Raw genomic sequence first — 57,671 nt, 5'->3', positions numbered from 1 at the left:
AAAGGCCATTACCAATCAGGCTATTAAGAATGTTGGTTTTACCTCTGTTGAGGATGCTTTGGAAGGAAGCATATCTGGATTGAATGTGGTTTCAAGTGGAAGACCTGGTGAAGATGCAGATATTCAAATTCGTGGGGTAAACTCATTTACTGGTAATACTAATCCTTTATGGATTGTTGATGGTATGCCTATGATGGGATCGGTACCTGAGGTAAGTGATGGGAATGCTTTAAGAGCTCAAGCTTTAACTTCAGGTATCGGTAATGTAGCTCCAGAAGATATAGAATCAATTACGGTATTGAAAGATGCAGCGGCTTCTGCTATTTATGGAGCGCAGGCAGCCAATGGTGTGATTGTTATTACAACAAAATCTGGTCATTCTGGTAAAACATTTTTTAATGTTACCTCAAATATGACAATTACCGAAAGGCCAAATCCTGAGTTGTTTATGATGAACTCAGCTGAGAAGGTTGAATTTGAGAAAGGCTATTATGAGGATTGGAGCGAGAGACCGTTTCTTGGTAGAGCTGCTGATATTTATAGAGCCATTGAAAATGAAACCATGACCTTAGATGATGCAAATACGGCTTTAGATCAATTGCGTAATACCAATACAAATTGGTTTAAGGAGATATTTAAAACTGCTATAAGTCAGCAACACTCTTTAAGTATGAGTGGCGGAAATGAAAAAACTCAATACTACGTATCGGGGAACTATTTGTCGGAGAAAGGTATCGAGCCTAATAATAAGTTTGATAAGCTTGGGTTAAACATGAAGATTACACACAATCCATCTGAAAAAACCAGAATTACATTTGGATTAACAAGTAATTTAAGAAATACTACAAAAACGGCGAGCGTTATTAATCCATTAACATATGCTATTTATGCTAATCCATATGAAAAACCATATAATGAAGATGGAACATATGCATATGATTTAACCTATCCTTCATCTATTAATACGGTTAATGGGGATGATTATTTTCGTCAGTTCAATGTACTTGAAGATCTGAAAAAGAATACAGATGATTCGCGTTATATTAGTTCAAATATGAATCTGAAATTTGAGTATGAGTTTCTGCCAGGATTAACGTATACTTTACAAGGGGCTTATAATATCAATTCGAACCATAATTCAAAAAAGATTACGCCTGGTACATATTCCGATTATAATACCAACTGGCATCCAGAAATTAGATCTTCATTTTCCTACGACATGCTCCAGGGATCACTAAGAGAAAGTACTAGTAGAGGAAGTGAGTATACACTGCGTAATACCTTGCAGTTTATGAAAGAATTTGAAGGTGGTCATTATGTAACTTTGTTTGGAGGTCAGGAAATTAGACAGACCCAATCGAATACTTTTTTCAACTTTTCTCCTACTTACGATGCAGTGCATGGAATCGGAGGATATCCTGATTTAGATGGATTTGAGGCTGATCGTCTTAATTTGTATGCTCTTGGTGGAACTTCTGAATATGAAGATAAATTATCATCATTCTTTACTAATATGCTGTATTCATATAAGGATAGATATATATTAAGTGGAAGTTTACGTTATGATGGATCTACTTTTGTTGGGAATGCTAACCAATTTACACCTCTTTGGAATGTATCAGGTCGATGGAATATTCATAATGAAGATTTTTTAGAAGGCAGTATAATTTCACTATTGGCGTTAAAAGGAGGGTATGGTTATACAGGAAGTATTGATCGTAATGCTTCACCATATACATTATTACATTTTACAAATGCTAATTACAAGTATGATGGTCAGGTTTTACCAAACAGAATAGACTATCCTAGTAAGAACTTAAAATGGCAAACAAAGAAAGATCGTAATGTTGGAGTGGAAGTAGGGCTTTGGAAGAATAAATTGCAAATTGGAGTGAACTATTTTGATAATATTACTGAAGATGTACTGAACCAAAAGAAACTTGCTGTTTCATCAGGAAGGTCAGGTATCAAAGCAAATGTTGCTTCTATTTCAAATAAAGGCTGGGAGTTTGATATAACTACTACTGTATACGATCGTAATGATTTTACATGGATTTGGCAGGCTAATTTGAACTTATTGGATGATAAAATTTTGCAGTCATTTTACCCTAATTTGGATGATGTTGCGGCCAAAGGACAGGAATATGTTACAGGTTACCCTGTAAAAGGCTGGTATGGATATAAATTTCATAGTATTAATCCATCTGATGGTCATGTATATGTTATAGGTGATGACGGGAAACCTTTTGATATGAAATTGACTCAAAATGTGACTAGAAATATTCAATTGCCAAAAGCTTCATATCTTGGAGATCATACCCCAAGCTACTATGGAGGTATATCTACAACTTTAAAATACAAGCAATTGTCGTTGCGTATTTCAGGAGATTATAAAGGAGGTCATAAAATTATGTCTTTTGGTGCTAACGATAAATTAACTACTTCTAGAAATAAGCAAGCTCACATTTTGGATTCTTGGTCTCAGCCAGGTGATGTGACGAACTATCCTCGTGTTGATTATAATTTTTCAGCTTTTGATAGATATATGATTAATACTGAATTGGAGAATGGTGATTATTTTAGAATTAACATGATTAGTTTGGGCTATATGTTTAAATCTGAATTTGTTAATAGAATTGGATTGAAAAGTGCACGCCTCAACTTTAATGTACGTAATGTGGCAATTTTCTCAAAATACAAAGGTATTGATCCAACACTATTGGGAGTACTTGATTACCCTAATACACGTAAGTATGTGATGTCATTGAATATAGGATTCTAAAAGAATTAAAATAAGTAAAATGAAACGTCTATGATTAAATAATATTAAACTAACATGTGAGATTGATTATTTAATTAATAGTGAGTTCCATCTGATCTAAAATAAAATTATAAACAGATGAAAAAAATAACATATATATTATTGGTTCTTGTTTTGGGTTTTAGCTCTTGTGAGAGCTATCTGGAAGTGGAGCCTAAAAATGTAACTGTAGTTAAAACCTATGATGATGTAAAAACTTTGATGGGCGCATGCCTATCTGAATATACACAGGGTAGTTCAGTTAGTAATGTATCTCCTTTTTATTCTAACGATGATTTCTTTAAAACTTTTATTTATTATTCTGGACAATTAGACGATGCAGTTTACTTGGATAATTGGTGGGGAAGAAATAATAGGGGTATTTTTTATGAATCATTGCAATGGTATAATAAAAACTTCCATTCTAATTTGTGGAATAATCTGTATTCTTCAATTGGCTATTACAACACAGTTCTAGGAGAACTTGATGCCCTTAGTGGCATCACTGAAGATGAAACAAATATTATTCAAGCTGAGGCGAAATTCTTACGTGCCTGGAATCTATTTAAGCTGATGCAGTATTTTTCTCCTTATAATAGAGATGATCTTGGTATACCTGTTAATTTGAATGCCGATGATGTGTTATCTTATAATTCAGAAAGGAAAACACAAACAGAAGTATATGCTATAATTATTAAGGAATTGGAAGATATCCTGTCATATACTACAGAGCCTACTGAGTTTAGCTTATTTTACGATAAGCAATTAGTAAATGCACTATTAGCTAAAGTATATCATTTTAAAGGAGCATCAGGGGCCGGTGTCGAAGGTGATTATGACATGGCTATTGAGTATGCAACTAAGGCTATGGAAGGGAGAAAACTTGCTAATATAGATGAGTTTGATGATTTGTTTGATATTCAGGAATCTGGTGTTGAAAAGGAAAATCATAATGCATTACTCGTTTGTACACCTTTTGGATATTCGAATGAGTATCGAGATGCTGTTCATGGTAATCCTTCCTGGGGACAGCCTAATTATGCAAGTGAAAGACTAAGCCAGCTTATGTCTGATAATGATGTAAGAAATGCATGGGTTAATAATGTAGATAGAAGTATTAATAAATTTAAGAATTTATCTGGCTTGGGAATTAATCCTTATTTCTTTTTTAGAATTGCAGATTTACATTTGATTGTTGCTGAGTCATATGCTAGAAAAGGAGATATGGCAAAAGCTAAAACTTATCTTGAAGAGTTTCAATCAAACAGAATTACTGGCTATACTGAGTTTACAGGAAGCGATGTTCTACAAGAAATTTTGGATGAGCGAAAAAGAGAATTTTGTTTTGAGTTTGATATGCTATGGATGGATATGGTAAGAACAGGTAAAGGTTTTACTCGTCCTGCTATCGATGATGAAGATGTTGAGTCGTATACACTAGAAGATGGTGATTATCGTTTAACACAACCAATTCCTTTTAACTCTGAATTGGAGAATAATAATATTGATCAAAACCCAGGTTGGAACCTTCATTAAATTTTGGAAAGATGAAAAGAATATATTTATATATCACATTAATACTAGCTTTACTTGCTTGTGAAAAGGAGCCTTATGATCGTTTTGAAAATGAATATAATGGTATTGCTAAACTAGAATTGTCGGCTAGTTCAACACATTTATTTACAAATGGAGTCGCGGAAGTCGAATTTGTCTTAAGTGCTTATTATGGAATAGATATTACTGAAAAGTTTTATGGGGATGGCGTGATTAAAGATACCATCTATAGAGATACAGTAAAGTATCGTATGAGAAATTTACCTGAAGGACTAGATATTTATACAGAAAGCGGAGATAAGGTTGAGAATTTTAAGTATTCTACAGAATCGAGTGATTCCGAAGTTACATTTTATGCTAAAAGTGGAGATGTAGAGAGTGAACGTGTTAGTGTGATACTTGAAGCCGCGCCCAAAGAAGAATTAACGGAATATGTTATTCCTGTTGTTTTTCATATGGTTGAAACTGACAGTCAAGAAAAGGCGATTGGTAATTTTAAAGAAGAAAAAGTAAAAGCTGTTATTGAAAGTTTGAATAAAGCTTTTGCTAATACGGCCAAAGCTAATGCACCTCATTCAATTGATCAGAAAGTACGTTTTGAATTGGTTTCAGTAGATCCAACAGGGAATAAGTTAAGCGAGCTAGGTATTAATCGTGTGCAGTTAGGTGATGTAGATGAAGCTGAGGCTTTGTCTTACTTAAATGAGAACTTAATGTGGGATCACAATTTATATTTGAATATTTGGGTGTGTAAAACGAGCCCATGGGCTCAATATTATGACCCTGAAGTTGAAGCTCCAACTCATATTATGGCGGATCCATCAATTATTCCTGGTCTGGATTTGATTCAAGTAGAGGAAGGTGATGCTATAGAAATTACTGATCCAACAGATATCGGTCTTATTTTTGCACCTAGTCATTTTCAGGAAAATAGTACCATTATAGCTAGTATTGGGAAGTATTTTGGGCTTTTACCAACTATTTTTTATACTGGGTGGGGGGCACCTACCGTGGTAGATGGAGATGTTGATTATTGTGCTGATACATATAGTTGGAACCGTGGTTCTATGGGTATTTGGAAAACGACCAAAGATGATAATAAAGTGATGAAGTCTGTTAATATAATGGATGATAATAGTATTGGTTCTGTTGTATCCTATCATCAAGGACAGCGTGTAAGAAATGTGCTTGAGCATTGTCCATTAAGACAATATAGTAATTAAATTTCTTTTAATTGGGTAATATCAAATGATGGTATTACTCAGTTTTTTATGTGCTTATTAAACAATTTTTAATATGATGGAATATTTAGTAGTTATCTTAATTGTTCTGACTGCTGTGCTTTGGATATGGGCTTTGTATGATATCATCTCATCAAGACAAAAAAATAAAACAGGGCTGATTTGGCTATTAGCTATTTTTCTTCTCCCGATGATTGGACCAGTTATTTATTTTCAATTCAAGAAAAGATATTGAATCAATTGTAAGTTGGATAAAAATGCAATTTACTGTGATCTGATTAAATATTCTATTCTTAGAACAAAATCATATAGAATGTATAGAACAATTAAACTATTTGCCTTTATGGCATTGGTAACGCTATTCTCATGTAGCGAAAAAAGTGACAAGTGTATTCTGAAAGGCCAGTTTTCAGAAGGAAACGGAGATGTGATTGTTTATCCATATCAAGAGGTTCATTCGAAAAAAGAAGCTGATAGCTTGAGTTATACAGCAAAGATTGTAGATGGTAAGTTTGAAATAGAATTGGATACAGTATTGGTTTGTAGAACAGTTATTATAAAGATAGATAATCAACGAAAAATCTATTCACTGTTTTCAGAACCTGGTGTAATTACAATTACTGAAAAAGGTGGTAAAGTTTTAGGAGAGGGATCAAGTTTGAATGATGAATACCATCGGATATTGGAACTTGTAAACTACGAGGAGTACAACAATTTAAGGTATAAGAAAGAGCTTAGTGCTAGCGAACAAGCCCTTAAGGATGCTTATGCTACAAACTTGTGGAAGTTAGCCAAAGTTTATCCCAACAGTATTGCATTAAGTAATCTGTTCTATCAAGAATATTTTGGAGCTGATGAAAAAATACTGACTAAAGTAATCAATACTTTTTCAAAGGAAGTTCAAAAAGCATATTATATTCCAAAATTGATTGTACGTCGTGATAATCTATTAAAAGTTGCCATAGGTCAGCAAGCACCTGAGTTTTCATTAAAAAATTGCAATGGAGAAGAAATCTCTCTTGCCAACTACAAAGGAAAATATGTGTTGCTTGATTTTTGGGCCTCATGGTGCGGACCATGTAGAGCCGAGATTCCCAATTTAAAAAACATTTATAAAGATGCTCAACCCAAAGGATTGGAGATGATCAGCATAAGTGTTGATGAAAATGAAAAGGCATGGTTAAAAGCCGTTGAGCAAGAACAAATGCCTTGGGTGCAGGTTCGAGATACAAAATCTGTAAGGGATAAATATGTTCTTCCTTATATTCCTATGATCTTTATAATAGACCCTAGTGGAAAAATCATTGACAAAAAATTACATGGTGAACACTTAAGAAAAAGAGTAGAAGAGATTTTGAAATAAAAGAATCTATAAAAAAGAGGAAAGACCAGTGTAAAAGCTGGTCTTTTTTTTCTTGTGAACTTTGTGAATTAATCGCCCTAGGTTAATTAAGGTTAATATTACACCCTTTATTCATACAGTTAAAATTATCAGATGTTCTCAAAGTAGAAACAAGTTTAATTTTAATAGATAAATCAAATGAAAAAGATTTTAGTATTACTGGTAGCCACTTTCATATGCAGTGGCTTATTCGCACAAGGTATTGAATTCGAGCATGGAACTTTTAATGATGCTTTGGCGAAAGCAAAGAAAGAGAACAAGTTGGTTTTTATGGATTGTTATACCAGCTGGTGTGGTCCGTGTAAGTATTTGGCAAAAACCATTTTTCCACAAAAGGAGGTTGGTGATTACTACAACAAGAACTTTGTGAATGTAAAAATGGACATGGAAAAAGGAGAGGGGGTTGCTTTGTGTAAGAAGTATGGCGTTAGTTCTTTTCCAACTCTACTCTTTATTGATGCCAATGGGAAGGTAGTTCATAAGTTGGTAGGAGGTATGCCAGCTGAAGATTTAATTAAAGGTGGAAAGGCAGCATTGAATCCGGAAATGCGCATTGGAGTATTAAGAGCCAAATATAAATGTGGGAACAGAGATCTGAAATTCTTAATGACTTATTTAAATGCTGTAAAAGCCATATATGACAGGGAGACGATGGCTATTGTTGCCAAAGAAATCATTAGTAAAACCTCATTGGAGAAATACATGAACAAAGAGCAGTTTTATGTGATTTCGGCAGCAAAATTTCCTTACGGATCGAAAGAATTCAAATACCTGTTGAAGAACAAGGACAAGATAAAAGAAATAACAGATAATTATGAATATGCAATTCTGTATGGATCTGCCTATGATAAACACATGCAAAAATTTGCTAAAAAGTGTAAGAGCTTAGAAGAACTGAATAAGGAAGTAGAGAGATGCAATAAAGAATTTCCAATTTATAATATAGGGAATACAAAGAAAAACCTAAAATATACCTATTACATTGCAAACAATCTGTTGCAAACCTGGTATGATGCTAAAGTTAAAGATGCTGAAGTATATAAAGGAGAGAATAGCTATGTATACATCTATCATGGTATGTGCGATGAAATTTTAAGAACTCCAAAATTGGCTGCATCACAGAAAATTGTGGATGATTTTATAAAGATTGCTCAAAATTTTGCTGCAGATAGAGAAAATGGCATTATCATGGGGAATATCATGTTGGCAAAGCTCTACCTACACAAGAAGGATAAGAAGAATGCTGCAAAAGCTTTCGACATTTTCTATACCGAAAATGGCAAAGCTGGTGGTAACAATACTCATCCATCTGTTACGAAATTGAAAGAAGCTATTGACAAATTGTAATCAATAAGGCTTTATCTATTTTGTAAATGAATGAAACAAGAAATTATTCTGAGAGGATAGATGAAATAGAGATGTTGATTAGTATGCGAAGCAGCCACAATTGGGAGTGGCTGTTTTTTTGCATAAAAAATATCCAACAAAATTACTGTCTTCATTTTGTTGGATATTGTAGTATAAGGAAATATTTTAGTTCCAGTTATTGATTACAGTTTATTGAAATATAAAACTGGTAACTCTTTAATTTTTAGGTTCTCTTTAGATAGCCAAACTAAAATCAAGCGCTCGGCAATAAAGCCATAAATGCGTTGGTGATAAGAGCTGTATCCCGTTAGGTCAACTCTTTGTTCTAACTCAAACAAGATTTCGAACAACCATTCCATATAACGATCGAACTCTGGTTTCTTCATTAAGAACATATTACAAGCATAGATTTCATTCTTGCTCATCATGCTATTAAATGCCTGGCTATATTCAGGAAACTTCTCATTGATGATATCACCAACAATATTCAAATCATTATTGGGTCTTCTAATTGCATATTGCTCGCTTACGCTTCGTTTTAACAATCTTAGCTCAGGTAAGATAATGTCATGATCTTCCAGTATCTCTTTGGCGGTAGCAAGATCAAGAATTTGATCTCTTCTTTTTTGAGAATCCTTGGCGTATATTACCCCTTTTCTCTTTTTGCCCAAGCCAATTAGGAACATCATTTTTTGCATTAATTTCTCACACCATGATTTATCGGTTTTCGAGAAATATCTGCGGTAATGTGATAATCCAATGTAGTCATCTTTGGCATTTTTCCACATCCAATACATTCCTGTAGCTTCGCAAAATGAGCCATTTTTATCAGAAATATTATCACCTGTATCGTCGCCAATCATTCCAAGGTCAACTTTCGACATTCCTTTTCCTACATGCAAAGGTTCATATAGGCTATCCTTGCTAAGTTGTTTGGTTGCTTTGTGGTAAGCTACATATATCTTCATTTAACTATTCTTTATTTTGACGTCTAAATTTGTATAGATTCTTAAGAAATTATAAAATTTCTTCTGCCTTTTTTAATGCCGATGCAATTACCTTATCCATGTCGTAATATTTATACTCTCCAAGGCGGCCTCCGAAAATTACTTTCTCATCTGCCTCACCTAAGCTCTTGTACTTTTCGTATAGGGCATTGTTGCGATCATCATTAATTGGATAATATGGTTCCATTCCTTTTTCCCAATCCATTGGATACTCACGAGTAATTACAGTTTGAGGCTGAGTACCAAACTCAAAATGTTTGTGTTCAATGATACGGGTAAATGGCACTTCTCTTTCGGTATAGTTCACTACTGCATTTCCCTGATAGTTATCACAATCCTCTTTCAGTTCATGTTCAAACTTTAAACTTCTATACTCAAGCTGACCATACTGGTAGTCGAAATACTGATCAATCTCCCCAGTATAGATGATTTTATCAGCAATTGATTTGTAATGTTCTTTGTTCTCCAGAAAATCTACTCCCAGTTTTACTTCTGCTCCTTTTAGTAAATTTTCCACCAATACATTGTAACCTCCTTTAGGGATTCCCTGATATGGATCGTTGAAATAATTATTGTTGTAGGTAAATCGGAAGGGTAGTCGTTTGATGATGAATGAAGGAATCTCTGTTGCTGGTCTTCCCCATTGTTTTTCAGTGTATCCTTTGATCAGTTTCTCATAGATATCTTCACCACCAAGAAACAATGCCTGTTCTTCCAAATTGCTCGGTTCTGTATCTTTATATTTTTCTCGTTGTTTATCGATTTCAGCCTTTGCTTCATCAGGTGTGATGGTTCCCCACATCTGGTAGAAAGTATTCATGTTAAAAGGAAGATTATAGATCTTTCCTTTATAATTGGCTAATGGAGAATTCACGTAGTTATTGAAACTCGCAAATTGGTTTACATACTCCCATACCTCTTCGTTGCTGGTGTGAAATATGTGAGCGCCAAATTTGTGTACATTAATTCCAGCACGTTTTTCACAATAAGCATTACCTGCAATATGATCACGTTTTTCAATGACCAATACTTTTTTTCCTTTTTTTATAGCTTGTTGAGCAAATACAGCACCATAAAGACCTGCTCCAACAATTAGATAGTCATACATCCGCATTCAATTTAGAAACCGCACAGTTTGCACCTTTTGATTTAAGCAAATGACGCATTTTACGGTCTGAGTCGATTAATTTCGTCGCAAGATAATCATAAAAAGATTACCTACCAGTAGGTATTCAAAAAGATCACCTGCTTACACTTTATTTATATTGGGAGATTTTTAAAAGAATCATAAAATTCAATAAAACAATGTACTCTGGTTATATTGATTTTTCCATAAATCACATTTTTCCTTCACTTTATGGGATACATGCGTTTAATGTTTTTGCATAGAGGATAATTAATAGGTGTTAGTAATCTATTTGAACTGCAGACAAAAAAAGGAAAGATTTCCTAACGGAGATCTTTCCTTTTTGATTCAAACACAATTTGATTTATTGTCAATTATATTGCCTATTTCTTTTGCGACTTTTGTGTTTTTACTGAATCTAATTTATGAATTTTAGGCATTTTTTTCAAACTATCAAGCGAAATGTAATTGATTCCTGTTGAATCAACAATGATACGAATACCTGTTGTTTTTGAATTTACAATGGTATCGCTACTTGCCCCCAGAATTATTTTACTACCATCCGAAAGAATCAGTGTAGCTTGTCTTTTTCCAGGTTTAATTTTTTCATCCTTATTTGCCAGCACATTATTGCTTATTGGCATACAAAAGGCTAATAGAATAAATACAACAACAAGTTTTTTAATACTTGTTTTGCAGTCTTTACTAGCTTTCTCAATCTTGCCTCTAAAGCCCATAGCACTTTTTTGTGCGACACTCTCTCTCTTCTTCATTTTTCCCCCTTAGCGATTAAGCTGATTACTTGTTTTGAATAATTACAATATAATAACAGTCGATTGTTAGAAATGGGTGAACGAAAAGAAGAAAATATTTGTTAAAAAACCTTTAATTTAAATATTTGAAAGTAAAAAGTGTGATTTAAGTAACAAATTGATAGTTGTGTGATCTGGTTTATGTATACATAAATTTATTCTTGAGAAGAGTATTTGTACTCATTTCCATTTGTATTTACCAAGGGAAGTTTTTTCGCTTTCCAGGCAGATAAACCCCCTTGTAGTTCGTATACATTATTAAATCCTAATTTTACCAAAGCTTTAACAGCAGCAGGACTTCGAAGCTCTTTTCCACAGTATACCATGATTTGATGATCGCGGTGAAGATCCTGAAGTGCCTCTTTAAAATAGCTGAAATCATAAATTAATTTACCTCCCTTAATTCTGGGGTCTGAAATGTATACTTCTCTTGGGCGGATGTCGTAAATTTTAGCACTATCGCAAGTTTGTATCAGTCGATAAAATTCTTCTGCATCTACTAGACCTGTAATGTCTCGATACTGTGCGAAAACTTCGGGAGATTCTGCTGTATTTTGTTTATTGGTTGGTGTATTGTTGTTTTTGTTTGAATCGGTATTATTACAAGCAATAAGAAGAAATGAAAGTGTGAAAGAGTAAAAAAGTTTCATTTGGTGTATGGTTAAATATTAGGATTACAATTATACTAATCTTGGCAAATGAATAGTGAATTGAGAGTAACTTATTCATAAACGATAATCCTTATTTTTTTTGTGTATAAATAAGCATAGTCTACTTTTAGGTTTTAGCAGAATAAATTGGTGTACAGTGTATTTTTTCAGGGGAAATGATCCTGAACGTAAGCTTAAATTGGTATTACCAATATTTTTTTTGGAGAGAATTATTTTTTACATTCGCATTCATCTCATGGCTGTTTAACCCTATTAAAATTAATAAACATGCCACCACTAAAGAGATACAGAGCCCTGAATAGATGATTGCAGAAGAGAGACTATTAAGTAAAAAAATTGCAGAACGAGATAAAAACGCATTTCGATTGTTGTTTGAAACTTATCATGCTCAATTGTTTCGTTTTGCTGAAACTTATGTGTGCTCTCCCGATCTTGCAGAAGATATTGTTCAAGAGGTTTTCATTAAGCTTTGGGAGAATTCACATATTAAAATCTCACGATCGCTTCGTTCCTATCTTTTTTTAATGGTTAAGAATGCCTGTATCGACCATTTGCGATCGGTTAAACTCGAGGATAAAAAGAAGTTAAAATTGGCGGAAGCTCAAATCATATCAGAATCGGTAGGAGTAAATCTTGATTCAGAAGTAAGTTTGAAGATAAAACGAGCAATTGATGAATTACCAGATCAATGTAAAGAGGTATACCGCATGTCTGTGTACAGTGGTTTGAAGCATGCCGAAATTGCTGATGAATTAGATATCTCAGTGAATGCGGTTAAAGTTCAGGTGTATAGAGCGAAAAAACTTCTGAAAAAAAAGCTGTACAGCTTAAAAGAGTTATTGGTATTGTTCTCCCATCTTTTTAAAAGGGTATAGTTTATAGTATTCCTATAAGAAGTAGTTTGCATTAAATCAGAGGGTTAAGGTTTTTTTGAAAAATATTAAAAAAACTTGTTAACCCTTTTTTGATATTCTCGTCTTAAGAGCGAAATAACCCTAAAAACCATTTGTAGACTAGAAATTGGTAAAATTTTAAAATGAAGAATTTAGATTTAGACATTCTCAGAAAAAAGCTTGATGATAGGCTAACTTCTACCGAAGAGGAAAAAATTAACCTTTGGTTGGAATCATCAGCAGATAACAGGGAATATTTCAAAAGAATGAAAAGCTATCATGAAAAACCGCTTGAGGATTTAAGTCTCGAGTCGGTTCCGAATACAACGGATTTATTCATGAAAAGATTAAATAGAAAGTCGCGTATTTCAATATATCACAAAGTACTTCAATATGCAGCAGTAATTGTACTTCCCTTAATGATTGGGGCTGGTCTTTGGTGGTATACCAATGCACAAATGGAACAGCAATTGGCTGAACAAACCCGAATAATAGAGCAGGAGGAAAACAATAGTACTGTTTTAATAACATCAACAGGAAAAACCTATGAGCTGGAATCTGGTATTGAGCAGGCTGTAGTTGAGGACGAGGGTGTGAAGATTAGGAAATATTTGAGAGCAGGGTTGAAATATGAAAAGCCAGAGGTGAAAAATCAAAAGATCGCTTACAATACACTTCGCACTTCAAATAGGAACGATTATCAGGTAGAATTGTCTGATGGAACAGTGGTATATCTGAATTGTAATTCGGAGTTAAGATATCCGATAAGTTTTGGAGAGGGTGATAGAAGAGTTGAATTAAGGGGGGAAGCATTTTTTGATGTTACTAAAACAGGCAAAAGATTTACTGTTGAAGTAAATGATATGGAAGTTGAGGTATTGGGAACTCGATTTAATGTAATGGCCTATGACGATGAGAATTCCATACAAACAACTCTGGTAAGTGGAAAAGTAAAAGTTGCGGTTAATGAGAATGGAATTCGAAAAAGCCTAACTCTTAAGCCTGGAGATCAGGCCAGTTGGTGCCATGAAAATGGAACATTAGAAAGTAAAATCGTGAACACAGATTTATACACAAGTTGGATAGATGGATATTTTAGATTTGAAAACCAACGCTTGGAAGATGTAATGCGAAATATCGCCAGGTGGTATGATGTCAGAGTATTTTATCAAAATCCGGAATTAAAAGACAAGAGACTTACAGGAAAGTTACATAAGGTTGATGATTTTAAAGTGATTTCTAGTATGATAGAAAAGATATCAGGAATTGAAATTGATAAAAACAAAAAAGCAGTAGTAATAAGTATGAGGAAATAAAAGCAAAAAAAATCGGAGACTGCGCCAACAATTTCCGATTTCTATACAGATAATGAATACCGTGGAGGGTATTCCATGTTTAATTACCTATTTACAAATGTATGAAAAAAATCTTTTTTCAGAACGCATTCACTTTTTTTATAAGGTGGATGAGAATGTTACGTACCATGAGAAATGTGATGGTTTTAATTATTGCGTTTGCATTTCAGGCAAATGCAGGAATTTTTTCTCAAAGTCGGATTAACGTAAAACTTCAAAATTCCGACATTGAAGATCTAATAAAAGTTATTGAAGAGCAAACTGATTTGGGCTTTTTATACGATGCCTCTCAGTTGAAGGGTGTAGATCCTATTTCGGTAGATGCTCAAAATGAACTAGTCGAGAATATTCTTGATGAGGCACTTGAAAACACAGGCTTAGGCTATGAGGTGGAACATAAAACCATCCTGATTAAAGTGTTGGATACAGACCTCAATAGTAATTCTCAGGAAAAGCGAAAAATTAGAGGAAATGTAGTTGATGATGGAAAGGTTCCATTGCCAGGTGTTTCGGTTATTATTAAAGGAACCACAATTGGAGTAACAACCGATTTTGATGGTAACTATGAGATTGATGTTCCTGCCGATAAAAATACTTTGGTATTTTCTTTTGTAGGGATGACCCCAAAAGAATATGCGCTTAAAGAAGGTGAAACAAAGGTCAATATTACTCTTGAAAGTCAGTCGGAGCAAATTGGTGAAGTGGTTGTAACTACAGGGTATCAAAAGATCGATCGTAAACTTTTTGCTGGATCGGCAACCAAATTGAATGCTGAGGATACTAAGATTGAAGGGATTGTTGATGTTAGTAGAATGATTGAAGGTCGTTCGGCAGGTGTTCAGGTACAGAATGTATCAGGAACATTTGGAGCAGCTCCTAAGATTCGTGTTCGTGGTGCTTCATCTATCTATGGTGATCAAAAACCACTATGGGTAATTGATGGTGTTGTATTGGAGGATGTTGTAGATGTATCAGCGGACGATCTTTCGTCTGGAGATGCAGAAACTTTGATTAGTTCTTCAGTTGCAGGTATTAACTCTGATGATATTGAAAGTTTTCAGATATTGAAAGATGCTGCAGCAACAGCTTTGTACGGTGCACGCGCTATGAATGGTGTAATTGTGATTACCACCAAAAAAGGTAAAGCTGGTAAAACAAGAATCAACTATACTTCTAACTGGACAGTGAAGTTGAAGCCAACTTACGATGATTACAACATCATGAATTCCAAGGATCAGATGGAAGTATATTTGCAGATGCAAGACAAAGGTTGGTTGAATCATGCTGATATGGCCAGAAGATCGAGTGGTGGAGTTTTCTTAAAAATGTATGATCTAATTAATTCTTACGATCCGGAAACTGGATTTGGTTTGCAAAATACTCCTGAGGCTCGTGCTAATTTCTTGCGTAAATATGAAATGGCTAATACCGATTGGTTTGATATTTTATTCAATAACTCAATTGCTCAAGAACATTCGGTAAGTCTGTCTAGTGGAAATGAAAAGTCACAAACTTACGTTTCTACAAGTTTTTACAATGACGAAGGTTGGGCAAAATCTTCAAAAGTAAAACGTTATACTGCTAACTTTAAAAATACCATACAGCTAAACGACAAGCTTAAAATCGGTTTCAGTACTGTTGGATCTATTCGTGAGCAAGATGCACCGGGAACAGTTCAACGTGTTGACAATGTATTTGAAGGAGCATATTCTCGCTCGTTTGATATCAACCCATTTTCTTATGCTATAAATGCATCGCGTACCATGCGTGCTTTCGATGATAATGGTAACCTGGAATTCTACAAACGCGATTTTGCACCATTCAATATTCTGCATGAGTTAGAGCACAACAAAATTGAGCTAAACATGCTGGATCTGAAATTGCAAGCTGATTTGGAATACAAATTCAATAAGAATTTGGTTTACAATTTTATTGGGTCTTTGCGCTACGTAAAATCTACAAGAGAGCACCGTATTACCGAAGAAAGTAATTTTGCAATGGCTCATCGTATGGCTCAGGATGCAACTATTCGAAAAAGAAACCAATTATTGTATACAGATCCGGACAATCCGAATGCAGAGCCAGTAGTGGTTTTACCTGAAGGTGGATTTTACGATCGTCATGAAAACTACCTGAAGAGTACCTACATCAGAAATACCTTGAATTTCAATAAGACTTTTAATGAAACACATTTGGTAAATATGATGTTTGGTCAGGAGATTAAATCATCCGACAGACAAAGCTATTACAATAATGGTCCCGGTTACCAATACAATTCAGGTGGAGTTCCATTTATCGATTACAGATACTACAAGCAAGCATTGGAGTACAATAAGGAAATCTATAATATGGGATGGACTTACGATAGATACATTGCATTCTTTACGAATCTTGCGTACTCGTATAAAGGAAAATATACCATTAATGGTACAGCTCGTGTCGATGGATCTAACCAGTTGGGTAAAAAGAAAAGTTCTCGTTGGTTGCCAACCTGGAATATTTCTGGTTCGTGGAACATTAGCGAGGAAGATTGGATGCAGGATCAGGATGTGATTTCTATGTTGAAATTACGCGCAACTTACGGTTTGACCGCTTCTATGGGGATGGCTAAAAATTCAACGGCAATTCTAATGAACCAGGTTACCAATCGTCCATACTTATCGGAAAAAGAAACTGGTATTGAAATTCAAACTTTAGAGAATGAAGATCTTACATGGGAAAAACAATATGAAACCAATGTGGGTATTGATTTAGGTTTGTTTAATAATCGCATAAGTGTTATAACTGATGCATACTACCGTAAAGGTTTCGATTTAATTGGCTTGGTTAAAACTTCAGGTGTAGGTGGTGAAGGTTACAAATTTGGTAATTATGCCGATATGACTTCGAAAGGGATAGAGTTTACCTTAAATACCAGAAATGTAAAAACCGATGATTTTAGCTGGACATCTAACTTAACTTTCTCATACAATAAGAATGAAATTACTGAATTAAAAAGTGAACCACGCGTTTATGATTTGGTGAAGGCAGAAGGTGGTGCTTTAGAAGGAGGAGAAGTACGTGCTTTGTATTCAATTCCATTCGCAGGATTAGATGAGTATGGTATTCCACAATTCTATGGTGAAGATGGAGAAATTACCCAAGAAATTAATCTTCAGTCTAATAATGTAGATTATCTTAAAAAAGAAGGCCCCATTGATCCTAAGGTTACAGGTGGTTTAGATAATACTTTTAAATACAAAAACTGGTCATTAAATGTATTTGTATCCTATGCTGCTGGTAACAAGATTCGATTGAATCCAATTTTTAAAGCTCAGTACAACGATATGGATGCCATGTCAAATGAATTCAAGAATCGTTGGACCATGTTTGGAGATGAAGAATACACCAATATTCCTACAATTTTGAGTCAAAGACAAGAGGCTGGATTGTACGATTATCCAATGAGTTATTACAACTACAGTACAGCACGTGTTGCCGATGGTGATTTTATAAGATTAAAATCAGTAGCCTTGAAGTATATGTTACCAAAGAGTTTAGTGAGCAGAATTGGTTTTGCGGATGCTTCTTTAAAATTACAAGCGACCAACTTGTGGTTGATTTATTCGGATGACAAGTTGTATGGACAGGATCCTGAATTTTATAGTTCAGGCGGGGTAGCAATGCCACAGCCAAAACAATTTACAATGACATTGAAAGTTGGATTTTAAACCAAATGAAGATGAAGATATTATATAAAAGTTTAGCAATAATACTAACAGGAATTAGTTTGGTTTCCTGTAACGATTACCTGGATAAACTTCCTGATAACAGAACAGAGTTAGAAGATAAAGAACAAATTGGAAAGCTTTTGGTGAATGCTTACCCAAAAACCAGTTATGCTTCTTTATGCGAGGTAATGTCAGATAATGCTGGTGATAAGGGTATGGATTCATACAATACCCAAACCAACGAAGAAACCTACAAGTATGTAGAAAACTTTAGTGAAGAAGGACAGAATACACCAATTTTCTATTGGAACTATGCTTATACAGCAATTGCACATGCTAATCAGGCATTAGAGAAAATTGAGGAATTGGAAGAAGCCGGAGCAACCGATTTGGATTCTTACAAAGGAGAAGCTTTGGTTTGTAGAGCCTATACACATTTTATGTTGGTTAATTTATTTGCGCCACATTATAGCGAAACTACCGCAGCTTCCGATTTAGGAGTACCTTATGTAGAAGAAGTTGAAAAAGTGTTGGTGAAAGAGTACAAGAGGCATACTGTAGCACAAGTTTATGAGAAAGTAGAGAGAGACTTGTTGGAAGGTATGGCTATGTTGAATGATACTCGTTACGATGTGCCAAAGTACCATTTTACAACAAATGCTGCCAAAGCTTTTGCTTCTCGTTTTTACTTGTGGAGAGAAAGAGATGCTAATGATTTGGCGATGTCTATGGATTATGCCAATGAAGTTTTAGGAGCCAATCCTGCTGCACTCCTTCGCGATATCAACGGGTTTTACAGTGAGGCTAGTTATTACGATAAAGAAGCACAGTATACCAAGGCAGAGGAAACTCCAAACTTGTTGTTGAGCGAGTGTATCGATAACTGGGGATACCTTTATCCATTTTGGAGATTCTCATTAACCGGACCTCTTAATCAGAAGATCTTTATGAGTACAGGAAACTTAAAATGGGGTTTAACCTATGCTCATCTGATACATGGTGGTAACGATTATGCACATTTCCCTAAATGGAGAAATCATGAAATTAAGGACAATCCAAACTCAGATTCTTTTGTGCCATCATTTATGATGCCATTGTTTACTACAGATGAGTTGATTTATAACCGTTTGGAGGCACATATTAAATTGGGAGAATTGGATGCTGCCATCGATGATTTCAATATTATTCTTAGTCAGAAAGTAGATGATATGTTTGGAGCAGTAGAAGTTACCAAATACGACATCAACCATTACTATACAACAGGAGAACAGGTTTTCTTTCCTCCTTTTAATCCTCCTACATACGAAACCGATGAAGAAATTGCCGAATTGACAGGTTCTATGACTCAATATTATCTTGACTTGAAGAGAAAAGACTTTATTCATGAGGGCATGCGTTGGTTTGATATCAGAAGATTTGACCTGGAAGTTATTCATGAAACAGCAGATGGAGAGACTTATAAATTAGAGGCTAAGGATTCTAAAAAGACTTTACAAATTCCGGCTATTGCAGTAGCTAATGGTTTGCAACCTAATAAAAGAGATTGATTATGAAATTTATTAAATATTTTTTCCTGATGATCCTTGCTGCAGCTTTTGTAGCATGCGATGACGATGAAAATCTGGGAGAGTCGAATATTGTGGTAGAAACCCAAATGAATGAAATTGACCAGTGGATTTTCAATAACCTGACAGAACCATATAATATCGAGGTGAAATACCGTTGGGATGATACTGAATTGGAAAATAAAAAGGTATTAACTGCCGCTGCTTTGGATAAGGTATTGCCATTTCTGAAAACCTTGAAGAAATCGTGGATTGAACCTTATGAAGAACTGGGTGGTGAAACATTTGTTAAGAGCTACATTCCTAAATTGATCATACTTGTAGGAAGTAGAAACTTGAATAATGATGGTACCATGGTACAAGGAACAGCTGAAGGTGGACGAAAAGTAGTCCTGTACCAAATCAACGAATTTGATCCGGAGTATCAGTCATCCAGTAAATCTTTCTTAAAAAGAATGCTTCACATTATGCATCATGAGTTTGGCCATATTTTGCACCAGGCAGTAATGTATCCAGATGAATTTAAATTGGTAACTCCTGGAGGATATACTTCTGCCTGGATGAATGTGAGCGATGAACAAGCTTTAAACGAAGGGTTCATTACTCCATATTCTAAATTGGATGTTGATGAAAACTTTGTAGAAACCATTGCTACCATTTTAACCAATAGTAATGATGAGTACGAAGCCATAATCAGCAGGGCATCAGCTTCAGGCCAGGAAATACTTCGCATTAAAGAAGAAATAGTAGTGAAGTATTTCGCTGATATTTGGAACATTGATATGTACGCTTTACAGGCTCATATTTACAAGGTAATCCAGGAAATGGATTTAGAAGAAGTTGCAGGTGAATAAATTACTTGCTTGATAATGAACCAAAACCTAAGCCATGTTACAAACATGAAATGCATGGCAGGTTTTATCAAATCTTTAGTTCATAAATCAAAAAATTAAAAAAATGAAGAATACATTTTTAATCATATTGGCATGCTTTTTTGCATTCACAGCTTGTGACAATGAGGTTGACGAAATCTTTGAGCAATCATCACAAGAAAGAGTCAATGCTGCAAAAATAGAATACAAAAAAATCTTAACCAGTTCGGAGAATGGTTGGCATATTGCAACTGTTCCTGGAGAAGAATTCATGGGAGAATTCAACGCTTATGCTGTATTTAAGGAAGATGGTATGGCCTATGTTGCAAACGACTTTAATCCTTATAACATAGAGAACAAGATTGATTCATCTCTGTATGAGATACGTTACACCCAAGGGATGACCATTACTTTCACAACCTTTTCACAAATGAATTATTTCTCAAATCCGAACAATAGCCGAGGAGAAGGAAGAGGTGGAGATATTGAATTATTGGTTAGAGAAATTTCGGAAGATAAAATTGTTTGTGAGGGTAAAGTAAATAAAGGAACCTACATCTTTACAAAAGCGAAATCGAAACTACATATTGATGCTTTGGATGAGGTGAAAGAAATGGAGGTAGCTTTAATTAAAAAAGCATACTTAAGCGATTATGCATTCCCATCCTTGTCTTTGGGCAATGGTAAAAAATATGGTTTTACATACAATTCATTGTATAGAGCTGTTATTATTGAAGATTACGTTGAGACTGCTGAGGGAATCCGAGTGGAAGAAACGATTCACAGAATAGGTTTTGATGGGGAAGGAATGTTCTTTATAGATCCTATTGTAGTAGGTAACGATGAAATTACACGTTTGAACTATGATGCTGAGGCAGATGAGTTCAAGACTCCAGCTGACCAGATAGAAGCTCAATTTGTTATTGAACCTTGGCCTCCTGTTCAGGTTAAGGGGATTGCACAAAGGTTTAGTAGAATGAGTTTTGGTATTGTTAATCGTTATGGAAAATCGGTAAAATCAATGGTTGAAGATTACAGAATGCTATATCCTGATTTTGAAGATTTGCAATTCTATAACGAGTCTTGGATGAGTGGATTAACCTTTAAATTTAAGCCTTACTATTTCCCATATGCCAAGTTTAAAGACAATAAAATAGATATTTTAGCTGACGATACTTTTAGGTTTGAGTTTGATAGGTATGTTGACAAATCAACACATCCTCATTTTACTTTAGAGGATAGAGTTGACAATCCTGAAGGACAGGCTCTAATTGAACTCTTCTTTGACGAAGGTGGATTTAAATTGTATACAACTGATTACAAATACTATTATGCCATTAGTGTTAATGATCCAACAAAATGGTTGATCATAGCAGCATTGCAGGTAAAATCTTAATAGTTATTGAGTTGAGTTTCCGGGATTAGTCTAGCTTGAATAATCCTGGAAACTTTAAAAAAAATCTCAAATTAAGTGTGATTAAAACTACATAATATCATTTGAACTAAATGATAAATGTAGATCCTATGTTCTTTTGTAAGCCCTAATTTTTTCCTATGCGTATCACTAAAAGCTTAAGCCTGACATTTCTAATGCTATTTCTGTGTTATTTGACTTATATTCTGACCTCAATACTAAACTCCTGGACGGAAGAATGGAAATCCTATTTTGCAGCCAGTTGTATTTCAATTGGAATTTTACTGTCCATACTTACCGTTGTGACGATAGTGAGAGACAAAACTTATGGTAATCCTAAAAAACTGAATGCTATATTAATGGGAGTTTTTGTAGGTATCCTTATTGTTTTATTGGAGCTGATTGGTTTCGAAAACGAGGTTTTATTTGCCTTGGTACCGTCAATCGCTCTAATTGTAAAATTTCTTGGTATTAAAATATCGCGTTTATTGGTATTCCTAAATCTAATTGATTTTGAGTGAGATCAAGATTAGAAAGTATTATGAAGTTAAAAGATTTAAATAAAAACAAAGCATTTTGGCTGATAAAAAAGACTTTGATAGCATCTGTTCTTATGCTGGTTGCAGATTATTGTTTTTTAAGCCAATCTTTGGATATAAGTGCCTATACGTTTGCACTAATTTATGGTGTACTCAGTACGGTTTGGGAGTTTTATTTCCCTGCTTACGGCAAAAGCAAAAATGAAGAGTAACCAATAAAATACAGGAGATCTTAATCCTACCTATACACTACATATACCCCACACTATATAGATCTCCTGTAATACCATTTATCATGACAGTTTATTGTTGGTTATAGACTGGTTAGTTTGTTCTGCAAGTACAAAATATTTTTAGGTAGTTGTGAACATGCTGTTGTTAGTGGCAACGAGTAGCTAATTTATTAGCTACTCGTTTTTGTGTGTATAATATTTTGTTGTAGAGTATAATAGGTGTTTTAATGTTTTACTTTTTGCAGATATTTGCAATAATGCAGCTTTACTATGAAGAATTGACCCTAAGATTATTCTGATTAAAATGTGTTATTTAGCATGTTTTCATAATTTTTAAGTGCTTTAAGCCCCATTCTTACTGGTATTCAGTTAATAATACCTGTGATGTTAATAAAAATGCTTGACAAATGTTATTGTATTGATTAATTTAATTGTATTGTTTTAAACAAGGAAGCCAAATGTTTAAAGCTGATATTAAATCAAATACTAATCAAACACATTTGTAATTATGGCAAACATGTTAAAAGCGTTAAATACGTTTAGACCTAAAATTAAACTTGCAAAAACTGCTGGAATGAAGCAGGTAGTTGAATTTATTGCATCCAGAACTGGATTGAACAAAGGGCAAATTCAAATGGTGTTAGCTGAGTTGGCCGACACTGTAATTTTCTTTAACAAGCAAGGGCAGGGTGTAAAATTGGAAGGTTTGGGTACTTACTTACCAAAAATTGATACCGAAGGTAAAATTTCTGTATCTCACAGGCTCGATCGCTACATCAAGAGTGCATTAAATGTAGAGGGAGGGTTTACTGGAAAGATCGAGAACCGAAAAAACATTGGCAAGAGTAAAGAAGAATTTATCGCCATGTGGAATGAAGCCCACCCTGATGATCCTATTTCTCTAAACTAAAAATAATCAAATCAAAAACGATTAATTAATAGGCATTTGGCTGTAATTTAATGCTGCTTCGGCAGCATTTTTTTTATGCCTGCAAGTGTAGAGAAAATTTCTAGGGCGGAAACCAATCGTTTCTAGGGCGGAAACCGATCAATACCGCACTAGAAACCGACCATTTCTAGGGCGGAAATTAATTGAGGAGGACTTCTTTCTTTTTTGCTTAGGTTAATTAAGGTTAAAATTTCAATTTTCATTCACACATTTTACCTTTTGATATGTCCTATCAATAAGAATTAGAATTAATATTGGTAATTACCACAAAATTTAACTGAAATGAAAAGAATATTAGGAGTAATGATAGCTGTATTTTTATGCACTAATGTATTTGCACAAGGAATTGAATTCGAGCATGGAACATTTGCTGAAGCTTTGGCAAAAGCAAAGAAAGAAAACAAAATGGTTTTCATGGATTGTTACACAACCTGGTGTGGTCCGTGTAAAATGTTGGCGAAAAAAGTATTTCCACAAAAAGAAGTGGGCGATTACTTTAATGCTCATTTCGTGAATGTTAAGATGGACATGGAAAAAGGAGAAGGAATCGAACTTCAAAAGAAATACGGAGTTAAGGCTTTCCCAACTCTATTGTTTATGGATGCAAACGGTAAGGTTCTTCATACTAAAGTTGGAGGAGCGGATGCTGCAGGTTTAATTGAAGAGGCTAAAATTGCAGGTGATCCTTCCAAACAAATTGGAGCTTTAGAGAAAAAATATGCTGAAGGCAATCGTGATCCTAAGTTTGTTGCGCAATATATAAAAGCATTGTATTCAGCTTACAAGCAAGAGGAGATGTTACCTGTTGGGAAAGATTTTATCGCAAACTGCCCGAAAGAAAAATTGGCTAATGTTGATGCCTTTACTGTGATTGCTTATTCTGAAGCTTTGGAATTTGGAAGCGAAGCTTACAAGTATATTATTGCCAACAAAGATAAGTTTATTGCCGCGGAAGGAATCGGTCAGGAGAATTATGATGGTGTTATTGGAGCTGCTGTGAACAAATATGTTTCTGGTGTTGCAACAACAGGAACAATTGATGAATTAAAATCAGCAATTGAAGCTGCTAAGAAAGACTTTACAACTCCTCAACAAAAAATGATGGAGGACAACTGGTACTCTACTTACTATTTGGCACACAAGGAGTATGAAACCTGGTTCAACAAGCAAATTTCATCGGCTAAGGAAGCTTTGAAGACAGATAAGAGAATGGGATCAAGCATTTTAATCAATACTACTTACCGTGTTGCAATGGATCCTGCTTTCGAAGGTGCTGGTATTTATGGAAAAGCAATTACCGTAGTCGAAGATTATATGAAAGAAGATAGTGAATTGCTTCCCGGATTTTACTGTTTGGCTTGTCTGTATAAAAAAGAGAATAATAAAGAGAAAGCATTGGAAAATATCAATGCATTTATCTCAAAAAATGCTGAAAAAGGTGGTAAAAACGACCAGCGTGTAATGGCATTAAAAGAAGAAATTGAAAAAATGTAATCAATAGATAATTTATTGATTATATTTAACAACTTTATAAGTGGTTTGACAAATCATACTAGGGGAGTCAAACCACTTTTACCCAATCAAAAAACAAAACTATAAACTGATCCGATGAAGTTAAAATTAAACCTACTAGTTGTCCTGGCTGCCATGCTGGGTATGTTTGCATGTAACAATGCCAAGAAAGAAACAAAATCAGGAATGATTTTGTCAGGTACCATTACTGGGGTTCCTGATGGTACAAAGATTGAATTGATGAATACTTCGGCAGGTATGAAAAAAGATACTGCCATTGTAAAGGAGGGAAAGTTTGAAATTAAGGGAAGCTTTGATGCTCCAACTCTTTGTTATATTGCTATTGCAGAAACTAACAATTATGCGCAAATCTATGTGGAAAATGCTCCTATTACACTAACTGCTGATGTGAAGGATTTTGCGAATATGAAAATAGAAGGTAGTAAAGAGCATGATACTTATGCAGTTTACCAGAAGGAAAGCAATGCAATTCGAGTAAAGTATAAAGATATCATGGCTCAGCTTTATAAGCCTGGTAATACCAAAGAGCAAGCTGAAGAATTAATGAAAAAGTTAGAACCTCAGCAAAAAGAAATTGATGCTTTAAATGAGAAGTTCATTAAGGAGTATCCTGCTTCTGCTCATGCTGCTAGCCTTGTGGTAAGAGAACTTTCTGGCAAGAATTACAAGGATGCACAAAAAATTGTTGCAGCAATGGATCCTCAACTTCAAAAGAATCCAACCATTGTGAATACTCTTGCAGAAATGGCTAAAAAAGGAGAGAAAGACGTTACCATTGAAGAGTTAATGGCCAATGTAAAGAATGTATCTTACCAGGTTGATAAGAAATTTAAAGGAGAAGCTTTAACAGATATCATTTACCTGGGAACATTTAAAAACAATAACATTTGTGCGTTAAAGAAAGATGGTAGCATTCAGGTAATTGATTCAAATGGAAAAGTATTAAAAACGATGAAACCTACTTTTAATGGTCAGGCTTCATCATTAGCCATTGATACTGATAACAACATTTATTTGTTATGTGCTATTCAGGAAGAAGTAGTGAAGAAAGTACGTGGTAGAAAGATAAAAAGAATGATGCCTAAATCAGTAGAGTGTGTTGTTCTTGACGAAAATGGTAAGGAAAAAGCTAAATATGCATTGAAAGATGTAATTACAGCAACTGGAGCAAGAATAATTGACAACAAACTTGTGGTTGCAGATTATAGAGGTGCAAAACTTGCCATGTTTAATAAAACAAACGGAGAGGCTGGCCCTGTAATGAAGGATATGCGTCCATGTTGTGGTATTCTTGATTTCTCAGTAAATGCAAAGAATGAAATTTTGGTTGCTAACCTGGGAGCTTTCCGTGTGCAAGGATTTAACTTTTCTGGTGAAAGTATTTTGACATTCGGTCAGAGAGGTAAAACATTGAATGATTTCCACGGATGTTGTAATCCTGTTTCTGTAGCTTCATTAAATAGTGGTGCTATTGTAACGGTTGAGAAAGATCCTACACGTATTAAGGTATACAGCAGCGCTGGTGCAAAGCAAATTGCAGGAATCGAAGAATTGGTGAAAGGATGTTCGTACATTCCAATGATTACTGATGCTAAGGATAACCTTTATTTGGCTTCAGCTGAAAAAGGAATTGTTAAGTGTGTATCAGTGAACTAAAATTGATAAGAAAACTTAAACTGTAAGAGTCATTTTTTACAAATGACTCTTTTTTTTTGCTTTTTTTTCACCCTATTCCCTCATTTGATTGTCTATATAATAGAAGCGAAAAAGAGGGAGAGTGTGTCATGATTAACGTAGAATACAGACCAGAGAGTGATTTAATGGATGTCGTGTTGACTGGAAAAATTCAATTCGCTCAAATGAAAGAGTATTGTTTGAACCTTTTACGAGGAGTTAGTACACCCAATTGCATCAGAATATTAGAAGATGCAAGTTCGGCAGAATTGCAATATGATATTGATGATGCTGAGAATTTGGGATCGATTATAGAATCTGAATTGGGACAAAAATTAATTGTAAGACATGCCTTGATCAGAAGAAATCCATTGGATACAGCATTTGGAATGATTCGTGTTCAAAGCAATTCTTGTGATCGTTACCAGTTAAAGGTATTTTCTACTCCAGAAAATGGAAGACATTGGTTATTGAATGAGAATTAAAGTTTGTAACTATTAACACCTATATAAATTACTTTTTACAAAGTGAATGTTGGCAGGTATTTTTGTCAGATTTAATACTTGCGTCATATTAAATGGCCAAATCATTTTAATGATTTGGCTTATTTTTTTGTATTGATTTTATCTGTGAAAACTTCATGAGTTCTATTTAGATACAATCTACCTAATCTGTTTTTATTCCAATTTATTTCACGAAAATTAATTTGAAAGAAATGTTTGTATGTGTTGATAATGTTGATTCTACGGCTTTTTGAAGTGTCTGAGGTTGGAGTTGTTTTTGGTATAATTATTCAGTCTACAAATACATCCTAAAGCTAAGGATTGGATATTGCAAAATATATTTTTTAAAGACATACTTTGTAATGCTATGTATGATGTATATCTTTGTATTGTGAGATTTATTAAAATCTTCGTTAAGCTGAATAAAAAGATATTGAAATAAGAAGACTCATCATGAATAAGAATAGATCCAAGGAATATGATGTAATAATCATCGGAGGGGGAGCAACAGGTGCAGGGACAGCGCGGGATTGTGCGATGAGAGGATTAAGTGTATTGCTAGTAGAACGTCATGATTTTGCCACTGGTGCGACAGGAAGAAATCATGGTTTATTACATAGTGGAGCCAGATATGCAGTAACCGATCATGAATCGGCTGCTGAATGTATTGAGGAAAACATGATTCTCCGAAAGATTGCAAACCATTGCATCGAAGAGAACAATGGACTATTTCTTACACTACCAGAAGATGATATTGCATTTCAATCTCAATTTGTAGATGCTTGTTCAAGTGCAGGAATTTCAACAGAAATTATAGATCCTAAGTTGGCACTTCGTATGGAGCCATCAGCAAATCCAGATATAATTGGAGCAGTTAAAGTACCTGACGGATCGGTTGACCCTTTCCGTTTGACCATGTCAAATGCATTAGATGCCAAATTGCATGGCGCTGAAATTTTAACTCAGCACGAGGTTATTGACATTCTTAAAGATCAAGATCGTGTGAATGGTGTAGAATTATTCGATCACGCAAAAAAGGAAAAAGTAAAATATTACGGAAAAATTGTTTGTAATGCTGCTGGAATTTGGGGACATAATATTGCCAAGTTTGCCGGAGTTAACATCAATATGTTTCCTGCAAAAGGTTCTCTTCTAATTTTTGGTCATCGTGTGAATAAGATGGTTTTGAACAGATGTAGAAAACCTGCCAATGCAGATATTCTTGTTCCGGGAGATACCATTTGTTTGATTGGAACCACATCAGAACGAATTCCTATTGAGGAGATAGATAATATGTATGTTTCCAAGGATGATGTAGATGTGTTGATAAGAGAAGGAGTTAAGCTTTCTCCATCTCTGGCAACAACACGTATCCTTCGTGCTTATGCAGGAGTTCGTCCATTGGTTGCAGCAGATAATGATCCTAGTGGTAGAAGTATTAGTCGTGGTATTGTACTAATGGATCACAAGGAAAGAGATGGCTTGGAAGGTTTCATTACGATTACTGGTGGTAAGCTAATGACATATCGCTTAATGGCTGAAGAAGCTACAGATTTGATATGTAAAAAATTAGATGTTGATAAGAAATGTGAAACTGCCAACATTCCATTGCCAGGATCAGACAAAAGTGATGAAACATTAAATAACGTAAGCCAGAAAGTTTATTCAGTAAATGGTATTACTCAGAAATCAGCAAAGGATAGACATGGATCATTGGCTCATAAAATTGCCAAAGGCGATGAGAATGAAGATTCAATGGTTTGCGAATGCGAAGGAGTTTCGATTGGGGAAGTAAAGTATGCAATTAACGAATTGCATGTGAATAACCTGATAGATTTACGCCGCAGAACTCGTGTTGGAATGGGAACTTGCCAAGGTGAATTGTGTGCTTGTCGTGCAGCAGGTCTTCTTTGTGAATCAATGGAAGAAGCAGGGAAAGCAAAAGATGATTTGGCGAACTTTCTTCAAGAAAGATGGAAAGGAATGTCGCCAATTGCATGGGGAGAAACGATTAATGAAATTCAATTTACATCTTGGATTTACGAAGGGATATACGGATTGAAACCAGATAACAATTAAGCAAGAGTATGAAATTCGATAACATTATAATAGGTGGTGGGTTAAGCGGACTCACATGTGGAATTAAATTGGCGGAGCAGGGAAAAAAATGTGCGATTGTTTCATCTGGTCAAAGTGCGATTCATTTCTTTTCGGGTTCCTTCGATTTATTGAGTAAGGTAAATGAGGAAGAGGTTACAAATCCATTGGAAAGCATGAAAGCCTTGCCTGATACTCACCCATATAAAAGAGTAGGATTAGATAAAATAGAACGATTAACAAATGATGCTTTACATTTGCTGGTTCGTTCTGGTTTGAATTTAACAGGTCAAGCCGATAGAAATCACTTTACATTAACACCTATGGGTGTAATGAAACCAACTTGGTTGACATTAAGTGATTTTACCAGTTTCGATAATAAGGACAGTTTCCCATGGAAGAAAGCGGTTATCTTAAACTTTAGTGGATTTCTTGATTTTCATACACTCTTTATTAAAGATGGATTGAAAAAGTTTGATGTTCAAGCACAAATCAAGAATGTTTCGATGAAACAGTTTGAAGCAATTCGTAAAAATCCTAGCGAAATGCGTTCAACCAATATTGCAAAAGAATTCGATAAGGAAAATGCCATTGATGAATTTGCACAGAAAGCAAATGTTCTTAGTGATGGATTTGATGTGGTGATTCTTCCTGCAGTATTTGGATTATTTAATAAGACTATCGCAGATAAACTAAAAGAGAAAATCGAAAAGCCAGTTCTTTTGTTACCAGCCATACCACCTTCGGTTCCAGGTATTCGAACTCAGATTACATTGCGTGAAAGATTTCAGGAATTGGGAGGAACCTACCTGTTGGGAGATAATGTTGAAGAAGGAGTATTTGAGAATGGTAGATTGTTGGAAATCAGAACCAATAATCATGGGGATATAAAATTTGAAGCTGACCAATTCATTTTGGCTAGCGGAAGTTTTTACAGTAAAGGAATTGTGGCAACTCACGATAAATTATATGAGCCAATTTTTGGTTTAGATATTGAAGGCGATAGCGATCGTGAAAAATGGTTTGATGAAAAGATCTTTAATGATCAGGCGTTTATGCGTTATGGTGTAAAAACTGATCAGAACTTTAGGGCGATGATGAATGGTGAACCTGTAGAAAATTTATATGTGGCAGGTTCTGTGTTAGGAGGAGCAAATCCTCTTAAAGAAGGAAGTGGAGCAGGTATAAGTTTACTTACATCTCTTCATGCGGCTGAACAAATTTTAAAATAACAGGACAATGAAAAAGGAAATATTTGAACCATATAACGTTAGTGATAACAACTTTGAACAATGTGTCAAATGTACAATCTGTACCGTTTATTGTCCGGTATTGGAAGTAAATCCTGATTACCCTGGGCCGAAACAATCCGGACCAGATGGTGAGAGAATGCGATTAAAAGATCCTGAGTTTTATGATGAGGCTTTAAAGCTGTGTTTAAATTGTAAGCGTTGCGAAGTTGCCTGTCCGTCAGGAGTTAAAATTGGAGATATTATTCAATCAGCTCGCATAAAATACAGCAAAAGCAAGCCAAAGCTGCGAGATATGATTCTTGCAAATACCGATATTGTGGGAACCATGGCAAGTACATTTGCTCCAATTGTGAATACAGCAGTTGCACTTAAGCCTGTTCGTAAAGTAATGGATAGTGTACTAAAGATCGATCATCATCGTATGTTTCCAAAGTATACAGGTTTACGTTTTGAAACCTGGTATCGCAGATATGCAGAAAAAAAACAGCAGGAGTTCGATAAGCATGTTAGTTATTTCCACGGTTGCTATGTGAATTATAATTTCCCTCAGCAAGGTAAAGATCTCATTAAGGTAATGAATGCTGCAGGTTATGGAGTTCATCTTTTGGAGAAGGAAAAATGTTGCGGTGTTGCATTAATTTCTAATGGATTAATCAAGCAAGCAACCAAACAAGCCAAGCACAATGTTGAGGCATTCAAGAAATCAATTGTAGATAAAAAGATGCCTGTAATCTCAACATCATCAACTTGTATATTTACAATTCGAGATGAATATCCTCATTTATTGGGAGTAAAAAATGAGGAAATAAGAAATGATAGTGAACTGGCAACTCGCTTCTTATTCCGTTTGATTGATGAAGGGAAATTGAATTTGGTATTTAAAAAGAATTACAAGAAAAGAATTGCATATCATACACCTTGTCATATGGAAAAGTTAGGTTGGTCTATTTATTCCACTTCGCTTCTAAAAATGATACCAGGTGTTGAATTGGTTCAGCTTGAATCGCAATGCTGTGGGATAGCAGGGACTTATGGATTTAAGAAAGAGAATTATCAAACATCTCAGGAAGTAGGTAAACCTTTATTCAATCAGATAGAAAATTCTAAAGTTGATTTTGTTGCTACGGATTGTGAAACCTGTAAATGGCAAATAGAAATGTCAACTTCTAGTAAGGTTCATCATCCAATATCCATTCTGGCAGAAGCAATAGATGTTGAAGCTACAATGAAACTATGGCAAAAGTAAGCGTATAGTTTAGAACAAAATATTTTATTTTTAAGTTAGGTTAATGCCGCGATTATTGGATCATTTCGATTCACTGATTGCGGCATCTTTTTTGCATGTAAATATTCTTTTAAATTTTATACTGATATACAGGCTTGGATTAGGCAAAAAATAGGAGAATCCCTACTTGTGAAATTCAATGTGGTAATCTATTTTTACCGCCCAATATTGCGGACAACAATACCTTAAAATAAAACTAAACAAAGAATTAAAATGAGTGCAGAACAAGTGAGTACGGGAAAAGAAAAGTTCTCAAGAGCTTTTTGGGTGGCCAACTCTGTTGAGCTTTTAGAGAGAGCAGCATACTATGGAGTTTTTATTGTAATAACCATATATCTTTCAAGAATATTAGGCTTTACAGATATTGAAGCTGCAATGATATCAGGTCTGTTTTCAGCTGGTTTGTATCTTTTGCCAACATTTAGTGGAGCTTTAGCTGATAAAATGGGTTTTAGAAAAGCCTTGCTATTGGCTTTCACATTACTAAGTATTGGTTATGCAGGATTAGCGATTTTACCAACCATGTTGGAAGCTGCTGGTTTGGTTGAATATACTGAAGTAACCAAGTTTACTGGATTAGAAAAAACAAGTTGGAAATGGATGATTGTACCAATTGTGATTGTGATAATGATTGGAGGATCGTTCATTAAATCCGTAATTACAGGTACTGTAGCCAAAGAAACCACAGAGTCGAATCGTGCGAAAGGATTTTCTATTTTTTACATGATGGTAAACATCGGTTCATTCTCGGGGAAAACCATTGTGAAGCCATTGCGTGAAGCCATGGGGAATGAAGGTTTGGTAAACCTGAATTTTTTCTCAGCAGCGATGACTTTGGCAGCAGTATTTGCTGTGTTCTTCTTCTTTAAAACTTCGAAAACAGAGGGTGAAGGAAAATCATTAGGAGAAATTTGGCAAGCATTAACAAGGGTAGTAGCAAATGGTCGTTTGGTAGCATTAATCTTAATCGTTACCGGATTCTGGATGGTGCAGCATCAATTGTATGCAACCATGCCAAAATATGTTTTGCGTATGGCCGGTGAAGGTGCATCTCCATCGTGGTATGCAAATGTAAACCCATTGGTTGTAGTTCTTTCGGTAGGACTGATTACTCAATTAATGGCAAAACGTACTGCACTACTATCTATGACCATTGGAATGTTTATAATGCCGGTTTCAGCACTATGTATGGCAGCAGGTAACTTACTAAGTGTAGATTCTGTTGATTTGGGATTATTTAGTATGCACCCAGTGGCATTCATGATGATTGTTGGTATTGTATTCCAAGGATTAGCAGAATCGTTTATCTCACCTCGATTTCTGGAGTATTTTTCATTGCAAGCTCCTAAAGGGGAAGAGGGTTTGTATTTAGGATTTAGTCACTTGCACTCATTTGTATCTTCCATTTTAGGATTTGGATTATCAGGTATTCTTTTAACGAAGTATTGTCCTGATCCAATATTATTTAAAACCAGAGCTGAATGGGAAGTGGCATCGGCAAATGCACATTACATTTGGTACTATTTTGTAGGAATTGCTGCGGTATCGGCAATTGCATTAATTGTGTATGGAAGAGTAACCAAGAAATTGGATGCCCAAAAAGCTGCATAGTAAAAGCAAAATACAATAAATCAAAAACCGTCTCAATTGAGGCGGTTTTTTTGTTTTGTAACATTTGTCGATGTATTCTGATGATACAATACAATACGAGTTGCGTACTTCATGGAAAAGCTAGAATAAAGAAAAGTGTGGTGAACAGAAAGTATAGTGTTGATGAAATAAATTGAATTCGGATAAGATTAACGAAGCTATAGTTGATGTAAATTAAATAGAAATGGTTGAATATTAGTAAGAAGAAAGTCAGGAAGTAAGTACTGAGCTTGAATGAAATTGTCATGTCATTTTAATTTGAAATTTTCACTTTCTAAGATTTTTTGCATCTTTGACCAACCTATATTAACCACTTAAGAAAACTTAACCCTTGAAAAATCATACCCAAAATATTGATTTTCTAATTCGTAGATTATCGGTTGATTCTGATGAACGTGCTTTGGATGAACTCTTTCATATTTATTACGACAGGCTTTTAACCGCTTCTTTTGTGTTGGTGAAAAGCAAAGATTTGGCAGAGGAAGTTGTTGCAGATGTATTTTATCAAGTCTGGCAGAACAGAGCGAAATTACAAGATGTAAAGAATCTGGATAATTATTTATTCATTAGTGTAAAGAATCGTTCATTAAATTGTATCAATAAAGAACAAAAGGTTGGCAAAGATTCTATTGATGAGAAGGTTTCCAATAAATTAAGCGAAGACAACACAGCCGAAGATGTAATTATTGCAAAGGAATTACAGGATAAGATTACCCATAGCATTGAAAGTTTACCTCCTAAGTGTAAAGAAGTTTTTCTTTTAATTCGTTTCGAGGGTATGAAATATAAAGAAGTGGCTGAAAAACTAAAAGTATCAGTAAATACTGTTGATACACAAATGGGTATTGCCATTAAAAAGCTAGCAGAAATGATTGGTTATAAGGGAAAAATGAAAAAAAGATAATTTTTTTTCATTTTTTTTTAGTGGAAGCTTAAAAAAATACTGTCTTAAAATTGAACTACAAGAATATAATGACGGAAATGAATAAAATAAATCAATTAATAGCAAAGCATTTTGCTGGTGAAATCTCTGATAAAGAGGCAAGTCAATTGGGGGATTGGCTTAAAGCTTCAGCAGAGAATGAAAAGCTATTCAATGATTTAAAAGGGGAGTGGGAGAATCTGGAATTGAAAAGCTCAATTTCAGATAGATTTCGTGTTTTAAATAAAGTGAAGGCTAGGATTGAAGCGGAGGAAAAACAAGATGTTAAAGTTGTTAGAAATTTATTTAATAGCTCTTGGTACAGAATAGCAGCTTCTGTAATTGTTTTGATTTCGATTTCTGCAATTTCATGGGATCAAATTCAAAATCCTTTTTCAATCATAAACACATTGGGTTATGAGGTTTCGACTTGCGATGCCGGAGATCAAAAAGAAATTTTGCTTTCTGATGGGAGTCAAGTTTTTTTGAACGGAGATAGCCGAGTGAAATATAAAAAGAACTTAGCAGGAGAAGAGAGAAATGTGTATTTACAAGGAGAAGCTTTCTTTGATGTTGCCAGAAATGAGCAAAAACCTTTTGTTATTGGTTTAAAGAAGGCAGAAGTGAAAGTGTTGGGAACATCGTTTAATGTGAAAGCATATCCAGAAGATGAAAAGATGGAAACATCGGTGTTAACTGGGAAAGTAGCTTTTAAACGCACTGAAGGATTTTTGAATAGAAATCAGGAAAGTATGTATTTGGTTCCAGGTGAAAAAGGAGTTGTTGATCGTAGTAACAAATCGATTGATAAGTTGCATGTGGATAATAAACTTGATGTGGCTTGGATGAATAAAGACTTACACTTTGAAAATACCTCTTTATTAGAGATAACCAGAACCTTATATAGAATGTATGGTGTGAATTTTAAATTTATGGATGGCAGTCTGAAAGATTTAAAAATCACAGCAAATTTCGAAAATGAAAAATTGGAAGAAGTCATCAAGATTCTTGAAATGACCAGTGAATTTTCATATAAAATGGAGAATAACTTGGTTACCTTAGGAGCAAAAGGTGATTTTTGATGGACTAGGTGTTTTTAAGTAAATACTAAAAAAATACCAAAGAATGGCAGTTCTTCGGTATTTCGACTAACATGTAGTAAATTTACTTGTCAAGTAAAAATCTAATTGAAACAAGCACAATTGCTTCAACTAGCATTATGTACGACAAAATTAGGAAAAAATATCGATTCAGTACAAACAAATTTTCAACTGTTTGTAAAATATCTGTTATTAATAATGGATGTAAGGTATTGGTAGGCTTAATTTTCAAGCTTTTCCTAGTTTTAATTTCTTTCGAGGCTTATTCCCAGTCCATTCCAATTTCATTGAATTCTATGAGGCAAAGTATGCCATTTGAAGATTTTTTTCAGGAAATTGAATCTCAAACTAATGTATCCTTTGTTTATAATACAGATAAAATTAAGGGATATTTTGTCAATATTCCAGATAAACAAGTTCTTCCTCTTGAAGAATTGTTAAGCCTGGTGCTTCATCCACAGGGATTTTCATTTGTTCTATATCAGGATAAAATTATTATTAGAAAATCAAGAGGTCAAGTTCCAGCTTCTAAACTGAAAGCTGCAAGCCCAACTGATGTAGCTCAAATGGTTAAAGTTCAGAAAATCATGATTGGTAGAGTTCTTTGCGATGAAGATGGTCTTCCAATAGTTGGAGCATCTGTTAAGGTAAAGAATGAAGCTCGAGGAACAGCGAGTGATAAAGATGGTTACTATACATTAAACTGCCTGGTTGGGGATACAATAATATTTTCTGCTATTGGTTTTAATAGTATCGAGACTGTAGTTGGTCTTAAAATGATTGAAGATATTCGATTGAGTACTGATGTAATCAACCTTAAAGAAGTAAATATTATTGGCTATGGTGAGGAAGCCAAGGAGGAACAAATAGGAGCGGTAAGTTCCGTTACCAATATCATGACCGGAGAAGTTCCTAATAATTTGGATGAGACCTTGGCAGGTACTGCCAGTGGGTTATGGTTTCAAAAGAGTTCTGGTGTTCCTGGTAGTTCATCAACTATTGCCATAAGGGGAGTAACTTCATTGCAACCTGATGCAAATAGTCCATTAATTGTTGTAGATGGTGTTCCACTTTTTAATACAGAGGAAGGATTGAGTCGGATAACTTATCAAACTGTATCGGGAGGTCAAGCGTTCGGATTGTTTGATAACTACGTTTACAATGATTTACGAGAAAGCACATTCTTTCAAAAGAATGGATTAAACGTTGTGAATACTGAGGATATTGAATCAATTAGTATTCTGAAAGATGCTTACTCAACTTCAATATATGGCTCAAGGGGAGCAGCAGGTGTTATTTTGATTAATACGAAACATCCTAGAAAATTTGGTTTAAAAGTCAATCTATTAATGGAAACCGGAATTTCTAAACCTGTTAATAAGCCAAAATTGATGAATGGGGAAGAGTATTCTTCATTTTACTCAAATTATTATACTCAGCTTAAGAAAAAAGAAGTTGTATTTCCTAATGATATCAATACCAATTGGTATGATAAAGTGGTGCGAAATGCAACGAGTAATAAATTGGCTTTGTCTATACAAAATAAGAAGCACAATGGTTTTTTATACTTTAGCTTCTCTCATTTAAACCAAGAGTCATATGTAATTGGATCAGATTATAAAAGATACACAGCAAGATTTAATTTTCAGCAAAATATCAGTAACCTGTTCTTAATTGGATCTAATATATCATTAACAGCAGAGAAGAATAATTCCTTATTGGCTCCAAAAATTTATCGTGATGCCATATTAAAAGCTCCTAATTTGCCAATATATAATTCAGATGGAGGATTTAACTTTTCTACAGAAGGAAATCCATATGGTGATTATACTGAGAATCCAGTGGCAATGGCTCAAAATGATAAAGGAGAAATTCTGGATAACTATATTATTGCTAATGTATATGCGGATTTGCAAATTGTGAATAATTTATCATATCGTTGTGACCTGGGAGTTAATTTCATTGAAACGGATGCATTGTCATCTTATCGAAATAGTTATCAAAATGATGAGAAACTAACCATTGAAACAGATGGTTATTCAAGAAAATATGTAATTACGAATACATTAACTGGAAATAAGTCATTTGGAGATCATAAATTAAAGTTTGTTTTAGGGCAAAGTTTTGAACATTCAAGACAAAAGGAAGAGCAATTAAATTATCAAAGCCCATATAGAATAAATAATCGAAATAGTTACGAACTAACTGATTATTCCACAAATAAGAGAAAACATGCCTTGGCATCTTGGTTTGGAAGATTAAATTATAATTACAAACAAAAGATTTTTACAGGAATCAGTTACAGAATTGATGGATCATCTCGTTTTAACAAGGACAATAGATATCAAATATTCCCAGCTTTTTCAGCAGGATATATTGTTTTAAATAAAGAAAAGGAATCGATTATCAATAATATAAAGCTGAGAACGAGTTTTGGTTATTCGGGGGTTGAACAATCCACATATACCTATGGAGCCTTAAGAACTTACGAACCTCACCAGGACGAATTGACCTATGGAAATAAGAACATTATTACGGAAGCAAGAAGCTCAAGTTTTAATTTGTCGTGGGAGAAAACTGAGAATTTTGATATGGGAATTGATATGAGTCTATTGAATGATAATATTCATATTAATTTAGATTACTATTCTAAAAAAGTAAATAACTTGTTATTGTTTACAGATGTACCTGCAATATCTGGTTATACAAAACAATGGGTAAATGTTGGTTCGATGAAAAATACCGGAATCGAATTGACTTGTGATGCCAAAATACTAGGTGGAGAATTATCTTGGGATATATTTCTCACTTCGGCCTATAATCGTAACGAAGTTTTGGAAATTAATCAAAGTGGTTATGAAGTTTGGGGGGCAGATAAGGCATACAAATATTTTGAGGAAGGAAAGGAAGCAGGGCAATTTATGCTATATCAATGGGAGGGTGTAAATCCTGAAAATGGAAATCCATTGTGGCGATATGCTGATGGAACTTTAAGGGAAACTCCTCCAACGGATTTAAATGATAGAAAAGCTCTGGGCTCCGGAATTCCAAAATATTCAGGAGGTGTTAGTAATGTGGTATCATATAAAGGAATAGAATTTAGTGCTTTTTTAGTTTTTGCCGAAGGAAAAAAACTAATGAATGGTACAGCTGCAATATTAAATACCTACACAACAACCGAAGTGAATAATTTATCGGTTGATGTTGCTAATTACTGGAGAAGTGAAGGGGAAATAAACAGTCGTCCGGCTTTGTTTAATAAATCCATCACGGCACAGAATAATTATACCACCAGTCGAACAAGTTCAAGATTTTATGAAGATGCATCGTTTATAAGATTGAAAAAACTTGTGTTGGCTTATAATTTTCCGATGAAATTCGTTAAGAAGTTAAAGTTGGATAAAATTAAATTGTATGCTCAGGCAACCAATTTATTTACCATTACCAACTATTCTGGTTTAGATCCGGAAGTAAGTGCTTTTGGCGTTTCATCACTCTTATCAGGATATGATGAGATAACGATGCCTCAGACCAAAACATACAGTCTTGGTTTGCGAATTGGTTTTTAAAATAAATTGTCAAGTAAATAATCAAAAATGTAGTAAATGAAAATGTTACCCTGTCTGGCAGGGCATGGTAATCCTTTCATGATTTAGTTACAAATTTTGGTCTGAATTGAAAATAATATCAATCTATAGATTGGTAAGTGGGGATGTTATTTGCCTCTAAAATACAGGTCGATTTTTGTTATTGGTTTGATAATTAGTGAAGTATTCTTGGTTTTGTTCGCAAATGATGGAGTAGAAACTACTTTTTAAATGAAGTGAATCAAGCCAGTAAAAAGTTTTGAATTAACTCAAATAATAACCTAAAATTAAATTTTATGAAAGTTTTTAAAAACTCATGGAATGTTGTATTACTGCTTTGTGCAGTTGTGTTTAGTGGAGCTTTAAGCTCATGTAGCGATGATGAAAATTTAAGTGACCTAACCGGATTTTTATCTTTTGGTTTTTCAGATGAAGCATTAAAAGATTATGAATTTACCATTGGAGATAATGGTGTAATTACTAATCAGATTGCATTACCTTATGGATTTGATGCCTCTTCTTTGACTCCTGTTTTTTCATCAGTTCCTATGTCTACCGTTTATATTGGTGATGCGCTGCAAACTAGTGGTTCTGCAGCAATGGATTTTTCAAGTGAGGTAGTTTATAAAGTAGTAGCAGAAAATGGAACAAACCAAGTAAGCTATACTGTTGTTGTTAACGTAGCAAAGGATATTACAGCTTGGTCTAACTTGGCTCCAGATGCTAAATTCCCGGATTACACATCTTTAGTTGGTTTCAAAATTGGAGATAAGTATTTTGTTATGGGAGGTAAAAAAGGTGCTTCAGGTATTGGAGGACACACTTACGGAATTCATTCCTCAACCGATGGTACTGAGTTTTCTGCAGTAAATACCAATATTTTCAAGGAGTATGGTATGGGATTAGGTGCAGCAGCAGTTAAGCATGGTAACAAGCAATTGTTAATCGGTGGTTATACTCCATCAGATTATGAAGTTTGGGGAGAGACTGGTAATGGTTACGGAATCAACACTGTATGGTCTTCGGAAGACGGAGAAACATGGACCAAAGTAAATGAAGGTGCTTCGAATGAGCAGAAATTTACAGCTAGAACTAATGCTTCTGTAGCTAATTTGAATGGTGATCTTTATCTAACAGGTGGATACTCGGTAGGTTTTGGTGCTCCTCAAGGTGCTATGAATGATGTTTGGAAATCTACAGATGGAGGTGCTACTTGGTCAACATTAGATGCACAATTCGGAGAAGATTTTGAAGCAAGAGCCGATAGCAAATTAATCGTTTACAAAGACGAATTGTATTTAATTGGAGGAAGAACAAAATTCCCATATAATTATTTCAATGAGATTTATAAGTCTGCTGATGGTATAAGTTGGACAAAAGTTGATGTAGCAGCTCCGTTTGCAGCTCGTGCAAGTTTCTCTTGTTTTGTTTACAATGATAGAATGTATGTTCTTGCCGGTTTAGGTAACAAGGAGGTTACAGAAGGAGAAACAACAACTTCGGTTGACGTATTCTACAATGACCTATGGGTTTCAGAAGACGGTGGTGTAAACTGGACAGAAATGAAAACAGGAGCACTTCCTGAAGGATTTGCAGCAAGATATGGTCAGGCAATCGTTGTTGACGGTAATACTATTCACATCTTTGGAGGTAATGGTCAAGACACCGAAGGTAGCGCAAAAGTATATACTGATGCCTGGAAAGGTACATTGAACTAATCATTAGGAGAGTCTCGTGAATGGCGAGACTCTCACTTCTATAAAAAGCACAAATTATTGGCAGATGATTCGTGTTGTGCAGATTATAATGGTTTGCATTAAATAGAGCCTATAGAATAGGCATTTCAGAGAACATGTAGTAAATCTCATGAATATGAATAAGATATTAGTCATGTTTCTGGTTGTAATGACGATGTTTGGAGGGAATCTTCAAGCTCAATCATACAAAGCACAGGAACTTAAGACAAAAAAAATAACAGGTACTGTTTTAATCAGTGAAGACAAATCACCAGCCATTGGTGCTACGGTGATTGTAAAAGGAACTACCAATGGTTCTGCTGTAGATTTCGATGGAAAATTTTTGATTACAGCAAATGAAGGAGATATCTTGTTAATATCTTCGATAGGATATGTTTCGCAGGAAATTAAAGTGACACAAAAATCACATTATGACATTTTGTTGAAAGCGGATAATGTCGCATTAAAAGAAATTGCAGTTATTGGATATGGTGTTCAGGAAAGAAGGGATTTAACAGGAGCAGTGACTTCAATTAATCTTGAGGCATTAGAGCAACCAGCTTTAAGTATCGACAATGCATTGGCAGGACAAGTTGCTGGTGTTCAAATTAACTCTAGTAGTGGAGCACCCGGAAGTGCTACAGCAATTACCATTCGAGGAATAACATCATTAGATGGGGATAATAATCCACTTTTTATCATTGATGGGGTACCTGTTTATGGTGTAGGAAGTCATTCAAGCACTTCCTTTTCACAAGGAAGCATTGCAGCAGTTGCAATTGGAGGAAATAGTGCTTCTGGACAAATTGGAGCCAATTCCGAATTTGAAAGAAACCCATTGGCCAATCTGAATATGGATGATATTGAGTCCATTGAAATTTTAAAAGATGCTTATGCTACAGCAATCTATGGGTCACGAGGTGGAGCTGGTGTTGTATTAATTACAACAAAACGAGGAAAAAAAGGTCAACCTAAAGTCAATTTAAATATCTCAACATTGGTAGCAGAACCTGTTGGTGTACCCGATGTTTTAAATGGAGATCAATATGTTGATTTTTACAATGCTTATGAAGGTCCGGATAAAGACGGGAATTATCGTTTTAATAAGGGGCTAAATACAGATTGGTTTGATTTGGCAACAAGAACTGCTATTACTAACAATGTATCAGCAACAGTATCTGCAGGAACAGATAAAAGCACTTACTTTTTATCATTATCTTATCTCGATCAGGATTCTTATGTAATTAACAACGATTTTAAAAGATATACATCAAGAATCAATTATGAATACAAGTCTAGTGAGAAATTTAGATTTGGTAATAATTTGACATTTTCTTATACAGATAATAACTCTTTAAACTCAGGTAGTGTGTATAGAAATTCTATTCTTGCTAACCCTAGTATATCTGTAAAAGATGAAGATGGGATGTATAATTTTGTTGAAAATAAGCAATCTCAATTTAATCCTATTGCAACTGCAAAAGAATCGATTAACTATGTGAGAGATAGTAGGTTGATTGGTAATTTGTATGCAGAATATAAGGCCTTGCCATGGTTGACTTTACGTTCAGAATTTGGTATTGATTTGATGGTATCTAAAGCTTATAATAAAAATATGGCTTATGAGAAGATTGATAGAGAAGGGAATGCCAATCAGACCAACATACAAAATATGAAATATGTGTTCAACAATACAGCTACAATTTATAAAGAGCTAGGCGAACACGTTTTTAATGGGGTAATCGGACAATCGTTTGAAACATCAGATGAAGATATTGTAAGTATTAGCGGTGAAGGTTTTCCTACGAATGACGTTTTAAGTATAAGTCAAGCCGATAAACCAAAGGTTGGTCAGGCAGTTCGAAGAGAGTGGGCAATGATGTCTTTTTTTGCAAGAATGAACTACCGTTGGCTAGATAAATATATGGCAGGTGTTACTTATCGTATTGATGGTTCATCTCGTTTTAATAAGAATGAAAGGTACGTTGGCTTCCCTTCGTTTTCTTTAGGTTGGAGATTTTCCAAAGAACAATTTATGGAAGCCTATACTTGGGTTACAGATGCAAAAATTCGAGCTAGTTTAGGCTTTAGTGGAATTTCAGGTTCAGGTGGTTATTATGGGCACCAGGGACAATATATTTTGAAGGAGAATGCTTCTAAGTATGGAAAGACAAATATTTTAGAAGTTGCTCAACCTAGTAATCCTGATTTGAAATGGGAGAAAACCAAAACCTTGGATATCGGATTGGATCTTACTCTTTTCGGTGATAAAGTACAATTCACTTTTGACTATTATAATAAGAAAAGTGTAGACATGTTGATACAGTCTTCTGTACCATGGTATTCAGGATATTCAGGTCAGAAACAGAATTTGGTAGATATGACAAATAAAGGTGTGGAATTCTCATTAAATACTTTGAATATTAATAAGGAATTTAAATGGAGTACCAATTTTAATATTGCAAAAAATACCAATGAAGTAACCAACTTAAATATTGATGGATCATATACTCCAGGTGGTGCCGAGACAGCATATGCCTTTTATCAGGTTGGGGAATCTGCTACCGCATGGTTTCTTTATGATTGGCATGGAGTGGATCCTTTAACAGGTAATCCTTTATGGAGATATTCAGATGGAAGCATCTCAACAACTCCGCCTGCTTCAATTATGGGAAATGCTACTACTGATAATAAGTTTGTTATGGGTGATCGCATGCCTGAATTTACCGGAGGTATTACCAATGTTCTCTCTTATAGGAATTTTGAATTGAATACGATGTTTGCTTTTTCTTATGGAGGAAAAATTATGAATGGAACAAGAGCTGAATTGCTTACCTATTCAGATCAGAATTATCGTAATTTAAGTCGTGATATTTTGGATGAATGGATTATTGCAGGTCATAAAACTGATATTCCAAAGAGGAATAATAAGTCTATTGTTAAAACTGGTTTTGGGGATGGAAAGACTGACTATACCGTAAGTAGAAAGTCAGACAGGTTTCTTGAAGATGGCTCATTTATTCGATTAAAGAATATTTCGCTAACTTACCGCTTTAATCCAGAGCGAATTCGTAGAATAGGACTTAGAAGTTTAGCAGTGTATTTAAAAGGATCCAATCTGCTTACATGGACAAAATACAGTGGTCCAGATCCTGAAGTGAGTGCATTTGGGTCATCAGCAGCATATGCTGGAAATGATGAATTAACTATCCCTCAGCAAAAATCAATTCAGGTTGGAGTTAAAATTGGACTTTAAAAATGAAAGAGATGAAAGATAGAAAATACAATAGATACGGATTGGTAATTGTTGTTTTGGCTTGTCTACTTTCAGCTTGTGATAAGCAACTGGATCTAGCACCTGAAGATACAACTGTAGAGACAGAAGTGTTTCAGTCAGAAAGTTCTGCAGAATCAGCCTTAATGGATGTTTACAATAAAACCTTTGAGGCCAATAATGCTACCTCTTATATATTTGGTGATTTTTCAACAGACTTGTTGGTAAGCAAAAGCGATTACTATGATCTTGTAAACTCAGGAGAAATTCCGGTGGATGATAGTTATTTTGTTGGTGGTTCATGGGAAAAATCTTATTCAGCAATTAATGTCGCCAATGTAATTATTGAATCTGCTCCTAAACTTGGTACTTACAGAGAAGAAGTTATCAGTCAACATGTTGCCGAAGCTAAATTTTTAAGAGCATACAACTATTTAATGCTTCAAAAACTTTTTGGAGATGGTGCCTTAACAGGAAAAATGAATGGTTTAGGTTTGCCTTTACAATTAACACCATATGAAGGAATCAAGTGGAATGCCAGTAATGCCATTACTCGTTCAACAGTTCAAGCAACTTACGATCAAATTATTAAAGATTTAACGGAGGCATTGCCTGATTTGAATGAAAACTATGAAGATGACCTTGAAACTCGAGCACGCGCAACTAAAGGAAGTGTTCATGCTTTGTTGTCAAGAGTATATCTTTATATGGGAAATTTTGAAAAGGCTGCTAGTGAATCTGCATTTTTAATTGGGAATGAAAACTATAGGTTAAATGCTGATTTAAGATCTGTATTTCCAATGAGTAGTGGATATGATGTTAGTTTAGATGCGGAATACATCTATGCAATTCCATTAACATGGAACAATGGTGATCATCAGTTTGGGACTCATTATTTTTCTTACTACCACAAATATTCTACATATGCTGCCGATGATTTCTTGGCAAAATATACAGATACGGATCAAAGAAAAACCAAATTAATTTGGCAAGCTTACACCAAGGGGCAAAATCCAACAAAATTGACAACCGCCAAATTTAATAATGACCGTGGAAGAGATAACATTCCAATGATTCGTCTTTCTGAAATGTATTTAACCAGGGCCGAAGCATTGGTCAGAACTTCAGGAGTAAATCAAGAATCAGTAAATCTGTTAAATGCTATTGCAGGTAGAGCAGATAGTGAATTTACCAATTATACCACAGGAGATTTTGCTAATGCAGATGCTTTAATTGACAGAATTTTATTGGAGCGGGAATTGGAGTTGTGCTTTGAGGGTTTACATCGTTACGACCTAATTCGAACAGGTAGAAAACTGAAGAACAAAGATCTGCCGGAAAATAAATATGTACTGCCAATTCCTAAGCGAGAAATTGAAATCACGAAGGGAAGTTTGGTTCAGAATCCCGGATACTTATAGGAGGAATCATCCCAATTCAAAACTAAATTAAAATTTCATAGTTTATTAATTTGTTGAGAGTAGCCTGATCATAATTCAGGCCTCTCTTGGCAAGACTATATCTCTATTCTTAAAACTCAAAGAATGAATACTAGATTATTATCAATTGTACTGGTGGTTCTGTTTTCATTTTCAAACAATATCATGGCAAATAGCCTGACTGATGAAAATGAAGTAAAGGGAATCAAATTCAATCATTCAGATTGGAGTACAATTTTAAAAAAAGCAGCTGAAGAGCAAAAAATGGTCTTTATAGATTGCTATACCACATGGTGTGGCCCTTGTAAAATGATGGCTAAAAATACTTTTGCTCAACAAGAGGTTGGAGAATTTTTCAATAAGAATTTCATTAATGTGAAATTGGATATGGAAAAGGAACCTGGGAAAAGTTTGAAGACAATTCTTGGAGTAAATGCATACCCAACATTGGTGGTAATTAATGCAAAACAAGATATCATCCATAAAGCTGTTGGAGCACTTCAGAAAGAAGAGCTACTAAAGTTTGCCGCTGAGGCTCTAAAAGGAACAGGAACTCTTTCAAGCTATCATGCAAAATACAAGAAGGAGGGAGTTTCCAATAAAAAGTTTGTTCTGGAATACTTACAAAAACTTGAAGCTGCTAATGAAAAGGAGCAACTGACTAGCGTAATCAACCGTTATTTCGAGCAATTGGAGAAGAAGGATTTATTGGAAAAGGAGAACTGGAACCTTCTTAAGAAGTACGTGGAGTCTATTCACAATAAAGCCTTTCAGTTGGTGCTGAATAATCAGTCAGAGTTTATTGAAGTTTTTGGACAAAAAGAGGTGGAGGACAAGGTATATTTTACCTTCTTGAGAGAAGGTAATCAGCTTTGTGACAAGAAAGAGAATGGCGATTTTGTTTTGAATCAGGAGAAGAAGAAGAGCTTTCTGAATCAGTTGAAAAAGAATAAAGTAAGGAGCAAAGAAACGATAAAGGCTTATTCTGAAATGTCAACTTCAAGATCTATAAAAGATTGGGGCGCCTATATAACGAAAGTATCAAAATACTTAAAGGATGGAAGCATTGATAAAGGTGCAATGTCATTGTACAATTACGCCTTACCTGTTGAGAGAGCAGTTCAAGATAAAGAGTTGAGAGCTAAGGTTGCAGAATGGTGTGATATGGGTATGAAGATAGAGGGGATAAATCCAGGCTTTGCAAATGCTTTTCAGCAATTGAAAAGTAAGTTAGTCGAAAAATAGGGAGTCGACTTGGATCTTTATTTTGAGATCTAATTATGATATTCTTTAAACAAGAAACCTACTAATAATAAAAGGAACCAAATGAAGAAAGTATTTACATTAATGACAGTGGCACTAATGGTCCTTTTTCAGTCAGGAAATGTTGAAGCTCAAAACCGCGAGGTAGAATTTGAACATACAAGCTGGAAAAAGGTTTTGAAAAAAGCCAAAAAGCAAGACAAACTGATCTTTGTGGATTGTTACACATCTTGGTGCGGACCATGTAAAATGATGGCCAAAGATGTTTTTACTCAGGATCATGTTGCTGATTTCTTCAATAGCAATTTTGTGAATTTCAAGATTGATATGGAGAAAGGGGAAGGTCCTGAGTTGAAACCGGGATGGAAGATTACTGCTTATCCAACATTCTTGGTTGTTAACGTCAAAGGAGAAGTAATTCACAGAATTGTAGGAGCTTATGGAGCAGATGAATTCATTGAGTATGTAAAAGAAGCCCAAACAGAAGATAGGAACTTCAAAGCTTTGTTGAAGGCTTATGAAACTGGTAAAAGAGATGGAGAATTCATGTTTTCTTACCTAAGAGCATTGCGTTTGGCCAACCTGGGTAAAGAAGAGGCAAGAAAAGCAAAAAAGTACATTGCAAGTTTGGCTAAGGATGATTTGTTAAAAAAGGAAAACTGGAATATTATCAAGTATTTCATGAAAGAACCTTTAACTGATGAGTTTAGATTTGTTCTTGCGAACAGGAATCGTTTTGCTGAATTACATGGACAAAAAGAGATTGATGACAAAATCTACAATACTTATAGTAAGAAAATCGAATCATTTCAATACTTCTATCCAGGAAAAGGAAGAGAGTATGACAAAGCTGGTTTTGACAGAATGATTCAAGATCTACAAACTTCTGACTTTCCGAAGGCGACAGAATTAATTGCAATTGCTTTACAAAATGAATATCAAAGACTAAATGATTGGAGTAGGTATGCAACAGTAGTTGATGGTGCTTTGGATTTTGCTTTGCTAAAGAATTATGAGAACCAATTTAGATATTTCGATTCCGCAGCGTCTATGATTGCGAAAGTCACTACGGATAAAGATTTGTTGACTCGAGCACTTCGTTGGGCTACTTATGCAGCAGACAAAGAGGGTAGAGTAGAACACAAATCAGGTTACTTGGCAACAAAAGCCAAATTATTGGAACTCGTTGGAAATGCAGAAGCTGCTAAAAGTGCACAAATGGAATCGGACAAAGCGGACAAAGCAGCAGAGAAGGCTGGAACTAAAATAATTTCAATTCCTGCATTCAAAATGGGAGGAATGAAACCAGCAAAAAAGAAATAAGAAGTCTTTCCGGTAGAAATATAGAAGATTTTGGGAACAGGAATTTGTCAAAATCTTTAAGAAATATTCGATACTAATTATACATTATTAATTAAAAAGATGAGAACAATATTAATCGCACTAATCAGTGTAATCTTATTCAGTTGCGTACAGCAACCAGCAGACAACTATATTACCATTAAAGGAAAGGTGAAGTTTCCAGATAATCAATTCAAGATGACCATTGTTAAAAGGAATGGATTTGAAAAAACAATTATTGATTCGGTAGAGTTGAAGCCAGATAATAGTTATGAATTTAAAATGAAGGTGGATAATCCAGGTGTTTACACCTTGGATTGTCAGAAATGGCAATCGGTACGTTTCTGGGCTGAAGATGAAGATTTGGAAATCGACTTTAGAGGAAGAGATACTGCAAAAATCAAGATCAAGAATCCTCCGTTTGTATATATAAAGGGTGGACCAAACAATGAGGTAATGAACTTGTTATCATTCAACAGCTATCGTTCTTACCAAGGTATGATTGCTGCAGGAAAAATCATGTATCAAGCTTCAAAATCAGATAGTAAAGAATGGAAAGAAAGTGCTGCTGAAGGCTACAATAGAAACTATGTACAGACTGATGCATACATGCGCTATGTGGCTAAGTATTATGCCGATCGTAATTCAATTATTTCAGTGTTAGGCTCATTGAGAAAAGAAAGTGATCAGCCTTTAAAAGAGCATATCATTAAGACATTAGAGGCGAAAAATCCAAATTATCAGCCATTATTAGACTATAAGAAGGAAATGGCAGAAGCCAAAGCTGCAAGAGAGAAAATGATGGAAGGTAAAGTTGCTCCTGATTTTTCTTTTCCAACAAAGAAAGGCGATAAGAATTATGGTCCTAAGGATTTCCGTGGAAAGTATGTGTTAATCGATTTTTGGGCATCATGGTGTGGTCCTTGTCGTCAGGAAATTCCTCACTTGAAAAAAGAATACGAGAAATATCATGGCAAAGGATTGGAAATGTTAAGTGTTTCTATCGATCATAGTAAGAATGCTTGGATGAAAGCTATGCGCAAAGAGAAAATGCCTTGGCCACAAGTACAGGCACCTAAATCTGGTAAGGATATCATGAAAGAGTATCAATTCTCCGGAATTCCATTCATTGTTCTATTGGATAAGGAAGGAAAGATTGTTGGAAAGAACTTGAGAGGAGAGAAATTGGAGAAACTATTGGAATCGATATTTGATAAATAATATTGTTTCAGCAATAAATTAAATATTGCTGATTGAATGGGGGGAAGTCCTGATTACCTCGGGGTAATTGGGACTTTTATTAAAAAATGAAATTATAAATAGATGAAAAGATATTTGATTTTATTAGTAGCAGTATTTGCGCTAAATATAGGCAGCTTGCTAGCACAACAAGGAATGCAACCAGCAAAAAAACTTCCGCCAACCCTTCAACGAGAAGGAGTTGTAAATGCAAGTCCTGATGAGGTGTGGAAATTAATTTCTGTTTTGGATAAGGTAGATGAGTACAACTCAGAGTTTGTAACTTCTGTGGAAAAAGAAGGAGATGGTTACGAAGCATATCGTTTGGTAAAAATGACTGATGGAACAGAAAGAGGAGAGGAAGTAACAGTTTTTGCAAAAGCAGCTAAACGCATTTGTTTTAGGTCAGAAGATTCTCAGTATCCGGTAGAATACTATGTAGTGAATTATTACATTGAACCATCAGGAAAATCGAAAACTAAAGTGAGATTGGAATCCTATTTCAAGGTTAATAAAGGAGCGCCTAAGACAAAAACATTTAAAGCAATTGGGAAAGAGCTTTCAACAACTCTAAAAGGGATTCAAAATTATTACAACAAGTAATCGGTCTTGATGTTTGTGTGATAATAAAGAATAGTACAAACCGTCTCAATTGAGGCGGTTTTTTTATACAGTAATTCACAAAGGTTAATTAAGCTTAAAAAATTCAGCTTAGTTTCACCCTATTTAGTATTATTATTGTCTTAAAGGCAGAAAGAATAAACATTAATATTAAAGAGGGAACTCTTTTATAAGTAAAAAATAAAGATATGAAAAGTAAAATTGCAGTATTGTTAGTACTAATGTTAAGTGTGTCAGTGGGTTCATTTGCTCAGATTTTAACACCAGCAAAATGGACTGTTGAGTTGTCTAAAAAAGAAATTAAAGTTGGTGATGTAATCGAAGTGGTTTTTAAAGCTAAGATTGATAAAAGCTGGCATGTTTATTCAAATGATTTTGATCCGGATTTAGGACCAATCTTAATCGAATTTGATTTTGAAAATCATGCAAGTTACGAGCGTATTGGAAAAGTAAAACCAATTAATGCTCATAAGAAATACGACAAAATTTGGGAAGGTGATGTAAGTTATTTCGAAAACACTGCAGAAATGCGTCAGAAAATTAAGGTGAAAAGTTTACCATTACATGTTGAGGGTACTTTCGATTTCCAAACATGTTCAGACCAAACAGGACAATGTGTTATGGGGGATGATGAGTTTGATTTGAATTATCCTTCAAAGTAAATCAAGTTTATATTTAAGTGAAAGACTGTCTTTTTGGGCAGTCTTTTTTATTATTGGTTTAGTTTGTTCTAATCTAATAATTAACTTTTAGTTAGGATTTTAAGGTGTATATTTTGCTAACTTTAGCAGAGTTTAAACAACAAATTGTCTAACAAGGATTAAAATTTTTAAAAATGAAGAAGTTAAAAATGGTTTTGTTCGTGGGAGTTGTAATGATGTTTCTTTCTACGACTGTTAATGCTCAAGGAATAGAATTTTTCCATGGAACTTATGCCGAAGCACAAGCAAAAGCTAAGAAAGAAGGCAAGCAATTGTTTATGGATTTCTACACCTCATGGTGTGGTCCATGTAAAGTAATGGCTAAAAAATATTTTACCTTGGAAAGTGTTGGAAAAGTATATAACAAGAAATATATCTGCTTAAAAATCGATGCAGAGAAAGGTGAAGGACCAGAGATTGCTAAAAAGTATGGTGTTAAAGCATATCCTACTTTAATTTTTGCAGATCATTCTGGAAAAGAAATGAAGAAAGTATTGGGAATGCAAAATGAGCAACAATTGCTCGATTTGGCAAAATAATACCAATAATAAAAGTATATAAAGCTCCTGTTTCTTTATAGAGACAGGAGTTTTTTTCTTTTAAAACTTATGCGAACGAATTTAGGCTAAACAAAGTGAAAACCTTACCGTAAATCTTTTTCATTACAACTTCTCAGTTAATTAAGGTTAAAAATGGAGCTTATTATTCATCCAAAGTCTAAAGTTTGGTGTCATGATAGTAAAATTGTGAAAAATCAAGCGAATAAAAAGAGACTCTATGAATAAAGTGATGTGGTGGTCGTTAAAACTGTTTTTATTTAGAGGGATTATGAATAATGTATAAAGTCACACTTTTATTCATCCATTTTTATAGGAATAGTGTCATATAGGCAAACACTGGGAGAGGTTGATTAAAATTCCCAGATAGAAAAGTGTTCCTTTTTTTATAAGTTTGATCAATTTTGAATTAACAGTATAGGATTTTGATCTGTTGAATGAAAACAGGTGATAGGGGAATCCGATGTAGTATATTAAAGCTTTATAACATGAAATCACTTATTAAATTATCCGCGATTGCATTGTTGGTCAGTGTATTTGTAGCGTGTAACGAGAAGCCTAAAAAGGAAGTAAAAAAAGATGAAGGATTTGAGGAAACAGCATTTATGCCTTGTTGTGGTGAGCCATCGTCTAATGAGGAGGTATTAACCATTAACCTGGCGTTAAATGATACCTATTGTAAGAAAACAGCATGTGCTTGTATTCACGATATTGCAGCAAGAGAATATGAAGAATTGCAAAAGCAATTGATGGAACAATTTAATATTGATTTACAGATTACCTATTATATGGAGCCATACATGATGGAAGATCAATTAAGAGCAAAAACTCATGATGGCGTAATTACAAAACCATGGAATGCTTTCATGCTAATGAAAGAAAATCACTTTCGTTATGAGAGAATTGCTGATATTCTTGATGTGTATGATAACCAATGGTTAACGGGTGTTTATTTGGTGAGAAAAGATTCAGATATTAAAACCATGGACGATATCAATGGAAGAACATTGGTTGCGGGTCAGGAAGATGCATATGAAAAATACCATGCTCCTTTACGTCAATTGGATAGCATGAATATTAAACCAGGAAAAATCTACTATAAAGCGAGCTGTTTGGAAAGCATCAATGAGTTAATGGATAAAAAAGCAGAAGTAGCTATTGTATCTGATTATGTGATGTCGGCAAGTTGTGCGGTAGATGTTGCCAGCGAGGATGATTTCAGAGTGATTGGAGAAACTGAAAAAATGCCATTGTGTTCTGTGGTATTAGATCGTAAGAAAATTTCGAAAGAAGATGCAATGCGTTTCCAGAAGGCATTATTGGCCTTATCGAAAGATAAATCTCCAGAAGGAATGTTAAGCGCAGGATTTGTAAAACCTGCATCATGGATCCCAAATCCATATAAAAAATCGATAGCACAAAACTAACTATTATTATGACTGAAAAGAAGAATTGGGACAGACGTAGCTTTTTGCGTAAAGCTGGTCAGGCCACATGTACTCTTGCACTTGGAGGGATAGCTTACAGAATTGTAGGTCAACATTTAGATGAAGAAACTGCAGGTCCACGTTCTAGATATGTTTGGCAGATAGATCCAGACAAATGTACCAATTGTGGAAAATGTGAAACTGCCTGTGTGCGTACACCTTCAGCCGTAAAAGCGGTTAACGATCAGAAAAAATGTTCTTGTTGTGTTGTTTGTTATGGCCACATTAAAAACAAACAAATCGAATCTGAAAAGATCATGAGTGATGGTGAAAGAGTTTGTCCACATGATGCAGTAACTCGCAAGAATTTCTCAGGAGGTAAGGATGGTTACTTTATCTACGATATCGATCATGATAAATGCACAGGATGTGGTAAATGTGCAGAAGCTTGTACTGATAAAGGAACCAAATCGATGTTTTTGATTATTCGTCCTGATTTGTGTTTGAACTGTAATTCATGCGACATCGCAAGAATTTGCCCAGAGGATGCAATTGATCGTTTGTACATCGGGCCAGAGGATGATTTTAAAGGAATTTACGAGTTGGAGTATGGTCAAAATGATATGAATGAATATGGAGCTTAAAGGATTTAAATTAAATATGAGAGTAATTATCGTTATTGCGTTTGCTCTGGTTTCTTTGGTAGCTTCTGTAAATACAAGTATGGCTTTGCCTACTCCTCAGGAACATGATAGTCATAGTATTGATGATTTAAGTAGGGGTAACATCCGAGAGTTTAAAGACAACTACATTCCAAAAGAATATTTTCCAACACCGGAATATATGGTATTTGTAGATTTGGGTGTCTTATTACTATTGCTTTTAATAGGTGTGTTCTTTGTTTGGAGAAAGAAATCTCAAAAAGCAATGACTGTGATGGCCATTATTACATTTGCTTACCTTGGATTTATAAGAGGAGGCTGTGTTTGTCCGGTTGGAGCCATTTCAAACACCACAATGGGCTTGATTACTCCAGCTGAAGTTGGTCTTGCTAGCTTGATTATTTTTATGCTTCCATTAATTATTGCATTAATTATAGGGCGTGTGTTTTGTACATCAGGATGTCCATTGGGAGCAGTTCAGCACATTGTACAAAAATCCAAAAAGACAATCAAACTGCCTAAAAAACTGAATAATGCATTAAAAGTTATACCAGTTCTCATGTTAATTGCAACGGTTTATTTTGCAATTCAAAGTGCATGCTTTTTTGTTTGTGAGGTTGAGCCATATAAAGTTTTGTTCTTTACAGGACAAACCTGGTTTGAACAAGGATTGGCATTTATTTTAGGACATCCTATGGAGCCTAAGTTTTTGTTAGCTTTCGGCATTGGAACCTGGTTGTACCTGATCGCAATTCTAGCATTGGGATATTGGGTGCCACGTCCATTCTGTCGTTTCTTATGTCCTTATGGTGTATTGTTGGGAGTGGTTTCATTCTTTTCATTCAAACCAAGAAAAATAAAAGACGATAATTGTGTGTATTGTGGTATGTGCGAAAAAGTATGTCCAACACAAGCTATTGTAATCGATAGAAAGAAAAAATATTCTTACATTTCGAATTACGACTGTGTACAGTGTAACAAATGCAACGATGTGTGTAAGAAAGATGCTTTTTAAGCGAGAGTTTAAACTGATATAAAAAAAGGAGGATGTCCAAATTTAATGGACATCCTCCTTTTTGTTTTATCTTTCCTAAGAACAAAAGTTTGATGTTTGTAAAAATGTGGGGTGCTTTGGCAGTGATACAAATGTGCTTTCCGCAACTTTTTGCATACCCTTCCGCAAAAAGTTGCGAAAGGGATAAAATAAAGCATTACATTCAAGTACATTATTAATTGGAAGATTTTTTATTTAGAAATGAAAATGTTCTCAATTATCTCACAAAATTAGAATCAATTCAAAGCTAGTATTAATACACTTTTCGTATAAGAAAAGTAGGAAACTGCCCACTTCATATCTATTAATTTGAAATCAAAATTAGCCTTTGAGTTTATAGATTTTAAGCATTTGATGCATAATCACAACAATCAGTGAAAAAAAGTAAAAAAAAATCATTTTTTTTTTACAGCTAATTTTTATCTAATCTGGATTGTAATTGAAATTCCTAGCTCTAGATAATCAGTAAGTTTACGGATTTTAAAATAAACAATATAAATAATTGATTGTTTTCTAGATGCCTGCTAACGTGTTAATTATTAACGTTAATTAACGATATTTTTTACTTATTTCGTTCACCCATTTAGAGATTTTGGTTGTCTCTAAAGCAAAGGTTAAACCAAAAAATAATCAACTAATCAACCCAACAGGTTGGAATCTGATAAAAATAAGGTTGCAATCAGTTAAGACTAAAAAGAAACAGATGAAAGGTAAAATTACAATTCTAGCCATTTTGATGATGGTTTTTAGCGGACTTTCTTTCGGACAGGTAATAGAGCCTACCAAGTGGAAAGTAGAGTTTTCTAAGAAAGATGTAAAAGTAGGAGACGAATTAGATGTTGTTTTTAAAGCAACGATTGACAAAACCTGGCACGTTTACTCGAACGATTTCGATGCGGATTTAGGTCCGATTTTGATCACTTTCGAATTCGCTGCGAATTCAAGTTACGAAAGAGTAGGAGAAGTTAAGCCTATCAATGCTCACAAAAAGTACGACGAAATTTGGGAAGGTGAAGTAAGCTACTTCGAGAATGAAGGAGAAATGCGCCAAACCATTAAGGTAAAAGAATTGCCACTTCATGTTGCTGGTACTTTCGAATATCAGACTTGTTCTGATGAGACTGGACAATGTGTAATGGGTGATGACGAATTTGATTTGAAATTTGGTGAAGCAAAAGAGAAAGCTGCAGTAGCAAGTGCTTCTTCAGATGACAATGATAAAGAAAGCAAGAAAGGCTTATGGGCAATTTTTATTGCTGCATTTGTAGGTGGATTGCTTGCGATTGTTACACCTTGTGTATTCCCAATGATTCCAATGACCGTGAGTTATTTCATGCACTCAGGCGGTGGTAATAAAGCAAAAGGAAGAATGAATGCTTTCTTCTATGGTTTCTCTATTATCGCAATTTACACTGTAATTGGAACCATTTTGGCAGTAGTAATGGGACCTGATTTCGCTAACTTCCTAAGTACTCACTGGGTTCCTAATATTTTATTCTTCTTGATTTTTGTGATTTTCGCATTCTCATTCTTTGGAATGTTTGAAATTACTATGCCAAGTTGGATGGTAAACAAATCTGTAGCGAACGAGGATAAAGGCGGTTTCATGGGATCTTTCTTTATGGCATTTACTTTGGTACTTGTGTCGTTCTCATGTACTGGTCCAATTGTAGGTTCAATTCTTGTAGCATCAGCAGGTGGTGAAGTATTGATGCCAATTATTGGTATGTTAGGATTCTCGTTGGCATTTGCATTGCCATTTACATTATTTGCAATTTTCCCAGGATGGTTGAATAACCTTCCTAAATCAGGTGGATGGTTGAACTCTGTAAAGGTTGTATTAGGTTTCTTGGAATTGGCATTAGGATTAAAATTCTTAAGTGTTGCCGATCAAACTTACCACTGGGGAATTTTGGATAGAGAAGTATATATCGCAATCTGGATTGTAATCTTCACATTATTAGGATTCTATTTGTTAGGAAAACTAATGTTTGCTCACGATAGCCCATTGAAGAGTATTAGTGTACCTCGATTGATGCTGGCAATTGCTTCATTCTCATTCGTTGTGTATATGATTCCAGGTATGTTTGGAGCTCCATTGAAAATGTTATCAGGTTTTACACCACCTCAAGCTACACACGATTTTAACCTAAATCAAATCGTGCGTGATAATTCAGGTGGAGGAGCAGCACCAGTTCACAAAGCCACTCATAAGGCAAAGTACGCTGACTTTTTACATTTGCCTCATGGATTGGAAGGTTACTTCGATTATAATGAAGCATTAGAAGCATCGAAACGTGAAGGAAAACCAATTTTCGTAGATTTCACTGGACACGGTTGTGTAAACTGTCGCGAAATGGAAGCGAATGTTTGGTCTGATCCTGCGGTATTGAAGAGATTACAGGAAGATTTTATTGTAGTTGCTCTTTATGTAGATGACAAGAAGAAATTACCAGAAGAAGAATGGTATGTATCTGAATACGATGGAAAGAAAAAGAAAACCATTGGTAAGCAAAATGCAGATCTTCAAATTCGTAAGTACAATGTAAATGCTCAGCCATACTATGTGCTTTTGGATGAAAATGGTAATGATCTTACAGATCCAACAGCTTACGATTTGGATGTAAGCAAGTTCATCAAGTTCCTTGACGAAGGAAAGGAGAATTATAAAAAAAAGTAACAGCTCAGAACGTTAGATAGAGCTATTATATAAAGGTAGTTTAGATTAGTTAGTGAAAGTTTTCATATTGTTAATGAAAACGTGGTTAGTAAGGATAGATTTTGATAATAGGAGGAAATCTCCTCCTGTTATCGGTCTATACAAAACTAAGGCTACCAAAATCAAAATTTACAACAACAAATACTAGTTAGTGGTTACGAGCAGGGCAGTAAAGAACTTTACCCCAATATCTGATCTATAAACTCCCTGCTCACACCCTTTTATCATTAGAAGACCAATTACCAAAAAAGCAGTTTTAAATTGAGGATATGCTACTTTTGCAAGCTCATTTAAGAATGTTGTCTCGGACGGGCAGAACTCTCGGAATGATTTTGAGAAAAACTAAAAAAACAACAAAATGAAGAAATTCTTATCCTTACTCGTAATGAGTGTGATTTTGTTCTCTGGTAATTTTAGCCAGGCTCAAAATACTACAACAATTCCTTTGAATCCTTCGGTAAAGCATGGTAAGCTTTCTAATGGAATGACCTATTATGTGATGCACAATGAAGAACCAAAAGAC

At 34.7% G+C, this 57,671-nt stretch carries 43 protein-coding genes (2 of these 43 running past the window's edge); 39 read left to right on the top strand and 4 right to left on the bottom strand.

What is annotated here, in order from left to right:
- The 6 genes from DF185_RS03915 to DF185_RS03890 form a co-directional block, all read left to right on the top strand.
- Positions 1–2,782 carry the 3' portion of a SusC/RagA family TonB-linked outer membrane protein gene (locus tag DF185_RS03915; protein WP_165835938.1) on the top strand. 629 nt of this gene lie to the left of the window's left edge, so only the last 2,782 of its 3,411 coding nucleotides appear in the window; the start codon falls outside the window, past its left edge; it ends in the stop codon at positions 2,780–2,782.
- Positions 2,783–2,899: 117 nt separating this feature from the next.
- Positions 2,900–4,336 carry a RagB/SusD family nutrient uptake outer membrane protein gene (locus DF185_RS03910; RefSeq protein ID WP_110359394.1) on the top strand — a complete coding sequence of 479 codons (1,437 nt, stop codon included), beginning with the start codon at positions 2,900–2,902 and terminating at the stop codon, positions 4,334–4,336.
- Between the two features lie 11 nt (positions 4,337–4,347).
- Positions 4,348–5,577, top strand: a complete 1,230-nt coding sequence (locus DF185_RS03905) for a zinc metalloprotease (RefSeq protein ID WP_133249945.1) — start codon at positions 4,348–4,350, stop codon at positions 5,575–5,577.
- 73 nt (positions 5,578–5,650) lie between these two features.
- A complete protein-coding gene (locus DF185_RS24150) occupies positions 5,651–5,830 on the top strand; it encodes a PLDc N-terminal domain-containing protein (protein ID WP_110359392.1) in 180 nt (59 codons plus the stop codon).
- A gap of 78 nt (positions 5,831–5,908) precedes the next feature.
- Complete coding sequence (locus tag DF185_RS03895) at positions 5,909–6,958, top strand: TlpA disulfide reductase family protein (protein ID WP_110359391.1); 1,050 nt, start codon at positions 5,909–5,911, stop codon at positions 6,956–6,958.
- Between the two features lie 177 nt (positions 6,959–7,135).
- The gene (locus DF185_RS03890) at positions 7,136–8,344 is read left to right on the top strand and encodes a thioredoxin family protein (RefSeq protein ID WP_110359390.1); all 1,209 of its coding nucleotides are present in this window, start codon (positions 7,136–7,138) and stop codon (positions 8,342–8,344) included.
- 203 nt (positions 8,345–8,547) lie between these two features.
- On the opposite strand, the gene DF185_RS03885 is transcribed toward DF185_RS03890, so the two are convergent.
- The 4 genes from DF185_RS03885 to DF185_RS03870 form a co-directional block, all read right to left on the bottom strand.
- Positions 8,548–9,333 carry a DUF4422 domain-containing protein gene (locus DF185_RS03885; RefSeq protein WP_110359389.1) on the bottom strand — a complete coding sequence of 262 codons (786 nt, stop codon included), beginning with the start codon at positions 9,331–9,333 and terminating at the stop codon, positions 8,548–8,550.
- Between the two features lie 49 nt (positions 9,334–9,382).
- Positions 9,383–10,480, bottom strand: coding sequence for a UDP-galactopyranose mutase (gene glf / locus DF185_RS03880; protein ID WP_110359388.1), 1,098 nt, complete (start codon positions 10,478–10,480; stop codon positions 9,383–9,385).
- A 401-nt stretch (positions 10,481–10,881) separates the two neighbouring features.
- Complete coding sequence (locus DF185_RS03875; RefSeq protein WP_110359387.1) at positions 10,882–11,271, bottom strand: hypothetical protein; 390 nt, start codon at positions 11,269–11,271, stop codon at positions 10,882–10,884.
- Between the two features lie 194 nt (positions 11,272–11,465).
- Positions 11,466–11,960: a rhodanese-like domain-containing protein gene (locus tag DF185_RS03870; protein WP_110359386.1), complete on the bottom strand. Its 495-nt coding sequence runs from the start codon at positions 11,958–11,960 to the stop codon at positions 11,466–11,468.
- Between the two features lie 323 nt (positions 11,961–12,283).
- Between DF185_RS03870 and DF185_RS03865 the strand changes: the two genes are divergently transcribed.
- The 33 genes from DF185_RS03865 to DF185_RS03700 form a co-directional block, all read left to right on the top strand.
- Positions 12,284–12,856, top strand: a complete 573-nt coding sequence (locus DF185_RS03865; RefSeq protein ID WP_110359385.1) for an RNA polymerase sigma-70 factor — start codon at positions 12,284–12,286, stop codon at positions 12,854–12,856.
- Between the two features lie 161 nt (positions 12,857–13,017).
- Entirely contained in the window at positions 13,018–14,190 is a 1,173-nt protein-coding gene (locus tag DF185_RS03860) for a FecR family protein (protein WP_110359384.1), read from the top strand.
- A gap of 101 nt (positions 14,191–14,291) precedes the next feature.
- On the top strand, positions 14,292–17,939 hold the full coding sequence (locus DF185_RS03855; protein ID WP_207784568.1) for a SusC/RagA family TonB-linked outer membrane protein: 3,648 nt from the start codon (positions 14,292–14,294) through the stop codon (positions 17,937–17,939).
- Between the two features lie 11 nt (positions 17,940–17,950).
- Positions 17,951–19,486 carry a RagB/SusD family nutrient uptake outer membrane protein gene (locus tag DF185_RS03850; RefSeq protein WP_165835937.1) on the top strand — a complete coding sequence of 512 codons (1,536 nt, stop codon included), beginning with the start codon at positions 17,951–17,953 and terminating at the stop codon, positions 19,484–19,486.
- A 2-nt stretch (positions 19,487–19,488) separates the two neighbouring features.
- Positions 19,489–20,358 (top strand): zinc-binding metallopeptidase, encoded by an 870-nt coding sequence (locus DF185_RS03845; protein WP_110359381.1) that lies wholly within the window; start codon positions 19,489–19,491, stop codon positions 20,356–20,358.
- Between the two features lie 103 nt (positions 20,359–20,461).
- The gene (locus tag DF185_RS03840; protein ID WP_110359380.1) at positions 20,462–21,772 is read left to right on the top strand and encodes a DUF4302 domain-containing protein; all 1,311 of its coding nucleotides are present in this window, start codon (positions 20,462–20,464) and stop codon (positions 21,770–21,772) included.
- A gap of 158 nt (positions 21,773–21,930) precedes the next feature.
- Positions 21,931–22,311: a hypothetical protein gene (locus DF185_RS03835; protein ID WP_110359379.1), complete on the top strand. Its 381-nt coding sequence runs from the start codon at positions 21,931–21,933 to the stop codon at positions 22,309–22,311.
- A gap of 20 nt (positions 22,312–22,331) precedes the next feature.
- Positions 22,332–22,541 (top strand): hypothetical protein, encoded by a 210-nt coding sequence (locus DF185_RS03830; protein WP_110359378.1) that lies wholly within the window; start codon positions 22,332–22,334, stop codon positions 22,539–22,541.
- Positions 22,542–23,070: 529 nt separating this feature from the next.
- Entirely contained in the window at positions 23,071–23,472 is a 402-nt protein-coding gene (locus DF185_RS03825; RefSeq protein WP_110359377.1) for an HU family DNA-binding protein, read from the top strand.
- Between the two features lie 321 nt (positions 23,473–23,793).
- Entirely contained in the window at positions 23,794–25,005 is a 1,212-nt protein-coding gene (locus DF185_RS03820; RefSeq protein WP_110359376.1) for a thioredoxin fold domain-containing protein, read from the top strand.
- Positions 25,006–25,119: 114 nt separating this feature from the next.
- Positions 25,120–26,700 (top strand): DUF4369 domain-containing protein, encoded by a 1,581-nt coding sequence (locus DF185_RS03815; protein ID WP_110359375.1) that lies wholly within the window; start codon positions 25,120–25,122, stop codon positions 26,698–26,700.
- A gap of 128 nt (positions 26,701–26,828) precedes the next feature.
- Positions 26,829–27,203, top strand: coding sequence for a hypothetical protein (locus tag DF185_RS03810; protein WP_110359374.1), 375 nt, complete (start codon positions 26,829–26,831; stop codon positions 27,201–27,203).
- Between the two features lie 471 nt (positions 27,204–27,674).
- Positions 27,675–29,300, top strand: coding sequence for an anaerobic glycerol-3-phosphate dehydrogenase subunit A (gene glpA, locus DF185_RS03805; protein WP_110359373.1), 1,626 nt, complete (start codon positions 27,675–27,677; stop codon positions 29,298–29,300).
- 8 nt (positions 29,301–29,308) lie between these two features.
- Entirely contained in the window at positions 29,309–30,550 is a 1,242-nt protein-coding gene (gene glpB, locus DF185_RS03800; protein ID WP_110359372.1) for a glycerol-3-phosphate dehydrogenase subunit GlpB, read from the top strand.
- 7 nt (positions 30,551–30,557) lie between these two features.
- Positions 30,558–31,817 carry an anaerobic glycerol-3-phosphate dehydrogenase subunit GlpC gene (gene glpC, locus DF185_RS03795; protein ID WP_110359371.1) on the top strand — a complete coding sequence of 420 codons (1,260 nt, stop codon included), beginning with the start codon at positions 30,558–30,560 and terminating at the stop codon, positions 31,815–31,817.
- A gap of 252 nt (positions 31,818–32,069) precedes the next feature.
- Complete coding sequence (locus tag DF185_RS03790; RefSeq protein ID WP_110359370.1) at positions 32,070–33,467, top strand: MFS transporter; 1,398 nt, start codon at positions 32,070–32,072, stop codon at positions 33,465–33,467.
- Positions 33,468–33,837: 370 nt separating this feature from the next.
- Positions 33,838–34,410, top strand: coding sequence for an RNA polymerase sigma-70 factor (locus DF185_RS03785; RefSeq protein WP_110359369.1), 573 nt, complete (start codon positions 33,838–33,840; stop codon positions 34,408–34,410).
- A gap of 77 nt (positions 34,411–34,487) precedes the next feature.
- On the top strand, positions 34,488–35,510 hold the full coding sequence (locus tag DF185_RS03780) for a FecR family protein (RefSeq protein ID WP_165835936.1): 1,023 nt from the start codon (positions 34,488–34,490) through the stop codon (positions 35,508–35,510).
- 137 nt (positions 35,511–35,647) lie between these two features.
- Entirely contained in the window at positions 35,648–39,097 is a 3,450-nt protein-coding gene (locus tag DF185_RS03775) for a SusC/RagA family TonB-linked outer membrane protein (protein WP_110359367.1), read from the top strand.
- 314 nt (positions 39,098–39,411) lie between these two features.
- Positions 39,412–40,833, top strand: coding sequence for a Kelch repeat-containing protein (locus DF185_RS03770; RefSeq protein WP_110359366.1), 1,422 nt, complete (start codon positions 39,412–39,414; stop codon positions 40,831–40,833).
- A gap of 154 nt (positions 40,834–40,987) precedes the next feature.
- Complete coding sequence (locus DF185_RS03765; RefSeq protein ID WP_165835935.1) at positions 40,988–44,107, top strand: SusC/RagA family TonB-linked outer membrane protein; 3,120 nt, start codon at positions 40,988–40,990, stop codon at positions 44,105–44,107.
- A gap of 11 nt (positions 44,108–44,118) precedes the next feature.
- Positions 44,119–45,546, top strand: a complete 1,428-nt coding sequence (locus tag DF185_RS03760) for a RagB/SusD family nutrient uptake outer membrane protein (RefSeq protein ID WP_165835934.1) — start codon at positions 44,119–44,121, stop codon at positions 45,544–45,546.
- Positions 45,547–45,669: 123 nt separating this feature from the next.
- The gene (locus DF185_RS03755) at positions 45,670–46,809 is read left to right on the top strand and encodes a thioredoxin family protein (RefSeq protein ID WP_110359363.1); all 1,140 of its coding nucleotides are present in this window, start codon (positions 45,670–45,672) and stop codon (positions 46,807–46,809) included.
- 81 nt (positions 46,810–46,890) lie between these two features.
- Positions 46,891–48,150, top strand: coding sequence for a thioredoxin family protein (locus DF185_RS03750; protein WP_110359362.1), 1,260 nt, complete (start codon positions 46,891–46,893; stop codon positions 48,148–48,150).
- Between the two features lie 99 nt (positions 48,151–48,249).
- A complete protein-coding gene (locus DF185_RS03745) occupies positions 48,250–49,389 on the top strand; it encodes a TlpA disulfide reductase family protein (protein WP_207784567.1) in 1,140 nt (379 codons plus the stop codon).
- 102 nt (positions 49,390–49,491) lie between these two features.
- Positions 49,492–50,010 carry an SRPBCC family protein gene (locus DF185_RS03740; protein ID WP_110359360.1) on the top strand — a complete coding sequence of 173 codons (519 nt, stop codon included), beginning with the start codon at positions 49,492–49,494 and terminating at the stop codon, positions 50,008–50,010.
- 206 nt (positions 50,011–50,216) lie between these two features.
- Positions 50,217–50,690 carry a protein-disulfide reductase DsbD domain-containing protein gene (locus DF185_RS03735; RefSeq protein WP_110359359.1) on the top strand — a complete coding sequence of 158 codons (474 nt, stop codon included), beginning with the start codon at positions 50,217–50,219 and terminating at the stop codon, positions 50,688–50,690.
- A 173-nt stretch (positions 50,691–50,863) separates the two neighbouring features.
- A complete protein-coding gene (locus DF185_RS03730; RefSeq protein ID WP_110359358.1) occupies positions 50,864–51,268 on the top strand; it encodes a thioredoxin family protein in 405 nt (134 codons plus the stop codon).
- A gap of 506 nt (positions 51,269–51,774) precedes the next feature.
- Positions 51,775–52,713, top strand: coding sequence for a phosphate/phosphite/phosphonate ABC transporter substrate-binding protein (locus DF185_RS03725; protein ID WP_165835933.1), 939 nt, complete (start codon positions 51,775–51,777; stop codon positions 52,711–52,713).
- A gap of 8 nt (positions 52,714–52,721) precedes the next feature.
- Positions 52,722–53,357 (top strand): 4Fe-4S dicluster domain-containing protein, encoded by a 636-nt coding sequence (locus DF185_RS03720; RefSeq protein ID WP_110359356.1) that lies wholly within the window; start codon positions 52,722–52,724, stop codon positions 53,355–53,357.
- On the top strand, positions 53,341–54,390 hold the full coding sequence (locus tag DF185_RS03715) for a 4Fe-4S binding protein (RefSeq protein WP_110359355.1): 1,050 nt from the start codon (positions 53,341–53,343) through the stop codon (positions 54,388–54,390). The genes DF185_RS03720 and DF185_RS03715 overlap by 17 nt, the downstream gene beginning before the upstream one ends.
- Before the next feature lie 742 nt (positions 54,391–55,132).
- The gene (locus tag DF185_RS03705) at positions 55,133–57,109 is read left to right on the top strand and encodes a protein-disulfide reductase DsbD family protein (protein ID WP_110359445.1); all 1,977 of its coding nucleotides are present in this window, start codon (positions 55,133–55,135) and stop codon (positions 57,107–57,109) included.
- A gap of 397 nt (positions 57,110–57,506) precedes the next feature.
- Positions 57,507–57,671 carry the beginning of a M16 family metallopeptidase gene (locus DF185_RS03700; RefSeq protein ID WP_110359353.1) on the top strand. It continues 2,637 nt past the right edge of the window, so 165 of the gene's 2,802 nt are visible here — the first part of the coding sequence; the start codon lies at positions 57,507–57,509; its stop codon lies beyond the right edge, outside the window.

Origin of the sequence: Marinifilum breve (assembly GCF_003202155.1) — a bacterium.
Taxonomy (GTDB): domain Bacteria; phylum Bacteroidota; class Bacteroidia; order Bacteroidales; family Marinifilaceae; genus Marinifilum; species Marinifilum breve.
Note: the sequence above shows the minus strand (reverse complement) of the source record. Positions and strands in the feature narration are given on the sequence as shown.

Excerpts from the sequence above, each read along its gene's own strand:
- DF185_RS03820 (WP_110359376.1), top strand. The coding sequence starts at position 23,794 with ATGAAAAGAATATTAGGAGTAATGATAGCTGTATTTTTATGCACTAAT.
- DF185_RS03825 (WP_110359377.1), top strand. The coding sequence starts at position 23,071 with ATGGCAAACATGTTAAAAGCGTTAAATACGTTTAGACCTAAAATTAAA.
- glpA (WP_110359373.1), top strand. The coding sequence starts at position 27,675 with ATGAATAAGAATAGATCCAAGGAATATGATGTAATAATCATCGGAGGG.
- glpC (WP_110359371.1), top strand. The coding sequence starts at position 30,558 with ATGAAAAAGGAAATATTTGAACCATATAACGTTAGTGATAACAACTTT.
- DF185_RS03910 (WP_110359394.1), top strand. The coding sequence starts at position 2,900 with ATGAAAAAAATAACATATATATTATTGGTTCTTGTTTTGGGTTTTAGC.
- DF185_RS03830 (WP_110359378.1), top strand. The coding sequence starts at position 22,332 with ATGAAGTTAAAAGATTTAAATAAAAACAAAGCATTTTGGCTGATAAAA.
- DF185_RS03815 (WP_110359375.1), top strand. The coding sequence starts at position 25,120 with ATGAAGTTAAAATTAAACCTACTAGTTGTCCTGGCTGCCATGCTGGGT.
- DF185_RS03865 (WP_110359385.1), top strand. The coding sequence starts at position 12,284 with ATGATTGCAGAAGAGAGACTATTAAGTAAAAAAATTGCAGAACGAGAT.
- glf (WP_110359388.1), bottom strand. The coding sequence starts at position 10,480 with ATGTATGACTATCTAATTGTTGGAGCAGGTCTTTATGGTGCTGTATTT.
- DF185_RS03730 (WP_110359358.1), top strand. The coding sequence starts at position 50,864 with ATGAAGAAGTTAAAAATGGTTTTGTTCGTGGGAGTTGTAATGATGTTT.
- DF185_RS03790 (WP_110359370.1), top strand. The coding sequence starts at position 32,070 with ATGAGTGCAGAACAAGTGAGTACGGGAAAAGAAAAGTTCTCAAGAGCT.
- DF185_RS03715 (WP_110359355.1), top strand. The coding sequence starts at position 53,341 with ATGAATATGGAGCTTAAAGGATTTAAATTAAATATGAGAGTAATTATC.
- DF185_RS03720 (WP_110359356.1), top strand. The coding sequence starts at position 52,722 with ATGACTGAAAAGAAGAATTGGGACAGACGTAGCTTTTTGCGTAAAGCT.
- DF185_RS24150 (WP_110359392.1), top strand. The coding sequence starts at position 5,651 with ATGATGGAATATTTAGTAGTTATCTTAATTGTTCTGACTGCTGTGCTT.
- DF185_RS03735 (WP_110359359.1), top strand. The coding sequence starts at position 50,217 with ATGAAAAGTAAAATTGCAGTATTGTTAGTACTAATGTTAAGTGTGTCA.
- DF185_RS03860 (WP_110359384.1), top strand. The coding sequence starts at position 13,018 with ATGAAGAATTTAGATTTAGACATTCTCAGAAAAAAGCTTGATGATAGG.
- DF185_RS03810 (WP_110359374.1), top strand. The coding sequence starts at position 26,829 with ATGATTAACGTAGAATACAGACCAGAGAGTGATTTAATGGATGTCGTG.
- DF185_RS03740 (WP_110359360.1), top strand. The coding sequence starts at position 49,492 with ATGAAAAGATATTTGATTTTATTAGTAGCAGTATTTGCGCTAAATATA.
- DF185_RS03705 (WP_110359445.1), top strand. The coding sequence starts at position 55,133 with ATGAAAGGTAAAATTACAATTCTAGCCATTTTGATGATGGTTTTTAGC.
- DF185_RS03760 (WP_165835934.1), top strand. The coding sequence starts at position 44,119 with ATGAAAGATAGAAAATACAATAGATACGGATTGGTAATTGTTGTTTTG.
- DF185_RS03850 (WP_165835937.1), top strand. The coding sequence starts at position 17,951 with ATGAAGATATTATATAAAAGTTTAGCAATAATACTAACAGGAATTAGT.
- DF185_RS03905 (WP_133249945.1), top strand. The coding sequence starts at position 4,348 with ATGAAAAGAATATATTTATATATCACATTAATACTAGCTTTACTTGCT.
- DF185_RS03725 (WP_165835933.1), top strand. The coding sequence starts at position 51,775 with ATGAAATCACTTATTAAATTATCCGCGATTGCATTGTTGGTCAGTGTA.
- DF185_RS03840 (WP_110359380.1), top strand. The coding sequence starts at position 20,462 with ATGAAGAATACATTTTTAATCATATTGGCATGCTTTTTTGCATTCACA.
- DF185_RS03845 (WP_110359381.1), top strand. The coding sequence starts at position 19,489 with ATGAAATTTATTAAATATTTTTTCCTGATGATCCTTGCTGCAGCTTTT.
- DF185_RS03780 (WP_165835936.1), top strand. The coding sequence starts at position 34,488 with ATGAATAAAATAAATCAATTAATAGCAAAGCATTTTGCTGGTGAAATC.
- DF185_RS03835 (WP_110359379.1), top strand. The coding sequence starts at position 21,931 with ATGCGTATCACTAAAAGCTTAAGCCTGACATTTCTAATGCTATTTCTG.
- DF185_RS03890 (WP_110359390.1), top strand. The coding sequence starts at position 7,136 with ATGAAAAAGATTTTAGTATTACTGGTAGCCACTTTCATATGCAGTGGC.
- DF185_RS03895 (WP_110359391.1), top strand. The coding sequence starts at position 5,909 with ATGTATAGAACAATTAAACTATTTGCCTTTATGGCATTGGTAACGCTA.
- DF185_RS03875 (WP_110359387.1), bottom strand. The coding sequence starts at position 11,271 with ATGAAGAAGAGAGAGAGTGTCGCACAAAAAAGTGCTATGGGCTTTAGA.
- DF185_RS03885 (WP_110359389.1), bottom strand. The coding sequence starts at position 9,333 with ATGAAGATATATGTAGCTTACCACAAAGCAACCAAACAACTTAGCAAG.
- DF185_RS03750 (WP_110359362.1), top strand. The coding sequence starts at position 46,891 with ATGAAGAAAGTATTTACATTAATGACAGTGGCACTAATGGTCCTTTTT.
- DF185_RS03870 (WP_110359386.1), bottom strand. The coding sequence starts at position 11,960 with ATGAAACTTTTTTACTCTTTCACACTTTCATTTCTTCTTATTGCTTGT.
- DF185_RS03770 (WP_110359366.1), top strand. The coding sequence starts at position 39,412 with ATGAAAGTTTTTAAAAACTCATGGAATGTTGTATTACTGCTTTGTGCA.
- glpB (WP_110359372.1), top strand. The coding sequence starts at position 29,309 with ATGAAATTCGATAACATTATAATAGGTGGTGGGTTAAGCGGACTCACA.
- DF185_RS03775 (WP_110359367.1), top strand. The coding sequence starts at position 35,648 with ATGTACGACAAAATTAGGAAAAAATATCGATTCAGTACAAACAAATTT.
- DF185_RS03765 (WP_165835935.1), top strand. The coding sequence starts at position 40,988 with ATGAATAAGATATTAGTCATGTTTCTGGTTGTAATGACGATGTTTGGA.
- DF185_RS03855 (WP_207784568.1), top strand. The coding sequence starts at position 14,292 with ATGAAAAAAATCTTTTTTCAGAACGCATTCACTTTTTTTATAAGGTGG.
- DF185_RS03755 (WP_110359363.1), top strand. The coding sequence starts at position 45,670 with ATGAATACTAGATTATTATCAATTGTACTGGTGGTTCTGTTTTCATTT.
- DF185_RS03745 (WP_207784567.1), top strand. The coding sequence starts at position 48,250 with ATGAGAACAATATTAATCGCACTAATCAGTGTAATCTTATTCAGTTGC.